The organism is Limimaricola variabilis (assembly GCF_034371605.1).
GTDB classification, from domain to species: Bacteria; Pseudomonadota; Alphaproteobacteria; order Rhodobacterales; family Rhodobacteraceae; genus Limimaricola; species Limimaricola variabilis.
Map to the genome: position 1 here is coordinate 2407234 of NZ_CP139691.1, position 54352 is coordinate 2461585.

General features: G+C 70.0%; 58 protein-coding genes (2 of these 58 running past the window's edge). 38 read left to right on the forward strand and 20 right to left on the reverse strand.

The window, feature by feature from the left end; all coding sequences use genetic code 11:
* Positions 1 to 6 carry the 3' portion of a 4-hydroxy-tetrahydrodipicolinate reductase gene (gene dapB / locus T8T21_RS11990; protein WP_183470021.1) on the forward strand. 813 nt of this gene lie to the left of the window's left edge, so 6 of the gene's 819 nt are visible here — the last part of the coding sequence; the start codon falls outside the window, past its left edge; it ends in the stop codon at positions 4 to 6.
* A gap of 4 nt (positions 7 to 10) precedes the next feature.
* Here the strand turns inward: dapB and T8T21_RS11995 are convergent, their stop codons facing one another.
* Positions 11 to 202 (reverse strand): DUF1674 domain-containing protein, encoded by a 192-nt coding sequence (locus tag T8T21_RS11995; protein WP_183470019.1) that lies wholly within the window; start codon positions 200 to 202, stop codon positions 11 to 13.
* A 122-nt stretch (positions 203 to 324) separates the two neighbouring features.
* Here T8T21_RS11995 and T8T21_RS12000 point away from each other — a divergent pair, with 122 nt between their 5' ends.
* The 17 genes from T8T21_RS12000 (at position 325) to T8T21_RS12080 (ending at position 18389) form a co-directional block, all read left to right on the forward strand.
* A complete protein-coding gene (locus T8T21_RS12000) occupies positions 325 to 1623 on the forward strand; it encodes an RsmB/NOP family class I SAM-dependent RNA methyltransferase (protein ID WP_322335763.1) in 1299 nt (432 codons plus the stop codon).
* Positions 1624 to 1647: 24 nt separating this feature from the next.
* A complete protein-coding gene (locus T8T21_RS12005) occupies positions 1648 to 3351 on the forward strand; it encodes a heparinase II/III family protein (RefSeq protein WP_322335764.1) in 1704 nt (567 codons plus the stop codon).
* A gap of 31 nt (positions 3352 to 3382) precedes the next feature.
* The gene (purH, locus tag T8T21_RS12010) at positions 3383 to 4969 is read left to right on the forward strand and encodes a bifunctional phosphoribosylaminoimidazolecarboxamide formyltransferase/IMP cyclohydrolase (protein ID WP_322335765.1); all 1587 of its coding nucleotides are present in this window, start codon (positions 3383 to 3385) and stop codon (positions 4967 to 4969) included.
* A 10-nt stretch (positions 4970 to 4979) separates the two neighbouring features.
* A complete protein-coding gene (lspA, locus tag T8T21_RS12015) occupies positions 4980 to 5507 on the forward strand; it encodes a signal peptidase II (protein WP_183470012.1) in 528 nt (175 codons plus the stop codon).
* A 56-nt stretch (positions 5508 to 5563) separates the two neighbouring features.
* Entirely contained in the window at positions 5564 to 5803 is a 240-nt protein-coding gene (locus T8T21_RS12020) for a DUF3035 domain-containing protein (RefSeq protein WP_322335766.1), read from the forward strand.
* 85 nt (positions 5804 to 5888) lie between these two features.
* Positions 5889 to 7244, forward strand: coding sequence for a M16 family metallopeptidase (locus T8T21_RS12025; RefSeq protein WP_322335767.1), 1356 nt, complete (start codon positions 5889 to 5891; stop codon positions 7242 to 7244).
* A complete protein-coding gene (locus T8T21_RS12030) occupies positions 7241 to 8605 on the forward strand; it encodes a M16 family metallopeptidase (protein ID WP_322335768.1) in 1365 nt (454 codons plus the stop codon). The genes T8T21_RS12025 and T8T21_RS12030 overlap by 4 nt, the downstream gene beginning before the upstream one ends.
* A gap of 42 nt (positions 8606 to 8647) precedes the next feature.
* Positions 8648 to 10585, forward strand: a complete 1938-nt coding sequence (gene mutL, locus T8T21_RS12035) for a DNA mismatch repair endonuclease MutL (protein ID WP_322335769.1) — start codon at positions 8648 to 8650, stop codon at positions 10583 to 10585.
* A 62-nt stretch (positions 10586 to 10647) separates the two neighbouring features.
* Entirely contained in the window at positions 10648 to 11172 is a 525-nt protein-coding gene (locus T8T21_RS12040) for a hypothetical protein (protein WP_322335770.1), read from the forward strand.
* A 183-nt stretch (positions 11173 to 11355) separates the two neighbouring features.
* On the forward strand, positions 11356 to 11574 hold the full coding sequence (locus T8T21_RS12045) for a DUF6732 family protein (RefSeq protein ID WP_322335771.1): 219 nt from the start codon (positions 11356 to 11358) through the stop codon (positions 11572 to 11574).
* Positions 11571 to 12728 (forward strand): sirohydrochlorin chelatase, encoded by a 1158-nt coding sequence (locus T8T21_RS12050; RefSeq protein WP_322335772.1) that lies wholly within the window; start codon positions 11571 to 11573, stop codon positions 12726 to 12728. Before T8T21_RS12045 ends, T8T21_RS12050 begins: the two co-directional genes overlap by 4 nt.
* Positions 12729 to 12789: 61 nt before the next feature.
* Positions 12790 to 13425, forward strand: a complete 636-nt coding sequence (locus T8T21_RS12055; RefSeq protein WP_322335773.1) for a precorrin-8X methylmutase — start codon at positions 12790 to 12792, stop codon at positions 13423 to 13425.
* The gene (cbiE, locus tag T8T21_RS12060) at positions 13422 to 14639 is read left to right on the forward strand and encodes a precorrin-6y C5,15-methyltransferase (decarboxylating) subunit CbiE (RefSeq protein WP_322335774.1); all 1218 of its coding nucleotides are present in this window, start codon (positions 13422 to 13424) and stop codon (positions 14637 to 14639) included. The genes T8T21_RS12055 and cbiE overlap by 4 nt, the downstream gene beginning before the upstream one ends.
* Positions 14636 to 15337, forward strand: coding sequence for a precorrin-2 C(20)-methyltransferase (gene cobI, locus T8T21_RS12065; protein WP_322335775.1), 702 nt, complete (start codon positions 14636 to 14638; stop codon positions 15335 to 15337). Before cbiE ends, cobI begins: the two co-directional genes overlap by 4 nt.
* Positions 15328 to 17127 (forward strand): precorrin-3B C(17)-methyltransferase, encoded by a 1800-nt coding sequence (gene cobJ / locus T8T21_RS12070; RefSeq protein WP_322335776.1) that lies wholly within the window; start codon positions 15328 to 15330, stop codon positions 17125 to 17127. Before cobI ends, cobJ begins: the two co-directional genes overlap by 10 nt.
* 69 nt (positions 17128 to 17196) lie before the next feature.
* Positions 17197 to 17964 carry a precorrin-4 C(11)-methyltransferase gene (gene cobM, locus T8T21_RS12075; protein WP_322335777.1) on the forward strand — a complete coding sequence of 256 codons (768 nt, stop codon included), beginning with the start codon at positions 17197 to 17199 and terminating at the stop codon, positions 17962 to 17964.
* A gap of 74 nt (positions 17965 to 18038) precedes the next feature.
* Complete coding sequence (locus tag T8T21_RS12080; RefSeq protein ID WP_183469986.1) at positions 18039 to 18389, forward strand: hypothetical protein; 351 nt, start codon at positions 18039 to 18041, stop codon at positions 18387 to 18389.
* 4 nt (positions 18390 to 18393) lie between these two features.
* Here T8T21_RS12080 and T8T21_RS12085 read toward each other — a convergent pair whose 3' ends face one another.
* The gene (locus T8T21_RS12085; RefSeq protein ID WP_322335778.1) at positions 18394 to 19584 is read right to left on the reverse strand and encodes a MalY/PatB family protein; all 1191 of its coding nucleotides are present in this window, start codon (positions 19582 to 19584) and stop codon (positions 18394 to 18396) included.
* Positions 19585 to 19682: 98 nt separating this feature from the next.
* Between T8T21_RS12085 and def (T8T21_RS12090) the strand changes: the two genes are divergently transcribed.
* From def (T8T21_RS12090) to fmt, 4 genes are read left to right on the forward strand one after another with little or no spacing between them, the layout of a single operon-like run.
* The gene (gene def, locus T8T21_RS12090; RefSeq protein WP_322335779.1) at positions 19683 to 20201 is read left to right on the forward strand and encodes a peptide deformylase; all 519 of its coding nucleotides are present in this window, start codon (positions 19683 to 19685) and stop codon (positions 20199 to 20201) included.
* Positions 20201 to 20668: a peptide deformylase gene (def, locus tag T8T21_RS12095; protein WP_322335780.1), complete on the forward strand. Its 468-nt coding sequence runs from the start codon at positions 20201 to 20203 to the stop codon at positions 20666 to 20668. The genes def (T8T21_RS12090) and def (T8T21_RS12095) overlap by 1 nt, the downstream gene beginning before the upstream one ends.
* Positions 20665 to 21156, forward strand: a complete 492-nt coding sequence (gene def, locus T8T21_RS12100; protein ID WP_322335781.1) for a peptide deformylase — start codon at positions 20665 to 20667, stop codon at positions 21154 to 21156. Before def (T8T21_RS12095) ends, def (T8T21_RS12100) begins: the two co-directional genes overlap by 4 nt.
* Entirely contained in the window at positions 21156 to 22055 is a 900-nt protein-coding gene (gene fmt / locus T8T21_RS12105) for a methionyl-tRNA formyltransferase (RefSeq protein ID WP_322335782.1), read from the forward strand. The genes def (T8T21_RS12100) and fmt overlap by 1 nt, the downstream gene beginning before the upstream one ends.
* Positions 22056 to 22165: 110 nt before the next feature.
* On the opposite strand, the gene T8T21_RS12110 is transcribed toward fmt, so the two are convergent.
* Both T8T21_RS12110 and ribA read right to left on the reverse strand, forming a co-directional pair.
* On the reverse strand, positions 22166 to 22666 hold the full coding sequence (locus T8T21_RS12110; RefSeq protein ID WP_322335783.1) for a L,D-transpeptidase family protein: 501 nt from the start codon (positions 22664 to 22666) through the stop codon (positions 22166 to 22168).
* Positions 22663 to 23742 carry a GTP cyclohydrolase II gene (ribA, locus tag T8T21_RS12115; protein ID WP_322335784.1) on the reverse strand — a complete coding sequence of 360 codons (1080 nt, stop codon included), beginning with the start codon at positions 23740 to 23742 and terminating at the stop codon, positions 22663 to 22665. The genes T8T21_RS12110 and ribA overlap by 4 nt, the downstream gene beginning before the upstream one ends.
* Positions 23743 to 23907: 165 nt before the next feature.
* Between ribA and T8T21_RS12120 the strand changes: the two genes are divergently transcribed.
* From T8T21_RS12120 to T8T21_RS12145, 6 genes are all read left to right on the forward strand, one after another.
* Positions 23908 to 24594: a response regulator transcription factor gene (locus tag T8T21_RS12120; RefSeq protein ID WP_183469969.1), complete on the forward strand. Its 687-nt coding sequence runs from the start codon at positions 23908 to 23910 to the stop codon at positions 24592 to 24594.
* Between the two features lie 207 nt (positions 24595 to 24801).
* Entirely contained in the window at positions 24802 to 25122 is a 321-nt protein-coding gene (locus tag T8T21_RS12125) for a hypothetical protein (protein WP_183469967.1), read from the forward strand.
* 78 nt (positions 25123 to 25200) lie between these two features.
* Positions 25201 to 25989, forward strand: coding sequence for an exodeoxyribonuclease III (locus tag T8T21_RS12130; protein WP_322335785.1), 789 nt, complete (start codon positions 25201 to 25203; stop codon positions 25987 to 25989).
* Positions 25990 to 26080: 91 nt separating this feature from the next.
* The gene (locus tag T8T21_RS12135) at positions 26081 to 27001 is read left to right on the forward strand and encodes a co-chaperone YbbN (RefSeq protein ID WP_322335786.1); all 921 of its coding nucleotides are present in this window, start codon (positions 26081 to 26083) and stop codon (positions 26999 to 27001) included.
* A 27-nt stretch (positions 27002 to 27028) separates the two neighbouring features.
* Positions 27029 to 27670, forward strand: coding sequence for an LON peptidase substrate-binding domain-containing protein (locus T8T21_RS12140; protein ID WP_322335787.1), 642 nt, complete (start codon positions 27029 to 27031; stop codon positions 27668 to 27670).
* 113 nt (positions 27671 to 27783) lie between these two features.
* Positions 27784 to 27936 carry a Trm112 family protein gene (locus T8T21_RS12145; protein WP_183470688.1) on the forward strand — a complete coding sequence of 51 codons (153 nt, stop codon included), beginning with the start codon at positions 27784 to 27786 and terminating at the stop codon, positions 27934 to 27936.
* 3 nt (positions 27937 to 27939) lie between these two features.
* On the opposite strand, the gene T8T21_RS12150 is transcribed toward T8T21_RS12145, so the two are convergent.
* The gene (locus T8T21_RS12150; protein WP_322335788.1) at positions 27940 to 29148 is read right to left on the reverse strand and encodes a UbiH/UbiF/VisC/COQ6 family ubiquinone biosynthesis hydroxylase; all 1209 of its coding nucleotides are present in this window, start codon (positions 29146 to 29148) and stop codon (positions 27940 to 27942) included.
* An 86-nt stretch (positions 29149 to 29234) separates the two neighbouring features.
* Between T8T21_RS12150 and T8T21_RS12155 the strand changes: the two genes are divergently transcribed.
* The 4 genes from T8T21_RS12155 (at position 29235) to T8T21_RS12170 (ending at position 36273) form a co-directional block, all read left to right on the forward strand.
* Entirely contained in the window at positions 29235 to 30560 is a 1326-nt protein-coding gene (locus tag T8T21_RS12155) for an amidase (protein WP_322335789.1), read from the forward strand.
* Between the two features lie 108 nt (positions 30561 to 30668).
* Positions 30669 to 31847, forward strand: a complete 1179-nt coding sequence (locus tag T8T21_RS12160) for an aminotransferase class I/II-fold pyridoxal phosphate-dependent enzyme (RefSeq protein ID WP_322337490.1) — start codon at positions 30669 to 30671, stop codon at positions 31845 to 31847.
* A gap of 14 nt (positions 31848 to 31861) precedes the next feature.
* The gene (locus tag T8T21_RS12165) at positions 31862 to 35455 is read left to right on the forward strand and encodes a DNA translocase FtsK (protein ID WP_322335790.1); all 3594 of its coding nucleotides are present in this window, start codon (positions 31862 to 31864) and stop codon (positions 35453 to 35455) included.
* Between the two features lie 212 nt (positions 35456 to 35667).
* Entirely contained in the window at positions 35668 to 36273 is a 606-nt protein-coding gene (locus T8T21_RS12170; protein WP_183469953.1) for a LolA family protein, read from the forward strand.
* A 63-nt stretch (positions 36274 to 36336) separates the two neighbouring features.
* Here the strand turns inward: T8T21_RS12170 and T8T21_RS12175 are convergent, their stop codons facing one another.
* The 3 genes from T8T21_RS12175 to T8T21_RS12185 form a co-directional block, all read right to left on the reverse strand.
* Entirely contained in the window at positions 36337 to 36825 is a 489-nt protein-coding gene (locus T8T21_RS12175) for a cupin domain-containing protein (RefSeq protein WP_322335791.1), read from the reverse strand.
* 144 nt (positions 36826 to 36969) lie between these two features.
* Positions 36970 to 37554, reverse strand: coding sequence for a transglycosylase SLT domain-containing protein (locus T8T21_RS12180; protein WP_183469949.1), 585 nt, complete (start codon positions 37552 to 37554; stop codon positions 36970 to 36972).
* Positions 37555 to 37629: 75 nt separating this feature from the next.
* Positions 37630 to 38514 (reverse strand): AEC family transporter, encoded by an 885-nt coding sequence (locus T8T21_RS12185; RefSeq protein ID WP_183469948.1) that lies wholly within the window; start codon positions 38512 to 38514, stop codon positions 37630 to 37632.
* Between the two features lie 83 nt (positions 38515 to 38597).
* On the opposite strand from T8T21_RS12185, the gene hspQ reads away from it, so the two are divergent.
* The 4 genes from hspQ (at position 38598) to T8T21_RS12205 (ending at position 40799) form a co-directional block, all read left to right on the forward strand.
* Positions 38598 to 38924 (forward strand): heat shock protein HspQ, encoded by a 327-nt coding sequence (hspQ, locus tag T8T21_RS12190; protein ID WP_183469945.1) that lies wholly within the window; start codon positions 38598 to 38600, stop codon positions 38922 to 38924.
* Positions 38925 to 39009: 85 nt separating this feature from the next.
* Positions 39010 to 39483: a GAF domain-containing protein gene (locus T8T21_RS12195; protein WP_322335792.1), complete on the forward strand. Its 474-nt coding sequence runs from the start codon at positions 39010 to 39012 to the stop codon at positions 39481 to 39483.
* Positions 39484 to 39550: 67 nt separating this feature from the next.
* Entirely contained in the window at positions 39551 to 40129 is a 579-nt protein-coding gene (locus T8T21_RS12200) for a helix-turn-helix domain-containing protein (RefSeq protein WP_183469942.1), read from the forward strand.
* Positions 40113 to 40799: an RluA family pseudouridine synthase gene (locus tag T8T21_RS12205; protein WP_322335793.1), complete on the forward strand. Its 687-nt coding sequence runs from the start codon at positions 40113 to 40115 to the stop codon at positions 40797 to 40799. The genes T8T21_RS12200 and T8T21_RS12205 overlap by 17 nt, the downstream gene beginning before the upstream one ends.
* Here the strand turns inward: T8T21_RS12205 and T8T21_RS12210 are convergent.
* The 3 genes from T8T21_RS12210 to T8T21_RS12220 form a co-directional block, all read right to left on the reverse strand.
* Entirely contained in the window at positions 40796 to 41383 is a 588-nt protein-coding gene (locus tag T8T21_RS12210; protein WP_322335794.1) for an alpha/beta hydrolase, read from the reverse strand. The genes T8T21_RS12205 and T8T21_RS12210 overlap by 4 nt on opposite strands.
* Positions 41383 to 42321 (reverse strand): ring-cleaving dioxygenase, encoded by a 939-nt coding sequence (locus T8T21_RS12215; RefSeq protein ID WP_322335795.1) that lies wholly within the window; start codon positions 42319 to 42321, stop codon positions 41383 to 41385. Before T8T21_RS12215 ends, T8T21_RS12210 begins: the two co-directional genes overlap by 1 nt.
* Before the next feature lie 144 nt (positions 42322 to 42465).
* On the reverse strand, positions 42466 to 43914 hold the full coding sequence (locus tag T8T21_RS12220) for an aldehyde dehydrogenase family protein (protein ID WP_322335796.1): 1449 nt from the start codon (positions 43912 to 43914) through the stop codon (positions 42466 to 42468).
* A 118-nt stretch (positions 43915 to 44032) separates the two neighbouring features.
* On the opposite strand from T8T21_RS12220, the gene T8T21_RS12225 reads away from it, so the two are divergent.
* Positions 44033 to 44686, forward strand: a complete 654-nt coding sequence (locus T8T21_RS12225) for a peroxiredoxin (protein ID WP_322335797.1) — start codon at positions 44033 to 44035, stop codon at positions 44684 to 44686.
* 36 nt (positions 44687 to 44722) lie between these two features.
* Here the strand turns inward: T8T21_RS12225 and T8T21_RS12230 are convergent, their stop codons facing one another.
* From T8T21_RS12230 to T8T21_RS12270, 9 genes are all read right to left on the reverse strand, one after another.
* Positions 44723 to 45286, reverse strand: coding sequence for a L,D-transpeptidase (locus tag T8T21_RS12230; protein WP_322335798.1), 564 nt, complete (start codon positions 45284 to 45286; stop codon positions 44723 to 44725).
* A gap of 142 nt (positions 45287 to 45428) precedes the next feature.
* A complete protein-coding gene (locus T8T21_RS12235; RefSeq protein ID WP_322335799.1) occupies positions 45429 to 46070 on the reverse strand; it encodes a hypothetical protein in 642 nt (213 codons plus the stop codon).
* Positions 46071 to 46257: 187 nt separating this feature from the next.
* A complete protein-coding gene (gene pnp / locus T8T21_RS12240; protein WP_322337491.1) occupies positions 46258 to 48390 on the reverse strand; it encodes a polyribonucleotide nucleotidyltransferase in 2133 nt (710 codons plus the stop codon).
* Between the two features lie 188 nt (positions 48391 to 48578).
* Entirely contained in the window at positions 48579 to 48848 is a 270-nt protein-coding gene (gene rpsO, locus T8T21_RS12245; RefSeq protein WP_183469935.1) for a 30S ribosomal protein S15, read from the reverse strand.
* A gap of 168 nt (positions 48849 to 49016) precedes the next feature.
* Entirely contained in the window at positions 49017 to 49973 is a 957-nt protein-coding gene (locus T8T21_RS12250) for a calcium-binding protein (protein WP_322335800.1), read from the reverse strand.
* 90 nt (positions 49974 to 50063) lie between these two features.
* The gene (locus tag T8T21_RS12255) at positions 50064 to 50636 is read right to left on the reverse strand and encodes a cob(I)yrinic acid a,c-diamide adenosyltransferase (protein ID WP_322335801.1); all 573 of its coding nucleotides are present in this window, start codon (positions 50634 to 50636) and stop codon (positions 50064 to 50066) included.
* A complete protein-coding gene (locus tag T8T21_RS12260) occupies positions 50636 to 50839 on the reverse strand; it encodes a twin transmembrane helix small protein (protein WP_183469932.1) in 204 nt (67 codons plus the stop codon). The genes T8T21_RS12255 and T8T21_RS12260 overlap by 1 nt, the downstream gene beginning before the upstream one ends.
* 72 nt (positions 50840 to 50911) lie before the next feature.
* Complete coding sequence (locus tag T8T21_RS12265; protein WP_322335802.1) at positions 50912 to 51745, reverse strand: SDR family oxidoreductase; 834 nt, start codon at positions 51743 to 51745, stop codon at positions 50912 to 50914.
* A gap of 82 nt (positions 51746 to 51827) precedes the next feature.
* The gene (locus T8T21_RS12270; protein WP_322335803.1) at positions 51828 to 52325 is read right to left on the reverse strand and encodes an SH3 domain-containing protein; all 498 of its coding nucleotides are present in this window, start codon (positions 52323 to 52325) and stop codon (positions 51828 to 51830) included.
* A gap of 140 nt (positions 52326 to 52465) precedes the next feature.
* On the opposite strand from T8T21_RS12270, the gene parC reads away from it, so the two are divergent.
* On the forward strand, positions 52466 to 54352 hold the 5' portion of the coding sequence (gene parC / locus T8T21_RS12275) for a DNA topoisomerase IV subunit A (protein WP_183469926.1). It continues 432 nt past the right edge of the window; only the first 1887 of its 2319 coding nucleotides appear in the window; the start codon lies at positions 52466 to 52468; its stop codon lies beyond the right edge, outside the window.

The window sequence follows — 54352 nt, forward strand, 5'->3', positions numbered from 1 at the left end:
CGCTGAAGCCTCAGAAGTCGATGGCGAGGCCCTGCTTCTCCCAATCGCCGTAGCGTACCGGCTCGGGGCCGTCGCGGCCGCCCAGTTCGGTCGGCATCTGCGCGGCGCGGTCCAGCGCCTCGCGACGGGCGCGGGCCTCGGCCAGGGCGCGCTGCGCGGCGGGGGGCAGGTCGGTGGCTGGAGTCTGAGTTTCGTCGGCCATGGGGCTCTCCTCTGCGCGGGCGCACGGGGCAATGCTTGTGCGCAAGCGCACGGGGTAATGCTTGTGCGGCGGGTGATCGGGATATACGTGCTGTGCGGTTTCCAACAACCCCCGGACACGCCATGACCGACGCACGCGCCACCGCCCCCGATGACGGCCTCGCCGCGCGCCGCGCTGCGCTGCATCTGATCGGGCAGGCCACCGGCAGCCAGCGGCTGCTGTCCGAAAGCATCGCTGCCGGCGCGCTGGAGCGGCTGTCGCCGCCCGATCGCGCCCGCGCCCAGCGCCTCGCCACCCAGGCGCTGCGGCAGCTGCCGCGCGCCGACCGGGCGCTCAAGCCGTTCCTCGCCAAGCAGCCGCCGCTCGCGGTGCGCAACGCGCTGCGGCTCGGCGCGGTGGAGATCATGGAAGGCGCGGCGCCGCACGGCGTGGTCAACGCCATGGTGCAGATCATCGGTCACGGCAAACGCACCCAGAGCTACAAGGGCCTCGTCAACGCGGTGCTGCGCCGCCTCGGCGACCAGGACCCGCAGGCCTGGGCGAAGCTGCCGGTACCCAAGCTGCCGAACTGGCTGCGCGGCCCGATGGTCGCGGCCTGGGGGCGGGACGCGGTCGCGGCGATGGAGGCGGTGCAGGCCGAGGCCCCGCCGCTCGACCTGACGGCCAAGGGCGATCCGGCGGCGCTGGCCGAACGGCTCGGGGCCGAGCTGCTGCCGACCGGCTCGCTGCGGCTGCACGAGGCGGGGCAGGTCTCCGCGCTGCCGGGCTTCGAGTCCGGTGACTGGTGGGTGCAGGACGCCGCCGCCGCCGTGGCGGCGCGGGTGCTCGACGCCCGGCCCGGCGAGCGGGTGCTCGACCTGTGCGCCGCGCCGGGCGGCAAGACCATGCAGCTTGCCGCTGCCGGCGCCGAGGTGACCGCGCTCGACCTGTCGGAGGCGCGGCTTGGGCGGTTGCACGAGAATCTCGACCGCACCGGCCTGTCGGCCCGCATCGTGCAGGGCGACGCGCTGGAGTTCGACGAGGGCGGCTTCGACGCGATCCTTCTGGACGCGCCCTGCTCGGCCACCGGCACGATCCGCCGCCACCCCGACCTGCCGCACGCCAAGGACGGGGCCGAGTTCGGCGCGCTGATCGAGCTGCAGGCGGAGATGATTGACCATGCGCTGGGCCTGCTCGCGCCGGGCGGACGGCTGGTCTTCTGCACCTGTTCGCTGCTGCCTGACGAGGGCGAGGTGCAGGTCGAGGAGGCGCTGGCGCGGCACCCCGGCTTGGTGAACGACCGCGCGGCGCTGGCGCGGCCCGGCATCGCGGAGGACTGGATCGGCCCCGAGGGGCTCCGACTCAGACCCGATTTCTGGGCCGATCGCGGTGGCATGGACGGATTCTTCATCGCCTGCCTGCGCCGGCCCCAGACCGCGTGACATCCCGCCCCGCCTCGCCCTAGCATGGCCCCGCGCGCAGGTGTCGGGGGAGAGCGGACCGGGATGACGGTGATGGGGCGGATCTTGGGGCTGGAGCGGTTCTGGCGTCGCCGCGATGCGCGGGCCGTGCCGACCGCGCTGGCCCGGCCCGGCCCGCCACCGGGCCTCGGCGAGGCGGCGCGGGGTCGCGCGCTGGTCGAGGCGGCGCGGGGCGGACGCTCGATCCTGATGCTGGCACCCGGCCCGAATACCGAGGCGATGCACCGTTTCGGCTGGCTCGACGACCTCGCCGCGCTGGGCGGCCCGGCGGCGCGCGATCTCGCCTGGCGCTGGATCGATGAGTGGATCGGCCGGCACGAGGGGCCGGGCGAGGGCTGGAGCCCGGACATCCTGTCGGCGCGGATCGCGCGCTGGGTCGGGCACGCCGCCTGGCTCACCCAGACGCCGCCGCGCCCGGAGCGGCGGGCCCTCTTCCTGCGCAGCCTGTCGCGGCAGACACGCTGGCTGGCCCGGCATTGGTCCGGGGCGGCGCCGTCCGAACGGCCGCAGGTGCTCGCCGCGCTGATCGCGGCCGAGACGGCGCTCGACGGGGCACCGGCCCAGCCCGCCCGCCGGGCCGCCGCCATGGGCCGGGCCGCGGCCGAGGCAGTGGGACCCGATGGCGGCATCGGCGCGCGGGCGCCCGAGGCGCTGCTCGAGCTGTTCTGCGCGCTGATCGAATCTGCGGAGCTGCTGGGCCAGCACGTCACGCCGCCACACCGCGACGCGATCGCCCGCATCGCCCCGGTGCTGCGCGGGCTGCGCCATGTCGATGGCGGGCTGGCGCGGTTTCATGGCGGTGGTCGCGGCGCGCCGGGCCGGGTCGAGCGCGCGTTGGCCCAGGCGCCACGGGGCGCCGCGGCGCCGCTGCCGATGGGGTTCGCCCGGCTCGCCTCGGGGCGCAGCAGCGTGATCATCGACGCCGCCGCGCCGCCGGAGGGGCCGGGGGCGACCATGGCCCATGCCTCGACCTTGGCCTTCGAGATGACCGTCGGGCGGCGCCCGCTCATCGTCAATTGCGGTTCCGGGCTGCGGCACGGCCCGGATTGGCGCCGGGCCGGGCGCGCCACGCCGTCGCATTCGACGCTGTGCGTCGAGGGCCGCTCCTCGGCCCGGCTCGATCAGGCCCCGGATGGCCGCGAGACGCTGCGCGACGGGCCGCGCGAGGTGCTTACGCATCGCTTCGACGCCGAGCGGCTGCAGCGGATGGAGGCGAGCCATGACGCCTGGCGCAAGGCGTTCGGGCTGACCCATGATCGGCGGCTCGCGCTCGACCGGGGCGGCGCGGTGCTGGTGGGGGAGGATCTCCTGACCACGCTCGGCCCGCCCGACGAGCGCGCCTTCGAGGCGGCGAGCCGGGCTGGCCGCCATCCGGGCGTCGGCTTCGCGATCCGCTTTCACCTCCATCCCGACGTCGTGGCCGAGAGCGACCCTCACGGCACCACGGCAAGGCTGACGCTGCGCTCGGGCGAGGTGTGGGAGCTGTCGCATGACGGCGGCGCGCGGCTGTCTCTGGCGCCCTCGGTCTATCTCGAAAACAGCCATCCCGACCCGGTCCCGACGCAACAGGTGGTTTTATCCGGCCGCGCGATGGCCTATGCGACGCTCGTCCGCTGGTCGCTCGTTCGGATGGGCGACGGCGTGCCGGCCCCGCGCGACCTGTGGCGCGGGGAGGACGCCCCGGCATGAGTCGCGCGGACCAGACCAGGAAGGACGACCCATGACCTCGCTTGCCCCGCTGCGCCGCGCGCTGCTCTCCGTCTCCGACAAGACCGGCTTGATCGACCTCGCCCGCGCGCTCGATGCCCGCGGCGTCGAGCTGCTCTCCACCGGCGGCTCCGCCAAGGCGCTGCGCGAGGCGGGCCTGCCGGTTCGGGACGCGGCCGAGGTCACCGGCTTCCCCGAGATGATGGATGGCCGGGTCAAGACGCTGCACCCCAAGGTCCATGGCGGCCTGTTGGCGGTGCGCTCGGACGAGGGCCATGTCGCGGCGATGCAGGAGCATGGCATTCCGGCGATCGACCTGCTGGTGGTCAATCTCTACCCCTTCGAGGAGACGGTCGCGAAGGGCGGCGATTACGACGACTGCATCGAGAACATCGACATCGGCGGCCCGGCTATGATCCGCGCCGCCGCCAAGAACCACGCCGATGTCTGCGTGGTCACCGATGTCGAGGATTACGAGGCGCTGCTCGCCGAGCTCGACACCCATGACGGCCAGACCGACCTGCCGTTCCGCAAGCGGCTCGCCCAGACCGCCTATGCCCGCACCGCCGCCTATGACGCCGCCGTCTCGACCTGGATGGCCTCCGCCATCGGCGAGACCGCGCCGCGCCGCCGCGCATTCGCCGGCACGCTTGCCCAGACGCTGCGCTACGGCGAGAACCCGCACCAGCAGGCGGCCTTCTACACCGATGGCTCGATGCGCCCCGGCGTCGCCACCGCGACCCAGATCCAGGGCAAGGAACTGAGCTACAACAACATCAACGACACCGACGCGGCCTATGAGCTGGTGGCCGAGTTCGGCGGCGACGCGCCCGCCTGCGCGATCATCAAGCATGCCAACCCCTGCGGCGTCGCCACCGGCGGCTCGCTCAAGGAGGCCTATGCGCGGGCCTTCGATTGCGACCGCACCTCGGCTTTCGGCGGCATCGTCGCGCTGAACCGCCCGCTCGATGGGGCGACCGCGGAAGAGATCGCCAAGATCTTCACCGAGGTGGTGATCGCGCCCGGCGCCGATGAGGACGCCCGCGCAGTCTTTGCCGCCAAGAAGAACCTGCGGCTGCTCGTCACCGACGCGCTGCCCGATCCGCGCAGCCCCCGCCTCGCCTATCGGCAGGTGGCGGGCGGCCTTCTGGTGCAAGACCATGATTCTGGCTTCGTGTCGCGCGACGACCTCAAGGTGGTGACCAAGCGCGCGCCCTCGGCGCAGGAGCTCGACGACCTGATGTTCGCCTGGACCGTGGCGCGGCACGTGAAGTCGAACGCGATCGTCTATGCCAAGGGCGGCCAGACCGTCGGCGTGGGCGCCGGCCAGATGAGCCGACTCGACAGCGCGCTGATCGCGGCGGCCAAGGCGGGCCGCATGGGCGAGGCGCTTGGCCTCTCCGAAAGCCCGGCCAAGGGTTCGGTCGTGGCCTCCGACGCGTTCTTCCCCTTTGCCGACGGGCTGATGGAGGCTGCCGGCGCCGGCGTCACCGCCGTCATCCAGCCGGGCGGCTCGATGCGCGACAACGAGGTGATTGCGGCGGCCGACGAGGCGGGTCTGGCGATGGTGCTGACCGGCATGCGGCATTTCCGGCACTGAGGCGGGCAGGATGCGATTGACGCTGTGGACAGGCTTCTGGGTATTTCTCGTCGATCAGGCGGTGAAATACCTGGTGGTGCACGCGCTCGGGCTGATGGAGCGGCTGCAGATAACCGTGATTCCCGGCATTCTCGATTTCCGCATGGCGTGGAATCGCGGCGTCAATTTCGGGCTCTTCGCCGGGTTCGACATGCGTTGGATCCTGGTCGGGCTGGCGCTGCTGATCTCGGCCGCGGTGCTGGTCTGGATCGCCCGCGAGGGCGGCGGCCGGATGATGCGGATCTCGGCCGGGCTTCTGGTCGGCGGCGCGCTGGGCAACGTGGTCGACCGGGTGCTCTATGGCGCGGTGGCGGATTTCCTCAATGTCAGCTGCTGCGGCATCGAGAACCCCTATGCCTTCAACGTCGCCGACATCGCGATCTTCGCCGGTGCGGTGGGGCTGGTGCTGTTCGGCGGCGACAAGCGCTCCGATGGCCAGAGCCCCGGCCCGCAAGCCGGGCGGGGCGGCCGGCGCAAGCGCGGCACAAAGAGCCCGTGACCCGGCGCGCGAGCTGGGCTAGGCAGGACAACGGACGAGATCGACGGGGACGACTTATGCGACTGGCACTGGCCGCGGGGCTGACCGCGCTGACACTCGCGGCCTGCGGTAAGGGCGGCGACGGCCCGGCGGGCCCGGATCCGACCACCGTGGTGCCGCAGCGCCCGCTCGAGATCCCGGCCCGGCTCGACCTGCCGCCGCCGGCGCCCGGCGCGGCCAACCGCGCCGACCCGGCGCCCGCCGAGATCGCCCTGCGCACCGGCACGCCCCAGACCGCGCTGCAGCCGCCCTTCTGAGCGCTCGCGCCGGCTCACGAAGCCGTGGCGACGCTTGCGGTGCCCGGGCTGTGCCGTAGGTTGTGTGCAGCGAAGGAGGCACTTCATGCTGCGCAGACTGGCCCTGGCCGCCCCCCTCATCCTGGCGCTGCCCGCGGCGGCCCAGGAGGCCGCCCCCGCGGCGGGTGACGCGGTGACGACCTACACCCTCGACAACGGGCTCGAGCTGGTGGTGATCGAGGATCACCGCGCCCCGGTCGTCACCCAGATGCTGTGGTACCGGGTCGGCTCGGCCGACGAGCCGCAAGGCGCCTCTGGCGCCGCGCATTTCCTCGAACACCTCCTGTTCAAGGCGACCGACGATCTCGCCGCGGGCGAGTTCTCGGCGACGGTGGCCGCGAATGGCGGCTCCGACAACGCCTTCACCTCGACCGACTACACCGCCTATTTCCAGCGCGTCGCCGCCGACCGGCTGCCGCTGATGATGGAGATGGAAGCCGAGCGGATGAACGATCTGCGGCTCACCGATGCCGATATCGAGACCGAGCGGCAGGTAATCGTCGAGGAGCGCAACCAGCGCACCGAGAGCAATCCGGGCGCGCTGGCGCGCGAACAGATGAACGCGGCTCAGTATCTCAACCATCCCTACGGCGCGCCGGTGATCGGCTGGATGCACGAGATCGAAGAGCTGGGGCATGACGAGGTGCGCGCCGTCTACGACGCCTATTACGCACCGGGCAACGCCACTCTCGTGGTGGCCGGCGACGTGGAGCCCGCGGCGGTGCTGGCGCTCGCCGAGGAGCATTACGGCGCATTGCCCGCCGAGGAGGGCCTGCCCGAACGCGCCCGCCCGCAGGAGCCGCCGCAGCGTGCGGCGCGCCGGCTCTCCTACGAGGATCCGCGCGTCTCGCAGCCCTATCTGCTGCGCGGCTATCTCGCGCCCGAGCGCGATTCGGGGGACCAGCGCGCGGCGGCGGCCCTCACCGTGCTGGCCGAGATCCTCGGCGGATCCTCCTTCACCTCGGTGCTGGCCGAGGAGCTGGTGTTCGAGCGCGAGATCGCGCTGAACGCGGGCGCGGGCTATGACGGCATGTCGCTCGACGACACGACCTTCACCCTGTCGGTTCTGCCAAAGCCCGGAACGGGCCTCGACGAGGCCGAGGAGGCGCTCGACGCGGCGCTGGCGGCCTTCCTCGAGGCCGGTCCGACCGAAGAGCAGATGGACCGGGTCCGCACCCGGCTGCGCGCCGCCGAGATCTATGCCCGCGATTCGGTCGAGGGGCTGGCGCGCCGCTACGGCGCCGCGCTGAGCCAGGGCCTGACGGTGGAGGATGTCGCCGAGTGGCCCGAACTGCTGCAATCGGTGGCCGCCGAGGAGGTGGTCGAGGCCGGTCGCGCCCTGTTCGACCCCGACCGCAGCGTCACCATGACCGTCACCCCCGAAGAGGAGGCGTCCCGATGATCCGCGCATTCAGCCTCGCCATTGCCCTGACGCTCGGCACCGCCGGTCTCGTGCGGGCGGAGATCGAGATCCAGGAGGTCACCTCGCCCGGCGGCATCGATGCCTGGCTGGTCGAGGATCACTCGATCCCCTTCACCGCGCTGGAGATCCGCTTCGAGGGCGGCACTGGGCTCGACGACCCCGACAGGCTCGGTGCCGTCAACCTGATGGCCGGTCTTCTGGAGGAGGGGGCGGGCGAGATGGACGCCCGGGCCTTCCAGGCCGCGCGCGAGGATCTGGCCGCGAGCTTTTCCTTCGATGTCGGGGCCGACACCCTGTCGGTCTCGGCGCGGATGCTGACCGAGAACCGCGAGGCGGCGGTCGATCTGCTGCGCGCCGCGCTGGTCGAGCCGCGATTCGATCCGGTGGCGACCGAGCGGGTGCGCGGGCAGGTGCTTTCGATCCTCGCGCAGGAGGCGCAGAACCCGCGCCGCATCGCCGGTCGCGCCTTTTACGAGGCCGCCTTCGGCGACCACCCCTATGGCCGACCGGACAACGGCACGCCCGAGAGCGTGGCGGCGCTGACCCGCGAGGATCTCGTCGCGGCGCACCAGGCGGCGCTGACCCGCGACGGCGTGCATGTCGGCGCAGTGGGCGACATCACCCCCGAGGAGCTGGGCCAGCTGCTCGACGAATTGCTGGGCGATCTGCCGGAAAGCGGGCCCGAGTTGCCGGGACATGTCGATTTCGGTCTCGAGGGCGGCATCGAGGTGATCGACTACCCCTCGCCGCAGTCGGTGGCGATGTTCGGCCAGCCGGGGCTCAAGCGCGATGACGAGGATTTCTTCGCCGCCTATGTGCTCAACCACATCCTCGGCGGGGGCGGCTTCGAGAGCCGGCTGATGACCGAGGTGCGCGAAAAGCGCGGCCTGACCTACGGCGTCGGCACCGATCTGGTGCCGCTGGAGAATGCCGAGTTCTGGGTCGGCTCTCTGGCCTCGGCCAATGACCGGGTGGGAGAGGCGATCGAGGTGATCCGCGCCGAATGGGACCGCATCGCCCGCGACGGTGTCACTCAGGAGGAGCTCGACGCCGCCAAGACCTTCCTCACCGGGGAGTACCCGCTGCGCTTCGACGGCAACGGGCCGATCGCCGACATCCTCGTCGGCATGCAGGTGACCGGGCTGCCGCCCGAATACGTCACCGAGCGCAACGCGCTGATCGAGGCGGTGACGCTCGAAGAGATCAACCGGGTGGCGGCGGAGCGGGTCGAGCCAGACCGGCTGCATTTCGTGGTAGTGGGCCGGCCCGAGGGGTTGGCGCAGGACGCGGCGGCCGGGCCTGAGGTGGTGTTGCCACGGGTGCTGCTGCCTGCGGAGTAACGCCCCTCGCGCGGCGGCGCGGGACCGTGCTAGGCTCGCGCCATGACGCTGCACGACACCACGCCCCCGCGCCCCGTGATCCGCCAGCTCGACGAGGCGGCGATCAACCGCATCGCCGCGGGCGAGGTGGTCGAGCGTCCGGCCTCGGCGGTCAAGGAGCTGGTCGAGAACGCGCTCGACGCCGGCGCCCGCCGGATCGAGGTGACGGTGGCGGCGGGCGGCAAGCGGCTGATCCGCGTCGCCGATGACGGCTGCGGCATGACGCCCGAGGAGCTGCCGCTGGCGCTGGCGCGCCACGCCACTTCCAAGATCGACGGCTCTGACCTGCTGGCCATCCATTCCTTCGGGTTTCGCGGCGAGGCGCTGGCCTCGCTCGGCGCGGTCGGACGGCTGGTGCTGACCTCGCGCGCCGCCGGTCATGAGGCGGCGGCGATCCGGGTCGAGGGCGGCCGTCTCGGCCCGGTGACCCCGGCGGCGCTGGGACGCGGCACGGTAGTCGAGCTGCGCGACCTGTTTCACGCCACCCCGGCCCGGCTCAAATTCATGCGCACCGACCGTGCCGAAGGGCAGGCCCTCGCCGAGGTGCTGCGCCGGCTGGCCATGGCCGAGCCGCATGTCGCCTTCATCCTGCGCGACGCCACCGATGGCCGCGACCGCGAGATCCTGCGCCTCGATGCCGAAAGCGGCGATCCGGTCGAAGCGCTCGGCAACCGTCTTGCCGCGATCATGGGGCAGGAGTTCCGCGACAACGCGCTGCCGGTGGATGGCGAGCGCGACGGGCTGCACCTCACCGGCTTCGCGGCGCTGCCAACCTATTCGCGCGGCGCCGGGGTGAGCCAGCACGTCTTCGTCAACGGCCGGCCGGTGCTCGACCGGCAGCTGACCGGGGCGCTGCGCGCGGCCTATATGGACTTCCTGTCGCGCGACCGGTTTCCGGCCGCCGCGCTGTTCGTCGAATGCGAACCGCATCTGGTCGACGTCAACGTCCACCCGGCGAAATCCGAGGTCCGGTTCCGCGACCCGCAGGCGGTGCGCGGGCTGATCGTCTCCACCCTGCGCGCGGTGCTGTCGGGGGCGGGGCACCGTGCCTCGACCACGGTTGCGGCGGGCACGTTGGAAGCGATGCGCCCCGGTCCGGCGTCTGCGAAGCCTCCGGCAGGTGATGCCGGCGGGCTGATCGACGAGGAGGACCGCCCCGGCCGCGCCGCGCCGCCGCCGCGCATCTACCAGATGGAGCGCCCCACCGCCCGGGCGATGCAGGTCGCGCGGCTGGGCCAGGCGCCGGGCATGGCGGAGTCGAGCTTCGGCTTCGAGACCGCGCCGCCCGCGATGCCGGGCCGGCTTCCCGGCACCGAGGCCCCGTCGGCGCGGGTCGAGCCGGAGGCGGAGACGGGCGCCGAGGCGCTGCCGCTCGGCGCGGCGCGGGCGCAGTTGCATGGCAACTGGATCGTCGCCCAGACCGAGACCGGCATGGTGCTGGTGGACCAGCACGCCGCGCATGAGCGGCTGGTCTATGAGCGGTTGAAGCGGCAGATGGCGGAGAACGGCGTCGCCGCCCAAGCGCTGCTGGTGCCGGAAATCGTCGAGCTGGGGGCGGGGGCGGAGCGGCTGCTCGAGGCCGCCGAGGATCTCGCCGGTCTGGGTCTGGTGATCGAAAGCTTCGGCCCCGGCACGGTCGCGGTGCGCGAAACGCCGGCGCTGCTGGGCCGGATCGACGCGGCCGCGCTGCTGCGCGACATCCTGGACGAACTGGAGGATCTCGACGCCTCGACCGCGCTGCCCGCGCGGCTCGACGCGATCCTGAGCCGGGTGGCGTGCCATGGCTCGGTGCGCTCGGGCCGCCGGATGCGGGCCGAGGAGATGAACGCGCTGTTGCGCGAGATGGAGGCGACGCCGGGATCGGGCCAGTGCAACCACGGCCGTCCCACCTATGTCGAATTGAAGTTGGCGGATATCGAGAGGTTGTTCGGCCGGCGTTGACGCTTGCCGGGGATTACCTCACGTCTATGTGAAGTGGTGGCCAGGGAACGAGGAGCCAAAGGATGCGACTGGGTGTGAAGACGGGGGCCGCGGCGCTGGCCTTGTTTCTGGCAGGTTGCGGCGAGGTCGAGCCGCTTGTGATGCCGTTGCTCGAATCGGCGGCGTTGCCGCCGATGGCACCGCCCGTGGCGGCAGTGCGGGTGCTTCCCGAACCCCAGCCCTTCGAGCCGGAATATGCCGAGCGGCCCTTCGAGAAGGGCCCGATGTCGGTCATCGCCCCCGACCCGCAGGGCGACATGGCGACATGGCGCCTCATCCCCTGCCAGGGCGGGCAGGCGATCTGCGTCAACGGCCATGCCGGGCGGCTGTCGATGGCCGAGGACACCTATGTCGTCAGCGGCGTGCACGGGATGAGCTTCCATCTCGAGACCGGCGGCGGCGGCTTCGTGACCCGCAGCGGCGGCGGCAAGTTCGCGCCCTGGAAGGCGCCCCTCGCCTGGGAGCATTTCCCCGAGATCGAGCTTACCGCTCTGGCCCGACCGGCCGTGGTGGTGTCGACGCCAAGTCGCCCGCTCGTCATGAAGTGACGCATCGAGGGGTTTCGCCCCGGCGCGGCCACGGCTATGGAGGGGGCTGACGAAGCCCAAAGTGGCCGGAACGGTCGGTGGTGCGGGGGTCGACCCAGACAGGGGACCGGAGCGCCACGTCGTCCTCGACCCGTCGCGATGCACGCGGCGGGCGCCGGCCATTGCCAGATCGAGAGGTCCGCGATGCGCCACATCCTCCTGCCGACGATCCCGCTCATCATGCCGGGGATGGCCGCGGCCCATCCGGGCCACATGACCGACCTTGCCGGGCACGACCACTGGGTCGCCGGCGCGGCGATCGGGCTGGCCATTGCGCTCGGGCTGTGGGGTGCGTTGAAGGGCGGGCGCTCCGAGGAGAAGGCCGAGGGCACCGACGAGCAGGGTGACGAGGCCAAGGCATGAACGCCCCCAAGACCGGCGTGATGATCTGCGGCCACGGCTCGCGCAGCCAGTCGGCGGTGGACGAATTCGCGGTGCTGGCCGAGAAGCTGCCCGCGCTGCTGCCGCCGGACTGGCCGGTCGAATACGGCTATCTCGAATTCGCCAACCCGGTGATCCGCGACGGGCTCGACCGGCTGCGCGAACAGGGCTGCACCCGCATCCTCGCGGTGCCGGGCATGCTGTTCGCGGCAATGCACGCCAAGAACGACATCCCGACCGTGCTCAACACCTATGCCGCCAAGCACGGCATCGAGATCATCTATGGCCGCGAGCTGGGGGTCGATCCGCGCATGATCGCCGCCGCCGCCGACCGGATCCGGAGCGCGCTTGACGCCAACCCCTCCGACGTGCCGATGCACGAGACCTGCCTCGTGGTGATCGGGCGCGGTGCCTCCGACCCCGACGCCAACGGCAACGTCGCCAAGGTGGCGCGGCTCCTGTGGGAAGGGATGGGCTTCGGCTGGTGCGAGACCGGCTATTCCGGCGTTACCTTCCCGCTGGTCGAGCCCTGCCTCGAGCACGTGGCGCGGCTTGGCTACCGCCGCGTGGTGGTGTTCCCCTATTTCCTGTTCTCCGGCATCCTGATCGACCGCATCTACGGCTTTACCGACCAGGTGGCCGAGGCGCATCCCGAGCTGGATTTCGTCAAGGCGCCCTATCTGGGCGATCATCAGGAGGTGCTGGCCACCTTCGCCGAGCGGGTGACCGAACTCGCGGGAGAGGCCGTGCCGCCGACCTGCGGCATGTGCAAGTACCGCACCCAGGTTCTGGGCTTCGAGGCCGAGGTCGGCGCGGTGCAGGAGAGCCATCACCACCATGTCGAGGGGCAGGGGGCGAACGCGCCGGGCTCCAACGTGGCGGATTGCGCGCTCTGCGCCGATTTCTGCACCGGGATGTGCCGGCTTGACGCCGAGGCGCGCCACGCCCATGCCCATGCGCACGGGCTGCCGCACGATCATGACCATGACCACGATCACGGACACAGCCATGATCACGGGCACGGGCATCACCATCATCACCACGGGCATGACTACGACCACGATCATCACCACGCGCCCTATCCGCAGGCCGACCACCCGCTCGGCCCGCTCAGCGTGCTGAAATCGCGCAAGTGAACCTCGCCATTCCTCAGCTACGCAGATTCGCCGGTTCGCGCCGGGCGGAAGGGAGGGCCTGATGCGCCCCTATGAGACCGACCCGGCAAAGATCTATGCCCAGAGCTTCGCCACCGTGCGCGCCGAGGCCCGGCTGGATCGCTTCCCCGAGGAACTGCAGCCGATGGTGATCCGGCTGATCCACGCCTGCGGCATGGTCGAGATCGCCGACCGGCTGGCTTTTTCCCCGGATGCCATGGCGGCGGGGCGCGCGGCGCTGGCCGCGGGCGCGCCGATCCTGTGCGATTGCGAAATGGTGGCGGCGGGGATCATCCGGCGGCACCTGCCGGATACCGAGGTGGTCGTGACGCTCAACGATCCGGCGGTGCCGGGGATGGCACAGGCGCTCGGCACCACCCGCTCGGCCGCCGCCGTCGATCTGTGGCGCGACCGGATCGAGGGCGCCGTGATCGCCATAGGCAACGCGCCCACCGCGCTGTTCCACCTCATGGAGCGGCTCGATGCGGGCTGGCCGAAGCCGGCGCTGATCCTCGGCTTTCCGGTGGGCTTCGTCGGCGCGGCGGAATCCAAGGCCGAGCTTGCGGCCGACCCGCGCGGCTGCGACTTCGTGGCGCTCAGGGGCCGCAAGGGCGGCTCGGCCATGGCCTCGGCGGCGGTGAACGCGCTGGCCAACGGCATATCGGAGGAACGGGGATGAATGCGGTCGCAGCCCAAGAGCCCTGGCTCCACGTCGTCGGTATCGGCGAGGACGGCATGGACGGGCTGATGCCTGCCACCCGAGCCGTGGTCGAGGCGGCCGAGATCATCATCGGCGGTGATCGGCATCACGAGCTGGCGGGCGCGGTCGGCGCCGAGCGCGTCGCCTGGCCGAGCCCCTTCGACGCGCTGATCGACCGGTTGAAATCCTTCAAGGGTCGCCGCGTCGTGGTGCTGGCCACGGGCGATCCGCTGTGGTTCTCGGTCGGCGCCCGGATCGGGCGGTCCATCCCGGCCTCCGAGATCGTCTACCACCCGCAGCTCTCGGCGTTTCAACTCGCTTCGGCGCGCATGGGCTGGAGCATGGCGGATGTCGAGACGCTGACCGTGCATGGCCGCCCCGTCGAGCAGATGATCGCCTTCATCCAGCCGCAGGCGCGGCTGCTGATCCTGACCACCGGGTCGGAGACTCCGGGCCAGATCGCCCGCTTCCTGACCGAGCGCGGCTTTGGCCAGAGCCCGATGACCGTGCTCGCCAACATGGGGGGCGAGGACGAGGCGCGTTTCGACGGACTTGCCGAGAGCTGGAACCACGAGGTGCCGCCCTTCAACACGCTGGCAGTGGATTGCGTGGCGGCCCCCGATGCCGCGCTGATCCCGCGCGTGCCGGGTCTCGACGACAGTCTCTTCGTTTCCGACGGCACGATGACCAAGCGCGAGCTGCGCGCGGCGACCCTGGCCAAGCTGATGCCGATGCGCGGCGCGCTTTTGTGGGATATCGGCGCGGGCTCGGGCTCGGTCGCGATCGAATGGATGCGGGCTGCGCGCTATGCCAACGCCATCGGCATCGAGCCGCGCGCCGACCGCCGGGCGATGGCGGCGGCCAATGCGCTGGCGCTGGGCACGCCGCGGCTGCGGCTGATCGAGGGTGAAGCGCCCGCAGCGCTCGACGGTCTGCCCGCGCCCGACGCGATCTTCATCGGCGGCGGGCTCTCTGCCGAGGTGTTCGAGGCGGCCTGGGCGGCGCTGCGGCCGCTGGGACGGCTGGTGGCCAATGCCGTGACGCTGGAGAGCGAGGCCGCGCTGATCGCGCTGCACGCCGCGCATGGCGGGGAGCTGGTGCGGATCTCGGTCGCCCGCGCCGCGCCGGTCGGGCGGCTGACCGGCTGGAAGCCCGCGATGCCGGTGACGCAGTGGAGCCTGATCAAGCGATGAGCGGAACGCTGTATGGCGTGGGCCTCGGCCCCGGCGCGCCCGACCTGATCACCCTGCGCGCCGCGCGGTTGATCGAGGCCGCGCGCATCGTCGCCTATCCGACGCTGGCCGGGGGCGCGAGCTTTGCGCGCTCCATCGCGGCGGAGCTCATCGCGCCCAACGCGCGCGAGATCGCCATGGACGTGCCGATGACGGTGGAGCGCGGCCCCGCGCAGGCGGCCTATGACGCCGGCGCGGCGCGGATCGCCGAGGCCCTGGAGGCGGGCGAGGATGTGGTCTGCCTCTGCGAGGGCGACCCGTTCTTCTACGGCTCCTTCATGTATCTCTTCGCGCGGCTGGCGGATCGCCATCGGGTCGAGATCGTGCCCGGCGTCACCTCCCTCACCGCCGCCGCCGCGGCCGCGCGCAAGCCCCTGGCCGCGCGCAACGAGCGGCTGACCGTGCTGCCGGGGCCGCTGCCGGAGGCCGAGCTGCGGGCCCGGATCGAGGGCGCCGAGAGCGTCGCGATCATGAAGCTGGGCCGCCATTTCCCCAAGGTTCGGGCCGTGATCGAGGATCTCGGCCTGACCGATCAGGCGGTCTATGTCGAGCGTGCCACGCTGGAGGCCGAAGTGGTTCGCCCGCTCGCCGAGGCGCCCGACACCGCCCCCTATTTCTCGATGATCATCCTCACGAAGGGAGCCGATCCTTGGCTGTGACCCCCGTTGTCCTGGCGCTGTCGCGCTCCGGTGAAACCGTGGCCCGCAAAGTGGCCGAGGCGCTGGGCGCGCCGTTGCATGGCCGCGAGGGGCGGGTCGAGTGGGCCGATGCCTTCTTTGCCGACGCGCTCGAGCATGCGCGCGATCTCTTCGCCGCGGGCCACGCCGTGATCGGTGTCTGCGCCTCAGGCATCCTGATCCGCGCCGTCGCGCCGATGCTCGCGGACAAGCGCGCCGAGCCGCCGGTGATCTCGGTCTCCGATGATGGCCGCGTGGTCGTGCCGCTGCTGGGGGGGCATCGCGGCGCGAACCGGCTGGCGAAGCGCATCGCCGATGCGCTGGAAGGGACCGCTGCCGTCACCACCGCGGGCGATGTCGCGCTGGGCGTGGCGCTCGACGAGCCGCCCGCCGGCTACCGCCTCGTGAACCCCGCCGATGCCAAGGGCGCGATGGCGTCGCTGCTCTCGGGCGGCGGCGCGACCGTCACCGGCGACGCGCCGTGGCTGGCCGAGCTGCCGCAGGGCGACGCGCTCAGGGTCACCGTCTCCGAGGCCCCGCAGCAGGGGCTCGGCGCCGAGCACCTGCATTTCGCGCCGCAACGTGCCGTGCTGGGGCTGGGCTGCGCCCGCGACTGCCCGCCGGAGGAAATGGCCGCGCTGGTGCGGGACACGCTGGCCGAGGCCGGAATCGCGCCCGAGGCCGTTCAGGCCGTGGCCTCGATCGACCTCAAGGCCGACGAACCCGCCATCCTGAATGTTTCACGTGCAATCGGCGTGCCGCTGCGCCTGTTCACCGCCGCCGAGCTCGAGGCCGAGGCGCCGCGCCTCGCCACCCCGTCCGAGGTCGTCTTTGCCGAGGTCGGCTGCCATGGCGTCTCCGAAGGCGCGGCTCTGGCCCAGGCCGGGGCCGACGCCACACTCGCTGTGACCAAGCGCAAGACCGCCAACGCCACCTGCGCGCTGGCGCTGGCGCCGCAGCCTGTCACCGAACTGCGCGGCCGCCCGCGTGGCCGTCTTTCGGTGGTGGGGATCGGGCCGGGGCAGTCCGGCTGGCGCACCCCCGAGGCCTCCCGCCTGATCGCCGAGGCCGAGGAGCTTGTGGGCTACGGGCTCTATATCGACCTGCTGGGACCGCTGGCCGCTGGCAAGCCACGCGCCGACTTCCCGCTCGGCGGCGAGGAGGATCGCTGCCGCTACGCGCTGGAGCGCGCGGCCGAGGGGCGCGACGTGGCGCTGATCTGCTCGGGCGACGCGGGCATCTACGCCATGGGCGCGCTGGTCTTCGAACTGCTGGGCCGCGATGCCGACAAGGGCGGGGTGTCGGATGCCGCGCGCCGCATCGAGGTCACCTGCACGCCCGGCGTCTCGGCGCTGCAGGCGGCGGCGTCGCGGGCCGGTGCGCCGCTGGGCCACGACTTCTGCGCCATCTCGCTGTCGGACCTGCTGACCCCGCGCGAGGACATCGTGAAGCGGCTGCATGCCGCGGCGCAGGGCGATTTCGTCATCGCCTTCTACAACCCGGTGTCGAAGCGGCGCCGCACGCTTCTGGCCGAGGCGCGGGAGATCCTGCTGCAGCACCGTCCGGCCGACACGCCGGTGCTGCTCGCCTCGTCGCTGGGCCGCCCCGAGGAGGAGATCCGCTACCGCCGCCTCGACGAGCTGCAGGTCGACGAGGTCGACATGCTGACCGTGGTGCTGGTCGGCTCCTCGCAGTCGAAGCTGGTGAAGCTGGGCGAGGGGCCGCGCATGGTGACGCCGCGCGGCTACGCCAAGAAGATCGACGCGCGCTGAACCGGCGTCGCGGCGGACGACGCCGCGCGCCACGCCCCTCCGGGGACATCTGAAAGGGACCACCGCGACATGACCGTCTATTTCATCGGCGCCGGCCCGGGCGATCCGGAGCTTCTCACTCTCAAGGCCGCGCGGCTGATCGCCGCCTGCCCGGTCTGCCTCTACGCCGGCTCGCTGGTGCCGCAGGAGGTCGTGGCCGGTGCGCCCGAGGGGGCGCGGGTCATGGACACCGCGCCGATGACGCTCGACGAGACCCATGCCGAGATCGTGGCGGCGCATGACCGGGGCGAGGACGTGGCCCGGGTGCATTCCGGCGACCCCTCGCTCTACGGTGCCATCGCCGAGCAGATCCGCAGGCTCAAGGCCGACGGCATCCCCTACCAGATCATCCCCGGCGTGCCCGCCTATACCGCCGCCGCCGCCGCGCTCGGCCAGGAGCTGACCATCCCCGAGGTGGCGCAATCGATCGTGCTCACCCGCATGTCGATGAAATCGACCTCGATGCCCAAAGGCGAGACGCTCGAGAACTTCGCCGCCACCGGCACCACGCTGGCCATCCATCTGGGCATCCGGGCGCTTCGCGACATCGAGCGGCGGCTCACGCCCTTCTATGGCGCGGATTGCCCCGTGGCGGTGGTCTACCGCGCCAGCTGGCCCGACCAGCAGGTGATCCGCGGCACGTTGTCGGACATCCATGCCAAGGTCCGCGAGGCCAAGCTGACGCGCACGGCGCTCATCCTCGTCGGCCCGGGGCTGGGGGGCGACCAGGGCTTTCCGGACAGCGCGCTCTACGATCCCGCCCAGCCGCATGTGTTGCGGCCCCGGGTTCGGGCCTGACGGAGAATTTTCGGAGAACGTCGCTTGAATTTCACACTCCGCTGCGCAGGATGGAAGCAGTGGAGGATTAAGAGATGACCGATTTTTTGACCAAGGACCTGCAGGACGCCATGGAGGCGGCCCGCCGCGCCGCGCAGCGGCGCTCGGCCCGGCTATGCGTGCATGACGGCGAGGAGGTTCACCCGGTTCTGCGCATGTGGGAGACCGGCTTCGCGCTGGCCGCCAAGGACGCGCCGATCCTGCACGGCTTCGTCGATCTCTATGACGGGCCGCGTCATCTCTACCAGTGTCTGGTCATGACCAGCCGGGTCGAGGAGGGCGAGCGCGTCTACGAGTTCAAGCGCCACAGCCGCGTCTCCGAGAAGCCCCCGGTCGATTTCGAGCGCGAGGAAGCCGAGCCGGCGCTGCGGCTGCCCCGCCTCTGAGGCGCTACTGAAGGTCCGCGAAGGCGGCCTGCAGCCGCGACACGGCCTCGGCCACCCGAGCGCGCGGCGTGGCGATGTTGAACCGCTGGAAGCTTTCGCCGCCGAGCCCGAAGCTGGTGCCATGGTTCACCGCGATCTTTGCCTCGCCCTCGATCCGGGCGAGCACCTCCTCGCGGGTCATGCCGGTGCCCGAGAAATCCACCCATTCGAGATAGGTGGCCTCGAGCGGCATTGGCCGGACGCCCGGGATCGCGGCCACACCCTCTTCGAACAGGCGGCGGTTGCCGTCGAGATAGCTGCGCAGCGCCTCGAGCCACTCGACCCCCTCCGGCGACATCGCCGCCGTCGCCATGGCAAGGCCGAAGCTGTTGGGCGACAGGCCCAGCGCGCCCATCCGCGCGGCGAAGCGCGACCTGAGGGTCGGGTCGGAGATGATGACATTGCCGATATGGGCGCCGGCGATGTTGAAGGTTTTGGTCGTCGCGGTGAGCATCACCAGCCGGTCCGCGACGCCGTCGAGCCGGGTCATCGCGGTATGGGTGACGCCGGGCATGGTCAGGTCGCAATGGATCTCGTCGGAGACGAGGATCAGATCGTGGCGCCGCGCGAACTCGGCCCAGCCCTCCAGCTCCGCCCGGCTCCAGACCCGGCCGCCCGGATTCTGCGGCGAACACAGGATCATCACCTTCTCGCGCCCAGTCATCATCGCGTCCCAGGCCTCGAAATCCGGCAGGTAGCGCCCGTCCTGCAGCGCCAGCGGGCATTCGACCACCTGCCGCCCGGCGGCGCGGATCACCCGCGCGAAGGCGTGGTAGACCGGGGTGAACAGCACCACCCCGTCGCCCGGATCGGTAAAGGCGTCGACGCAGACGCCGGTCGCGTTGACGAGGCCATGGGTGGTGAAGATGTCGCCCGGCTCGGGCCGCCAGCCATGACGGCGATCCATCCACCAGCCGATCGCCTCCTTTTGCGCCGCATCCGAGGCGGCGTAGCCGTAGATGCCATGCGCCGCCATCTCCTCGACCGCGCGCTGGACGCAGGCGGGCGGCCGGAAGTCCATGTCCGCCACCCACATCGCGATGCCGTCATCGGGACTGACGCCATAGACCGCCTGCATCTGGTCCCATTTGGAGCAGTTGGTGCCGCGCCGGTCGATGATCTCGTCGAAATCGGGGGTGGTGGGGTCGTGACGCATGGGTTCTCCTGTCGGTCGCGCGAAGGCTGCACGGGCGGCGCCGGGCGTGCAAGGGCCGCGATGTTGCCATGCGCGCCGCTTGGCCCTAGATCGGCGCCATGACATTGCGCCCCATCCTCATCCACCCCGACCCGCGTCTCAAGACCGTGGCCGAGCCGGTGCCCGAAATCACCGACGAGATCCGTCGCCTCGCCGACGACATGCTCGAAACCATGTATGACGCGCCAGGCATCGGCCTCGCCGCGCCGCAGATCGGCCGGCTCAGCCGCCTGCTGGTCATGGACGCCGCCAAGGAGGAGGAGACCGCGCAGCCGATGGTGCTGATCAACCCGCAGGTCACCTGGGCCTCCGAGATGCGGTCGGTCTATGAGGAAGGCTGCCTGTCGATCCCCGAGCAGTTCGCCGATGTCGAACGTCCGGCCGAGGTCGAGGTGCGCTGGCTGGGCCTCGACGGGAAGTCCCATTCCCAGCGGTTCGACGGGCTCTGGGCCACCTGCGTGCAGCACGAGATCGACCATCTCGATGGAAAGCTCTTCATCGACTACCTCAAGCCGATGAAGCGGCAGATGATCACCCGCCGCATGGTCAAGCTCAAGCGCGAGCGGGCACGCGGCTGATGGCCGTACTCGACATCGTCCTGCATCCGGCGCCGGTGCTGCGCGCCGAGGCGAAACCGGTGACCCTGTTCGACGCGACGCTGTCGCGGCTCGCCGCCGACATGATCGAGACCATGTATGACGCGCCGGGGCGGGGTCTCGCCGCGCCGCAGGTCGGGTTGCCGCTCAGGGTCTTTGTCACCGATGTCGACTGGCGCGAGGGCGACCCGGCGCCCAAGATCTTCGTCAATCCCGAGATCACTGATGCCTCGGACGAGACCGTGCTGCGCGAGGAGGGGTGCCTGTCGATCCCCGACACACCCTGTCGCGTCCGCCGTCCGGCCCGGATCGGGCTGAAATGGCAGGATCTGACCGGGCTCGGCCACGAGGCCGCGTTCGACGGCGTCGAGGCCACCTGCATCCAGCACGAGCTGGACCACCTGAACGGCATATTGTGCATCGACCGCCACGAGGAGGAGACCGAATGACCCGCCCCTTCCTGCGCTGGCCGCATGCCACGCTGCGCAAGCCCGCCGCTCCGGTCGCGGAGATCACCGACGAAATCCGCGCGATCTGGGACGAGATGATCGAGGCCATGGAGGCGATGCCCGGTGTCGGCCTTGCCGCGCCGCAGATCGGCGTCTCGCTGCGCCTCGCCGTGGTCGATGCCTCCGAGGGGCGCGGCCAGGCGGTGCGCATGGCCAACCCCGAGATCCTGCATGCGAGCGTGCAGCTGCGCGAGCACGAGGAAGCTTCGCCCAACCTGCCCGGCGTCTCGGCGGTGATCTCGCGGCCCCGCGCCGTGACCGCCCGGTTTCTCAATGCCGGGGGCGAGATCGAAGAGCGCGATTTCGTCGGGCTCTGGGCGACCTCGCTGCAGCACCAGATCGACCACTTGGAAGGCCGGATGTATTTCGACCGGCTGAGCCGATTGAAGCGCGACCGGCTGGTCGCCAAGGCGAGAAAGTTCTCCTGATGCGCGTCACCTTCATGGGCACCCCGGATTTCTCGGTCCATGCGCTCGACGCGCTGCTGCGGGCGGGCCACGAGATCGCCTGCGTCTATACCCAGCCGCCGCGTCCCGCCGGGCGGGGCAAGAAGCCCCGGCCCAGCGCCGTGCAGGCCCGCGCCGAGGAACTGGGGCTCATGGTGCGACACCCGGTCTCGCTCAAGGGGGCCGAGGCGCAGGCCGACTTCGCCGCGCTGGAGGCCGACGTGGCGGTGGTGGTGGCCTATGGCCTCATCCTGCCGCAGCCGATCCTCGACGCGCCCCGGCAGGGCTGCCTCAACATCCACGCCTCGCTGCTGCCGCGCTGGCGCGGTGCCGCGCCGATCCAGCGGGCGATCATGGAAGGCGACACGGAGACCGGCGTCTGCATCATGCAGATGGAGGCAGGGCTCGACACCGGGCCCGTCCTGCTGCACGAGGCGACGCCGATCGGCGCCACCGACACCGCCGCCGAACTGCATGATCGGCTCGCCAAGATGGGCGGGCGGATGATCGTCGACACCCTGCGCGAGCTGGCGGATCTGCGGCCCGAGCCGCAGCCCGAGGACGGCGTCACCTATGCCGCCAAGATCGACAAGGCCGAGGCGCGGATCGACTGGACCCGCACGGCGGCCCATGTCGCGCGCCAGGTCAACGCGCTGTCGCCCTTTCCCGGAGCGTGGTGCATGGCAGGTGACGAGCGGCTCAAGATCCTGCGCGCCGCCGCCGGTCCGGGCGAAGGCGCACCCGGCGCAGTGATCGGCGAGGGCGTCGTGGCCTGCGGCGACGGCGCGGTCGAGCTGCTGGAGATCCAGCGCGAAGGCAAGAAGCCGTTGCCGGTGGCCGAGGCGCTCCGAGGTAGGGCGCTGCCCGACACGCTCGGCTGACCTGCCGAGGCGGCGTTTCACGGGGTCAGAAATACGTAGGGGTCTTTAGCGGGTCGCGTCGCGCCGGCCGACATGTTGCGCCATGCGTATTTGGAGAATGGTGAAGGGGATCAGCGCCTGACGATCAGCCGCGCGCCGCGCGCGATGTTGCGGGCGAGCCAGATCAGGTCGGGGCGCGAAAAGGCCACGCAGCCCTCGGTCGGGAAACCGGCCCGGCGGCGCTGGTGCAGGAAGATGGCCGAGCCCGCGCCCGGCGCGCCCCTCTCGTTCCAGTCGGTCACCAACACGATGTCGTAGAGAGGATCGGCCCGGCGTAGCACTTCGTGGCTGGCGGGGTAGGGCGCGCGGACATGGCTGTTATAGGCCGCCTCGCCGCTGGCATCCGACCACAGATCGCCGGGCAGGATCGGCTCGGCCCAGGGCTGCGGCGCCGGCAGCCGGTCGGGACGGTAGAACATGCCGGTGATCCGGTGCTCTCCCACCGGCGTCGCGCCGTCGCCCTCGCGCTTGTTCGTGCGGATGCCGCCCCGGCCGATCGAGCAGGGCAGATGGCGGCCCAGAACCCGCAACCCGCGGCGGGTAAGGACGAGATCGGCGGGAGAATGGATCACAGCAGATGTCCCGACTTGGCCGCCTTGGTGGCGAGGTAATGGTGGTTGTGCAAACCACGGCCGACCTTGAGCGGCACCCGCTCGTCGACCGCGATCCCGGCCTCCTTCATGCGGGCGACCTTGTTGGGATTGTTGGTCAGCAGGCGGATGTGCGAGAAACCGAGCCGCTTGAGGATCTCGGCGCCGATCCGGAAGTCGCGCTCGTCATCTTCGAAGCCCAGCCGGTGGTTCGCCTCGACCGTGTCGAAGCCCTGGTCCTGCAGCGAATAGGCCCGCATCTTGTTGGCCAAGCCGATGCCGCGGCCCTCCTGGTTGAGGTAGAGCAGCACCCCTTCACCGGCCTCGCCCATCTGATCGAGCGCGGCATGCAGCTGCGGGCCGCAATCGCATTTGAGCGAGCCCAGCACGTCGCCGGTGAAGCAGGCCGAGTGCAGCCGCACCAGCGGCGCCGCGTCGCGGGCGGGCTTGCCGATCTCGACCGCGTAATGCTCCTCGCCGCCATCGCCGGGACGGAACACGTGCAACCGGCCCTTCTCGGCCGCCTCCATCGGCAGCCGCGCGGCGGCGACTGGCGCATAGGCCGGGGTGATCGCGGGCGGCAGCGGCAGGTCGAGCCGCGTCAGCTCGTGGGCGGCCGCGAAGCCCGCCGCGTCGTCGAGCGGCAGCACCAGCGCCGCCGGCAGCAGCCGCGCCGCCTTGACCAGCCCGACGGCGGCGCGATGGGTTTCGGCCGACCCCTCGCGCAGCGTCGCCAGCGGCCCTTTCATCGGCCGGTCGAGATCGCCGGCCGGGTCGGCCACCGCCCGCACCCAGCCGCAATCAACCTCGGAGGGGAGCACCACCCGCGCGACGTCGCCGTCATAAGCGCGCGCGCGCAGCGTCTCGGCCCGTCGCCCGGTGATCGCCAGAACCGGCTGGCCGCCCATCGCCCGCAGCTCCGCGAGCCGCTCCGGACCCGCCGTTTCGGCCGCCAGCACCAGCGCGCCCTGTCCCTGTCCGAGCACCACCGGCACCCCCAGCCGCAGATCGGCCAGCGCGCGGGCGCGGCGCTCGACGGGATCGGGACGGAAGGGCATGGCGTATCCTTGGCGGGACCGGAGCATCCGGCGCGGGAGGCGAATGTAACATTTCCCCGCCCGGCCACAACTCGGCGTGAAACAACCGCAGCAAAAGCAGCAGGAAACTTGAGCCACACGTATTCGTTACACACATGTTGGCTGAACGGGCATGGAGACGAGGCGATGGCACAGGTGAAAAAGATCCTGTTGGTGGATGACGAGGACGACCTGCGCGAAGCGCTGAGCGAGCAGCTCGTGATGACCGAGGATTTCGACGTGTTCGAGGCCGGCAACGGTCAGGAGGCCATGGCACAGGTCAAGGCGGGGCTGTTCGATCTGGTGATCCTCGATGTCGGATTGCCCGACACCGACGGTCGCGAACTCTGTAGGGTGATGCGCAAGCAGGGCGTGAAATGCCCGATCCTGATGCTGACCGGCCATGACAGCGACAGCGACACGATCCTGGGGCTCGACGCGGGTGCCAATGATTACGTCACCAAGCCGTTCAAGTTCCCGGTGCTGCTGGCCCGGATAAGGGCCCAGCTGCGGACGCATGAGCAGTCCGAGGACGCGGTGTTCCAACTCGGGCCCTACAGCTTCCGCCCGGCGCAGAAGCTGCTGGTCACCGAGGATGACCGCAAGATCCGGCTGACCGAGAAGGAAACCAACATCCTCAAGTTCCTCTACCGCGCCTCCGAGGGGGTGGTGCCGCGCGACGTGCTGCTGCACGAGGTCTGGGGCTACAATGCCGGGGTGACGACGCACACGCTGGAAACCCACATCTACCGGCTGCGCCAGAAGATCGAGCCCGACCCCTCGAACGCCCGGCTTCTGGTGACCGAATCGGGCGGATATCGGCTGGTCGCCTGAACCGGCGGAACCGGGGCCTCGGCGCGGCGTTACCCTGCCGAAGCCCCGTGGCTGGGTTAAGCCACATACCTCCCTGTTGGACTTGGCCGGGCCATTGGCCCGGCTTTTCTTTGTCCGGCGTCGCGGCGGCGTGAAGCTCGGCATTCAGTCATTGGGGTCCGGGACATCAAGGCTGTAGGCTGGAGGTGACCGGGACAGGAGACGACCATGAAAGCCGCCATTCTCGCCATGACGACGATCCTGCTTCCGGCCCTGCCGGTGGCGGCCGAGACCGGGACCGAGACGCTGCGGCTGCGCAACCGGTCGGGGGTCGATCTGGTGCGGTTCTTCGCCTCGCCGGTGACGGACGAGTTCTGGCGCGACGATCTCCTCGGTGACTACGTGCTGGGCTCCGGCCGCAACGTCGACGTCACCATCCGCAACGTCTCGGAGTGCTTCTACGACCTGCTGATGATGTTCGCCGACGGGGCGGTGGTGCCGGGCCGGGTCGATGTCTGCAAGGCCGACAGCTACACCATCGAGCCCTGACCTCCGGGAGAGAGGGGCGGGTGGCGCTCGGCCGTCCGAGCCGCTAGGCAGGCCCGGCCCGACAGCCGGAGACCTCGCATGCCCTTCACCCTCGCCACCTGGAACATCAACTCGGTCCGCCTGCGCGAGACCCTGGTGAGCCGCCTCCTGCAGGAGGAGGGCCCGGACGTGCTGTGCCTGCAGGAATGCAAGAGCCCGGTCGAGAAGATCCCGCTCGAGGCGTTCAAGGCGCTGGGCTACGACCACATGATCGCGCGCGGCCAGAAGGGCTATAACGGCGTGGCGATCCTGTCGCGCCTGCCGATCGAGGAGGTCTGCGCGCATGACCATGCGAGCCTCGGCCATGCCCGGCACATCTGCGGGCGGCTGGAAAACGGCGTGACGATCCACAATTTCTACGTCCCCGCAGGCGGCGACGAGCCGGACCGCGAGATCAACGAGAAGTTCGGCCAGAAGCTCGACTACCTCACCCATATGCGCGACGACTTCCACGCCAACCGGCCCGAGCGCGCGATCCTCGTGGGCGATCTCAACATCGCCCCGCGCGAGGACGACGTCTGGAGCCACAAGCAGCTGCTCAAGGTCGTCAGCCACACGCCGGTCGAGGTCGAGCACCTCGCGCAGGTGCAGGACAGCGGGTCTTGGGTCGACGTCACCCGGCAGGACATCCCCGAGGGGCCGCTCTACTCGTGGTGGTCCTACCGCGCCAAGGACTGGGAGGCGGCCGATCGCGGCCGCAGGCTCGACCATGTCTGGGCGACCTCGGACATCGCGGGTGCGGCGCATGGCAGCCGGGTGCTGAAATCGGCGCGCGGCTGGGAGAAACCCTCGGATCACGCCCCGGTCTTCGCCAGCTTCGACCTGTGAGGGCTTGGCGCATCCGCGCCCTGCCCACATATAGTCTCATCGGAACACGAGGCCCGTCCGGGCCGCAACGCATGCAAGCAGGAGCTTTTCAATGCTCGGTCTCAACGACAGCGCCCCCGCCGCCCCCAACAAGGACGACCTGATCCGCGAGGGCTCCGACGCCACCTTCATGCAGGACGTGGTCGAGACATCGAAGACGGTGCCCGTGATCGTCGACTTCTGGGCGCCCTGGTGCGGGCCGTGCAAGACGCTCGGCCCGGCGCTCGAAGCGGCGGTGACCAAGGCAGGCGGCAAGGTGCGGATGGTCAAGATCGACGTCGACCGCAACCAGGCCTATGCGGGCCAGCTGCAGGTGCAGTCGATCCCGACCGTCTACGCCTTCTGGCAGGGCCAGCCGGTCGATGGCTTCCAAGGCGCGCTGCCCGGCTCCGAGATCGAGAAATTCGTGAACAAGCTCGTGGCGCTGGGTGGCGGCGAGGAGGATGGCGGGCTGTCCGAGGCGATCGCGGCGGCCGATGCCATGCTCGATGAGGGCGACGCGGTGGGCGCGGCAGAGGTGTTCGGCGCGATCCTGCAGGAGGACGACAAGAACGCGCCGGCCTATGCAGGCCTCGTGCGTGCGCATCTCGCGCTCGACCAGATCGACCAGGCCGAGGCGATCCTCAACGGCGCGCCCGCCGAGATCGCCCATGCGCCCGAGCTCGACGCCGCCCATGCCCAGATCGCGCTGGCGCGCCAGGCCAGCAATGCCGGCCCGGTGGCCGAGCTGCGCGCCCGCGTCGAAGCCGAGCCGGGCGACCTGCAGGCGCGCTACGACCTCGCCACCGCGCTGCATGCCAAGGGGGAGACCGCCGAGGCGGTGGATCAGCTTCTGGAGATCTTCCGCCGCGACCGCGAATGGAACGACGGGGCGGCCAAGACCCAGCTCTTCACCATCTTCGAGGCGCTGCCCGCCAAGGATCCCATCGCGCTCGCCGGTCGGCGCCGCCTGTCCTCGATGATATTTGCCTGAGGCGGGGGGCACGCTAGGTCGCCGGGCATGATCACAGCCGCGGACCTTCCCGAGACGATTCCGGTCTTTCCCCTTCCGGGCGCGCTGCTCTTGCCGCGTGCCCGGCTGCCGCTGCACATCTTCGAGCCGCGCTATCTCGCGATGATCGAGGACGTGATGAAGACGCCGGAGCGGCTGATCGGGATGATCCAGCCCTATGACATCCCCTCCGGCGAGACCCGGCTGCACGCGATCGGCTGCGCGGGACGGTTGACCGCCTTCTCCGAGACCGAGGACGGGCGCTACATGGTCACCCTGTCGGGGATCTCGCGGTTCAGGGTGACGCGGGAGGTGGACGGCTTCACCCCCTATCGCCGCTGCGAGGTGAACTGGACCGGCTTCGAGCGTGATCGCGGCGCGGTCGAGACCGATCCCGGTCTGGAGCGCGAGGCGTTCCTGCCGCTGCTGGGGCGGTTCTTCGACGAGCGGGGGCTGTCGACCGATTGGGACAGCCTGCGCGAGGCCGAGGACGAGTTGCTGATCAACTCGCTCTCGATGCTCTGCCCCTTCGACAGCGAGGAGCGGCAGGCGCTGCTCGAGGCACCGACGCTGCCCTTGCGGCGCGAGACGCTGGTGACGTTGATCGAATTCGCCCTGCATGGCGGATCCGGTGAAGAGAGGATGCAATGAGCGACGACCCGAACCTGCCCCCCGATACCCCGCCGGATCCGGTGCCGCCGCTCGATCCCATTCCCGATCGCGAGCCCGATCCGCGGGCCGGGCGCGCCGCCTTCGACCGGCGCATGCTCGAAGCGCTGGTCTGTCCGCAGACGCAGGCACCGCTGAGCTACGACGCCGACAGGCAGGAACTTGTCAGCCGCGCCGCCGGGCTTGCCTACCCGATCCGGGGCGGCATCCCGGTGATGCTCGCCGACGAGGCGCGCCAGCTCGACTGATTCTCAGCGCATCAGCTCCGGCAGATCGCCGGTCAGCCCCGCCGCCTCGCGGATCATCGCCCGCCGAAGCGGGGCCACGGCGTTGATCGCGCCGAGGCCGAGATCGCGCGCCAACCGCAGGCCGGGGCGGTCGTTCGAGAATAGCCGCGTGGTCAGGTCGGTCGTCAGCGCCAGCGTCGCCACGTCGAAGCGCCGCCAGCGGGCGTAACGGTCGAGCACCGGGCCGGCGCCCGGATCCTCGCCGCGCCGCCGCGCCTCGCTCAGCACCTGGGCCAGCGCCGCGACGTCGCGCAGCCCGGCATTCAGCCCCTGGCCGGCCACCGGGTGCAGACCGTGCGCCGCGTCGCCGACCAGCGCTAGCCGGGCGGCGGTGAACCGCTCCGCGAGGCTGAGACCGAGCGGGAAAAGCCCGCGCCCGCCCTCGAGCCGGATCTCGCCGAGGAAATCGCCGAAAGCGGGGCGCAATGCGTCGAGGAAATCTGCGTCGTCCAGCGCCGCCAGTGTCTCGGCCCGCGCGCTGCGCTCGCTCCAGACGATCGAGCAGCGGTTCTCGCGCAGCGGCAGGATCGCCAGCGGCCCGCCCGGCATGAAGAACTGGTGTGCCACGCCGCGATGCGGCAGCTCATGCGCCACCGCGCAGGTGATCGCGCTCTGGTCGTAGCCGCGTTCCTGCCGCCGAATCCCGGCCCGCGCGGCGGTACCGCTCGCCCGGCCGTCGCAACCCACCAGCAGCGCCGCGCGCAGCTTCTCGCCCGCATCGAGCGTGACCTCGACGCCGCCCGGCTCGACCGTCTGCGCGACGACCCGGGCCGGCGCACGCAGCGTCACGCCCTCGGCCTCCGCCAGCGCCTTGGCCAGCGCCGCCCGCAGGTGCCGGTCCTCGACCATGTGGCCCATCGGGCCGTCTTCGATCTCGGCCGAATCGAAATGCAGCCACCACGGCGCCGGGCCCTCGCCGGCGCGGCCGTCGGTGACCTTGATCTCGGTCATCTCCTGGGCGTCCGGCGCCAAGCGGCCCCACAGGCCGAGCCGGGCCAGCATCCGCCGCGACCCGGCGGCGATGGCGTAGGCGCGGCCGTCGAAGGCGTCGCCCTTCGTTGGGCCGGCGGCGTCGACGAGGGTCACCGAAAGCCCGGCGCGGGCGAGGGCGAGCGCCAGCACCGGGCCGTTCAGCCCGCCGCCCGCGATGAGGATGTCGCTGTCGTGCTTCATGCCGCTGACTATGGGGCCGGGGCCGGGATTGTCCATGCGCCCGCGCGCCGTTAGCGTGTCGCCCGAGCGGCGCGTAGGGGGATCTCATGGACGAATGGCGGAGCATGGGCGCGGCGGCGCTCGGACGCGGCATCGCGGCGGGCGAGATCGACCCGGTGGCGCTGGCGCAGGTCTTTCTCGATGCGATCACGGCCCATCCCGACAGTGCGCGGATCTATGCGCGCACCACGCCCGAGCGCGCCATGGCCGAGGCCGAGGCGGCGCGCGAGCGGGCGCAGGGCGGGCGCAGGCTCGGCCAGCTCGATGGCGTGCCGCTGAGCTGGAAGGACCTGTTCGACAGCGCCGGCTGCGGCACCGAGGCCGGCACGCGGCTGATGGCCGGCCGGGTGCCGGCGCGCGACGCCGAGGTGCTGGCCCGCGCCACCGCCGCCGGGACGGTCTGCCTCGGCAAGACCCACATGACCGAGATCGCCTTCTCGGGCCTCGGGATCAATCCGCGCACCGCGACGCCGCCCAACCTGTTCGACGCCGATGCGGCGCCGGGCGGCTCGTCATCGGGGGCGGCGGCCTCGGTGGCGCATGGCCTCGCGCCGCTCGCCATCGGATCGGATACCGGCGGCTCGGTCCGGGTGCCATCGGTATGGAATGGGCTGGTCGGGCTGAAACCCACCCATGGCGCGCTACCGCTCGAGGGCGCGGTGCCGCTCTGCGGTCGATTCGATACGGTCGGCCCCCTCGCGCGCAGCGTCGAGGACGCCAACCTCGCCCTCGCCGCGATGGGCGGGCCGTCGGCCGACCTGCGCGGGGCGCGGCTCGACGGCGCGCGGCTTCTGGTGATCGACACGATCGTCATGCAGGAGCTCGACCCGATGGTCTCGCGCAGCTTCGACGCAGCGCTGTCGCGGCTCGACGCGGCGGGGGCCGAGATCGTGCGGCGCTCGCACCCGGCGCTGGAGGAGGCCTACGCGCTGGCGGGCGCGCTCTACACCGCCGAGGCCTGGGCGTGGTGGCGCGAGCGGATCGAGGCGGACACGGCCGCGCTCTACCCGCCGATTCTCGACCGCGTGCGGGCCGGGCAGGGCGTGTCGGCCGCTGACTGGATCGCCGGCTGGGACCGGCTCCACGCGCTGCGCCGCGACTATGCCGCGGCCACGGCCGGGTTCGACGCGGTGATCTGCCCCGGCGTGGCGATCACCCCGCCAAAGGTGGCGCCGCTGCTCGAGGATGCCGAGGCGTTCCGCGACACCAATCTCAAGACGCTGCGCAACACCCGTCTGGCCAACCTTATGGGGCTGTGCTCGGCGGCGCTGCCGGCGGGCGATCCGGGCTGCGGGCTTCTGCTCAATGGCGCGGCCGGTCAGGACGCGCGGCTGTGGCGGCTGGCGGCGGCGGTCGAGGCGGCCTTGGCCTGAAAGCCACAAGCGCGGCGCTGCGGGGGCGAAAGCTGGACATCGTCCTGCCCGCACGGGTAGTTTCGTGGCAAGAGGGGCAGGGCCATGACCCCCGATCATGAGGCAGCGATGGATTTTCCCGAACGGTTCTCGGACCTACCGGAATACGCGTTCCCGCGTCTGCGGGCGCTGCTCGATTCGCATAAGCCGGGCGGCGCGCCGCTGGCGATGACGATCGGCGAACCGCAGCACCCCTATCCCGACTGGGTCGGGCCGACCATCGCCGCCGCGGCGCAGGGATTCGGCAAGTATCCGGTCAACGAGGGGTCGGAGATGCTGCTCGGCGCGATCTCGGGCTGGATCGCCCGGCGCTACGGCATCGCGGTGCCGCAGGACCGGCTTCTGGCGCTCAACGGCACCCGCGAGGGTCTCTACAACGCCGCCATGGCGCTGTGCCCCGAGGCGAAGGGCGGGCAGCGGCCCCTGGTGCTGATGCCGAACCCCTTCTACCAGGTCTATGCCGTGGCCGCGCTGTCGGTCGGAGCGGAGCCGCGCTACCTGCCCGCCACGGGCGAAACCGGCTTCCTGCCCGATCTCGACGCAATCGCGCCCGAGACGCTCGACCGCACGGCGATCTTCTATCTCTGCTCGCCCTCGAATCCGCAGGGCGCGGTGGCCTCGGAAGCCTATCTCAAGCGGCTGCTGGAACTGGCCGAGCGGCATGATTTCCGGGTCTTCGCCGACGAGTGCTATTCCGAGATCTGGCGCGAGACGCCGCCGCCCGGCGCGCTCGCCGTGGCCGAGGCCATGGGCGCCGATCCCGAGCGGCTGGTGGTGTTCAACTCGCTTTCCAAGCGCTCGAACCTGCCCGGCCTGCGCGCAGGCTTCGCCGCCGGCGGCCCCGAATCGATTCGCCGGATGCGTCAGCTGCGAAACTATGCCGGCGCGCCGCTGCCGCTGCCGCTGCAGGCGGTGGCCGCGAAGGCGTGGTCGGACGAGGAACACGTGGTCGAGAACCGCGCGCTCTACGCCGCGAAATACGACATCGCCGACGCGGTGCTGGGGGGCGTGCCCGGCTATGCCGCCCCCGAGGCCGGGTTCTTCCTCTGGCTTCCGGTCGGGGATGGCGAGACGGCGGCGCTCAAGCTGTGGCGCGAGACGGGGGTGCGGGTGCTGCCCGGCGCCTATCTCGGGCGCGAGGTAAACGGAGAAAATCCCGGCAAGGGATATGTCAGGGTCGCCATGGTGGCCCCGGCGGATGAGATGCAGCGCGGGTTGGCGACACTCCGCGGCTGTCTCTACGACTGAGAGGACGAGGCGAAATGGCGTATCAGACGCGGGGGCGCGAACCGCTCTTCGACAGCAACACCCAGGCAGCGCTGGAAAAGCGCGGCAAGGAGCTGCTCGGACTTGTGCTGATCGCTCTGGGGCTGATGGTCGCGATGATGATCGGCTCCTACAGCCCCGATGATCCGAACTGGATGCTCGCCTCGGACGCGCCGGTGCAGAACTGGCTGGGGCGCTTCGGTGCCTCGGTGGCGCAGCCGATCGTGATGATCGTCGGCCGCGGCGCCTGGATGCTGCCGCTGGTGTTCCTGACCTGGGGCGTGCGGTTGACGCTGCACCGGGGCGAGGACCGGGCGATGTCGCGGTTGATGTTCGCGCCGATCGTCGTCGCGCTGGCCGCCGTCTTTGCCGCCACGCTGACCCCGCCGGATGGCTGGAGCCATAATTTCGGGCTGGGCGGGCTGTTCGGCGACACGGTGCTGGGGCTCCTGCTCACCATCCTGCCCTTCGGCGCGGGCTTTGGGGTGAACCTGCTGGCGTTGCTACTGGGGGCGGGCACGCTGGCCGCCGGTGCCTTCGTCACCGGCTTCACCCGCGACGAGACGCAGGGGCTGTGGCGGTTGCTGCTTCTCGGGCTGGTGCTGGCCTATGCGCTGGGCCTGCGGCTGATGGGCCGCGGCGCCGCGGTATCGATGCGCGCCGCCGAGGTGATGCGCGCACGGATCGGCGACGAGATCGAGCAGCGCCGCGAGCAGATGCGCCGCGACGCCGCCCTCGCCGCCGAGGAAGAGGCCGCCGCCCGCGCCGTGCCCGAGCCGAGCCAAACACAGCGCGTCGCCGCCGTGGTCCGCGCCCATGCCGCCCGGCGCATGGCCTCCGTTTCCGCCCCGGCGGCTGCGGCCAGTGAGCCGGACGAGGCCGCCTATACCGCCGAAGAGGATGACGAGGCGCTGATCGAGACGCCGTCGCGGCGCATGCCGCCCGCGGTCACGCGGGTGATGCCGCGCGCCGCAGCACCCGTCCCGCCGCCGCCGCCGATGCCGGAGCCCGATGACGCCTATGGTTGGCCCGAGCCGGAGTTGGCCGAGACCGTAGCCGAGGACACGCCAGCCGCGCCCGCGCGCAGGCTGCCGCCGGCACCGCCGGGCACGCTCGCCGCGCCGCCGCGACCGACGCGTTCCGAGGAGCCCTCGGGCGGCCTGCTGTCGCGGATGCCGCAGCTCCTGCGCCGCAGCGAGCCGCGCGACGCGACCACCGGCCCGGTCGAGCCGCCGCTCACCGCCGCCGCCGCTGCACCGGCCGAGCCGGACGGGGTCGATGACCGCATCCGGTCGCGCATTTCGGACGCGATCCGCGCGCGCACCGGCCCCGACACCATGCCGCCCTTCCAGAACGGCCGGATCGAGCCGTCGCTCACCCGTGGCCGCGGTCCCAAGCCGCTGATGATCAACAAGACGCCGCGCGCGGTCGCCGGGGCCGGTCTTGCCGCCGCCGGGGCCGGTCTCGCCGCCGCGGGACAGGCGATCGCCGGTCAGGCGCTTGGCACGCGGGCCGCGCCCGCCGCTGCACCGCGAGTCGAGCCGCCGCTGGTCCGCAGCGCGGGAGCGGTCGAGGCGGAGAGCCACGCGCCCGCGCTCGGCGCCGCCACGCCGGAAGCCCAGGCACCGCAGATGCAGGCCCCCGAAGTGGCGCCGCGCGAGATGCGGAGCTGGGACGCACCCGAGGTAGAGACCCGGGAGTCGGACACCGACTGGAGCGCCGGCGAAGTAGCCGGTTGGGCTGATGAGACCCAGAGCGACCACGTCGCCGATGCGACGGCGGATTGGGCGGATGAGACCGCGGCCGACTGGGACGCTCATGGCGTCCATGGCGAAGCCGAGCCCGAACCCGCCCCCGTGACCCCGCAGGTCGCCGCACCCGCGCGCCCGCAGCCCGCGCCGCTCACCGCGCGTCGTGAACCGGTGGCACCGGCTGGCGAGTCGCGCCCGGCACCGCGTCCGGCCGCGCCCGCCATGCCCGCCGGGCCGGCGGCGCCGATCGCGCGCGCCGCGCCGCAACCGGCGCCGAGCCAGCCCGTGGCTGCGCAGCCGAGCTGGCCCGAATACGAGTATCCGCCGCTCGACCTGCTGATGGACCCCTCCGCCATCGAGCGGCACCATCTGCCGGACGCGCAGCTCGAGGAGAACGCGCGCATGCTCGAGGGCGTGCTCGAGGATTACGGCGTCAAGGGCGAGATCGTCTCGGTCCGTCCCGGCCCCGTGGTCACCATGTACGAGCTGGAGCCCGCGCCGGGCCTGAAGGCGAGCCGGGTGATCGGCCTCGCCGACGACATCGCGCGCTCCATGTCGGCACTCTCGGCGCGGGTTTCGACCGTGCCGGGCCGCTCGGTGATCGGCATCGAACTGCCCAACGCCAAGCGCGAGATGGTCGCGCTGCGCGAGATCCTCGGCGCGCGCGACTATTCCGACCAGCAGATGAAGCTGCCGCTCGCGCTCGGCAAGGATATCGGCGGCGAGCCGGTGATCGCCAACCTCGCCAAGATGCCGCACCTGCTGATCGCGGGGACCACCGGTTCAGGCAAGTCGGTGGCGATCAACACGATGATCCTGTCGCTGCTCTACAAGCTGACGCCCGAGGAATGCCGGTTGATCATGATCGACCCCAAGATGCTGGAACTCAGCGTCTATGACGGCATCCCGCACCTGCTCTCGCCCGTCGTCACCGATCCCAAGAAGGCGGTGGTCGCCCTAAAATGGGTGGTGGGCGAGATGGAGGAGCGCTACCGCAAGATGTCGAAGATGGGCGTCCGCAACATCGACGGCTACAACGGCCGGGTGAAGGAAGCGCTGTCCAAGGGCGAGACCTTCTCGCGCACCGTCCAGACCGGCTTCGACGAGGAGACCGGCGACCCGATCTTCGAGACCGACGAGTTCCAGCCCGAACTGCTGCCCTACATCGTCGTCATCGTCGACGAGATGGCCGACCTGATGATGGTCGCGGGCAAGGAGATCGAAGCCTGCATCCAGCGCCTCGCGCAGATGGCGCGGGCCAGCGGGATCCACCTGATCATGGCGACGCAGCGCCCCTCGGTCGACGTCATCACCGGCACCATCAAGGCCAACTTCCCGACCCGGATCTCCTTCTCGGTCACCTCCAAGATCGACAGCCGCACGATCCTCGGCGAACAGGGGGCCGAGCAGCTTCTGGGCATGGGCGACATGCTCTACATGGCCGGCGGCTCCAAGATCACCCGCGTCCACGGGCCGTTCTGCTCGGACGAGGAGGTCGAGGAGATCGTGACCTACCTCAAGGGCTTCGGTCCGCCCGACTATGTCGGCGGCGTGGTCGAGGGCCCCGACGAGGAGAAGAGCTCGGACATCGACGCGGTGCTCGGCCTCGCGGGTGGCGGTTCCTCGACCTCGGGCTCCGACGGCGAGGACGCGCTTTACGACCAGGCGGTGCAGATCGTCGCCAAGGACCGCAAGTGCTCCACCTCCTACATCCAGCGCAAGCTGGCGATCGGCTACAACAAGGCCGCGCGACTGGTGGAGCAGATGGAGGACCAGGGGGTGGTCTCGGCCGCGAACCATGTCGGCAAGCGCGAAGTGCTGGTGCCGGAGGTCCACTGACATCGGCGCGAGCATCCCGTGAGGGGGTGTCGTTCGCAATGAAATCAGAAGCTTAAGCCCCCTGCCCCGCCGGGTGGGGGGCTTTTTCTTGCCCTCGTCATCCGCTGGCGGCCGGCCCGATATCGCCTATCGGCGGACAATTCGGCAGACCGGCCCTATATCGAGTGCCAAGGCGCCCCTTCGGGCGCAGGACATCAAGGACCACGCGAGACATGACCATGATCCGACGCAGCTTCCTCGCCTCGCTCGCCGCCGCTTCGCTGGCGGTGGCCGCCGGCCCGGCCTTCGCCCGGCAGCTTTCGCTGGGCGAGATCTCGAACTACCTCAACCAGCTCCAGTCGGCGAGCTCGGGCTTTACCCAGATCAACGGCGACGGCTCGATCCAGACCGGCACGATGTACATCAAGCGGCCCGGCCGGATCCGCTTCGAGTATCAGGGCGACCGCTCGATGATGATCGCCGGCGGTGGTCAGGTGGCGGTGTTCGACGCCCGCTCCAACACCGGGCCCGAGCGCTACCCGCTGAACCAGACGCCGCTCAACATCATCCTCGAGCGCAACGTCGATCTCGGCCGCGCCGGGATGGTGACCGGCCATACCTCGGACGGCACCAAGACCACCGTGACCGCCCAGGACCCGGCGCATCCGGAATACGGCTCGATCCAGATGGTGTTCACCGCCGATCCGGTCGAGCTGCGGCAGTGGATCGTCACCGACGATGCCGGGCAGAAGACTACTGTGGTGCTCAACGATTTGCGGCCGGGCGCCAGCATTTCGGATTCGAAGTTCAACATCCGCTCCGAGATGTCGAAGTGGTGACGGGCCACGCCTGAGCCCTCTCGGGGCCGCCGGTCGTCCGACCGGCGGCCCTTTTCGTTATGGTCAGTTGGTCTGGCCGCGCGGATCGTTGGCAGGGTCGAGATAGGTTACCGCGAACGGCCCCTCGCCATTGATCTGGATCACGGTCTCGCCCTCGGCCGTCGCCCGGTGCGGGTGGTCTGGGGGGATCATGATGAAGCCGCCGGCCGCGACCTGCTGCGGCTCGGCCGTGGCGGGGTCCTCGCCATGGGCGAAGAGCAGGGTGCCGGATATCACCGTCACGTGCTCTGCGGTGGGGTGGGTGTGCGGTGGTACCGCAAAGCCGTCCGGAAAGCGCAGCCGCACCACGAAGGGGCCGGCCTCCATCGGGTTGCCGCTCAGCACGGCGAGCTCGGCACCCTCGGGCAGGGTGGGCGGTCCAGCGCCCCACTCCAGCATATCCGGCGCCATCGATTTTGCCATGTCGTCCATGGCGAAGGCCATGGAGCCGGTCAGGGCGAAGACAAGGGCGATGCCCCCGTTGCGCCACGGGTGATCTGGGAATCGAAACATGTCGAGTATCTCCCATGATCGGGCCGCAATTCGGCCCGTGCCGCAGGGTAGGCTTCGAGATCCGAGTCGCACAGCTCCCCGAAGGGACTGCATCCGCCTGACGTACAAGGAAAGGGCGGCCCGAAGGCCGCCCGTATCCGTGGTTCAGCGCTTGCCGCAGGCCCTGAGCTGGCTGTCGTAGAGCAGGGTGCGGCGGGCCAGCGAGTCCGAGACGTTGATCAGCCAGCCCTTGGACTTCCAGGTCCCGCGCCGGTAGCCCGCGCGCCCGTCGTGATAGGCCAGATACTGGTTGCGGGTGTCGTAGAGCGGGATGCCCAGTTCGCGCTGGGTGCCGTTCATGTACCAGCCCATGAAGTTGGTCGCGTGCTCGATCCGGTCGCGCTTGTGCCGGAAGCCGCCCTCCTGCTCCATGTATTCCTCCCAGGTGCCGTCGAGCGCCTGGCTGTAGCCATAGGCTGAGGATTGCCGGCCGACGGGAATCACCCCGAGCTTCCACTGGAACGGCGTCCGCGCGTTGCCGACAAACTTGCTCTCTTGGTAGATGATCGCCATCTGCACCGGGACCGGCACGCCCCATTTGCGTTCGGTCGCCTTGAAAGCGCGGAGATAGTCGGGATGCTGGCGCACGATGCTGCAGGCGTCGTCCAGCTCGCGGGGCGCGGCGAAGTCGCGCTGCCCGCAACCGGCCAAGACGGCCAACACAATCATGGCGCGAAAGAGTCTGCTCATATGCCCCTCGCAAGCGTTTGTCTTTTTTTTCGAGCCTAGCCCAACGCGGGGCAACGCGAAACAGCCCAGAGCGGTTCAGGCGATCACGATTGCCAGGATGAGCGGCAAGGTGATCACCGACAGCAGGGTCGAGGTGACCACCAGCCCCGCCACCGCCTGCGCGTCCGAGCCGTACTTCTCGGCCAGCAGGTAGGAGGTCACCGCCACCGGGGTCGAGATCTGCACCACCAGCACCGCGAAGGCGGTGGGCGGCAGGCCGAACCACAGCCCCAGCACCGCGGCCACCATGGCGCAGAGCGCGATCTTGGCGGCCGAAAGCGCAGTGGTGCGCGCCAGCGTGCCGGGGCGCAGCCGGGCCACCGCGACGCCGAGCGTGATCAGCATCAGGGGAATCGCCATCTGGCCCACGAGCTCCAGCGTGTTGGTCACCACGTCGGGGGTGCGCCAGCCGCGCCACAGGAACAGCGCGCCCAGCAGCGTGGCCCAGACCAGCGGCTCGCGCAGCACCCGTCCCATGGCGCCGCGCCCGGCGACGATGCGGATGCCGAAGGTGAAGGAGCCGATCGCCATCACCGCGAAGACTACCACCGCGTAGCCCAGCCCCTCCTCGCCGAAGGCGAAATAGGCCAGCGGCAACCCGACATTGCCGGTATTGCCGAAGATCAGCGGGGCCAGATAGGTCGGCTGGTCGAGCCTGAGCACCGCCAGCAGCGCCGCGAAGGCCAGCGCCAGCGCCACGTAGCTCGCCCCTGCGGCGAGCGACAGCGTCGCCAGCGCCGAAGGGTCGATCTCGGTCTTCATCAGGGCCACGAAGATCAGGCAGGGCACCGAGATCGTCATCGCCATCCGGCTGACGAAGCGCACGTCGTATTCCAGTCCAAGGCGAACCCAGCCGAAGCCGATCAGCGCCAAGGCGAAGACGGGCGCGGTGATCTCCAGCACTGTCGAAATCAGGTTCACGGACTGTTTCTCCCCTACTTGACCACCCCGCATGGACCTGTGAGGGGCTTTGCGGGTAATACTGGTGGAAAGGACGGTCTGCCATGCTGAAGTCGCGCGCAAAATATTCGTTGGGTCAGGTGGTCCGCCATCGCAAGCACCCGTTCCGCGGCGTGATCTTCGATGTCGACGCGATCTTCTCCAATACCGAGGAATGGTACCTGGCGATCCCCGAGGACAGCCGCCCGGCCAAGCAGCAGCCCTTCTACCATCTCCTCGCCGAGAACGCGCAGAGCTACTACGTCGCCTATGTCAGCGAGCAGAACCTCGTGGCCGACTATTCCGGCGAGCCGGTCGACCACCCCGATCTCGACGATCTCTTCGGCCCGTTCGAGGATGGGCATTACCCGCTGCAGGTCGATCTGAACTGAACGTGCGATAGCGTACGGGTTTGTGGGGTTGCGGCGGGTCCACGACCTGTCCCATTGGGCAGGTATTCGACCCGGAGCATCAGTTATGACCCTCGATTTCGACGAACTGCGTGGCCGCGTGCTCGCCCTGACCGAGGGCGAGACCGACGAGATCGCGCTGATGGCGACGATCGCTTGCGAGCTGCACCACGCCGATGACCGGTTCGACTGGACCGGCTTCTACCGCGTGACCGCGCCGGGGCTGCTCAAGATCGGGCCCTACCAAGGGGGGCATGGCTGCCTGACGATCCCGTTCGAGCGCGGCGTCTGCGGCGCGGCGGCGCGGACCGGCGAAACCCTGCTCGTGCCCGATGTCGAGGCGTTCCCCGGCCACATCGCCTGCTCCTCCTCGACCCGATCCGAGCTGGTGATCCCCCTACGCGACGTCGAAGGCCGGGTCTTCGCGGTGCTCGACATCGACAGCGATCAGCCGGACGCCTTCGACGCGGCAGGCGCGGAGCGGCTTGAGGCGCTGCTGAGGACTGTGTTTTCGCAACATCGGGCCGCAATTCCCGCCTGAGTTGTTGCAGATTTTGATTAACAAACCCCCAGGGGGTACAAGGCCCTGCACGAAAGGGCAGGTGTTTATGAGTGTGATGGATGAAGTGCGCAGCGGGTTGGGAACGGATCTCCGGCGCCTGCGCAAATCAAAGGGATTGCGGATCGCGGATCTCGCGGCGCTGACCAACCGCTCGACCGGCTGGATCAGCCAGGTGGAGCGGGGCCGGTCGCGCCTGGATTACGAGGATCTGAAGATCCTTGCTCAGGCCTTCGAGCTGCCGCTGTCGCAGCTGTTCCGGCGCGACGGGGCGGTTCTGGCTCCGGAGGATACCGTGCTGCGTGCCGATCAGCGCCGTGCCCTGTCGGCCGACAACAGCGGCGCGATGGACGACCTGCTGACGCCGATGATGGCGGGCATTCATTTCTACAGCAGCGAGCTTGCGCCGCACACGGCCTCGGAGCGACCGCGCCACGAGGGCGACATCATGATGGGGCTGGTGGTGAAGGGCGACGTCCAGATCCGTATCGGCGATCGTCACCATCACCTCGGTGCCGGAGACAGCTTCTGGAGCCGGGGAGAGGCCTTCTCCTGGCTCAATCCGCACGACACCCCTTGCACGGTGGTCTGGGTGCTGGCACCGCTGCCGGATGACCCGGACGCCTGACACCCCGCCCGAACCCGATATCGGCAGCGCCTATGATCCGCCGCAGACGCCGCTCTCGGTCATTCATGACGACCATGAGATCCTGATCGTCGACAAGCCCTCGGGCCTGCTCTCGGTGCCGGGCAAGGGGGCACATCTGGCCGATTGCTTGTTGAGCCGGGTGCAGGAGGCCTTTCCCACGGCGCTGCTGGTGCATCGGCTCGATCGCGACACTTCGGGCGTGATGGTCTTTGCGCTGACGCCGCATGCTCAGCGCCATCTCGGTCTGCAATTCGAAAAGCGCCAGACCCGCAAGACTTATGTGGCGCGGGTGGCCGGACGGCTCGAACCGGCGACAGGCACGGTCGACCTGCCGATCGCCGTGGACTGGCCGAATCGGCCCCGCCAGAGGATCGACCACGAGAATGGCCGCCCGGCCGTGACCGACTGGCGGGTGGTGCGCGCCAATGACGCCGAAAGCCGGGTGCGGCTCAGCCCCAAGACCGGGCGCAGCCACCAGCTGCGGGTGCATATGCTGGCGCTCGGCCACCCGATCCTGGGCGATCCGTTCTATGCCGAGGGCCCGGCGCGCGACGACCACCCGCGGCTGATGCTGCATTCCGAGACGCTGCAATTCCGCCATCCCGACGGCGGCAAAGGCGTGCGCTTCAGCGCCCGCGCGCCCTTCTAGGCGAGAAAGCCGCGCAGCGCCTCGATCTCCCTTGGGCGGATCTCGTGGCCGCCGGGATGCCAGGCCTGGCTCAGCGCGACGCCCTGCGCCTCGAGATAGTCGGCCAGGGCGCGGGTGAGCGGCGCCGGACAGATCGGATCGCGCTCACCCGCCGTGATCAGCACCCGGCGTCCGGCGAGGCCCGGTTGCGGCGCGGGCGTCCAGGGGATCAGCGGGTGCAGCAGCGCCATGTCGGTGAACAGGGCAGGGTGCTCCAGCGCCGTGGCGGCGAGGATGTTGGCGCCGTTGGAATAGCCCAGCCCGATCACCCTCGTGGCGCCGGTGCGGGTGATCTCCGCCGCGACAAAGCGGGCCATCTCGTCGCGCCGCTGCGCCAGATCCTGCATGTCGTAGACGCCCTCGGCCTTGCGCCGGAAGAACCGCAGCGCGCCGCCCTCGCTCACCTCGCCGCGCGGCGAGACGACATGCGCCTCGGGCAGCAGCTCCATGCCGAAGCCGTGGAACTGCTGCTCGTCGCCGCCGGTGCCGTGAAAGGTGAGCAGCAGCGGCGCGCCCGCGCGGCCGTCGTGCCGGGCCGCCTGCATCACGCCTCGTCCCCGAGCGGCTCGAGCTGGCGCTCGAGCTGCGCGCGCAGGTGTTCGTGCTGGCGGGGCAGCTTCAGCCCCTCGCCGAGATGGGCGCGCTCCTCGTCCCGGTCGAAGCCCGGCTCGTTGGTCGCCACCTCGAACAGCACGCCGCCGGGGCTGCGGAAATAGATGGCGTAGAAGTAGTCGCGGTCGATCTGCGGCGTGGTCTGCCAGCCCGCCTCGGCCAGCCGCGCCGCGACCTCGGCCTGCGCGGCGCGGTCCTCGACCGCGAAGGCGATGTGATGCACGGAGCCCGCGCCTTGCTGCGCGCGCGGGGCCGCCGGGTCGACACGGATGTCGATCCGGTTGGCCAAGTTGCCCCCGGCGATCTCGTAGCGCGTCACGGCACCCTCGGCGCCCGCCTCACGGTAGCCCATGAAATTCAGTAGCTCGACCGTCGCGGCCGTGTCGCGCAGGAGCATCTCGACCGAGTGAAAGCCGCGGATCGCGATTTCGGTCTCCACCCCGCCCCCGGTCCAGGGGGCGCGGTCGTCGCCTGCCACCTCGACCAGCGCCAGCCGCTCCCCATCGGGGCCGTCGAACAGGACCCGCGCCGCGCCGAAGGCGCTGTCGCGGGCGAGGTTCTCGACATGGCGCTCGCGCAGCCGCGCCTCCCACGCCGTGGCGCTGCCTTCGGGAATCGCGAAGGAGGTCAGCGCGACCTCGCCGGCGCCACGCCGACCGCGCGCCGCCCGAGGAAAGGGAAAATAGGTCATCACCGTGCCCGGCGTCCCGATCTCGTCGGCGTAGTAGAGGTGATAGACGTCGGGCGCGTCGAAATTGACGGTCTTCTTGACCCGGCGCAGCCCGAGCGTGTCGGTGTAGAAAGCGTTGTTGGCGCGTGCGCCCGACGCCATGGCAGTGACGTGGTGCAGGCCCTTGATCTGATCCAGCATGGCTTCGGCTCCCCTGTGCTTAGCACCGAGATAATCTAGCACGGGCAGCGCGAAATCCCCGCTTTGGGCGCGGGATCGGTGCAGGGGCGCACAGTCGTCGGCGCCAAAGGCAGGCGAAGGGGCGGCAAGCCGCCCCTTGGGTCATCACTCGGCGGCGTCGAGGCCCCAGCCGGAGATCGCCTTGACCTCGAGAAACTCCTCGATGCCCCAGATGCCGCCCTCGCGCGCGCGGCCAGACTGGCCGACGCCGCCAAAGGGCGCGCCCGCCCCCCGCGACCGGCCGTTCATCTCGACCATGCCGGAATGCAGGGCGAGGGCGAGACGGTTGCGCCGCGCCGGATCGGCGCTCTGGACGTAGTTGGTCAGGCCATAGGGCGTGTCGTTGGCGATCTCGACCGCCTGCGCCTCGTCGTCGAAGGGCAGGATCGACAGGACGGGGCCGAAGATCTCCTCGCGGGCGATGGTCATCGACGGCGTGACGTCGGCAAAGACGGTGGGGCGGACGAAGTAGCCACGGTTGACGCCTTCGGGCAGGCCCGGCCCTCCTGCCACGAGGCGCGCGCCCTCCTCGATGCCTTTCTCGATCAGGCCCTGCACCTTGTCCCACTGGGCCTTGTTGACCAGCGGGCCGATATGCGCGCCGGGCTGGCTCGCGGGGCCGACGCGGGTGGCGGCGGCTTCGTGCGCGGCGATCTCGACCGCCTGGTCATAGAAGCCGCGCTCGACCAGCATCCGGGTTGGCGCGTTGCAGGATTGGCCGGTGTTCTCCATGCAGTGCTGCACACCGCGCCGTACCGCGTCCTCGCCGGAATCGGCGAAGACCAGGTTCGCGCCCTTGCCGCCCAGCTCGAGAGTGACGCGCTTGAGCGTCTCGGCCGCGGTGCGGGAAATGGCGCGGCCCGCCCGGGTCGAGCCGGTGAAGGAGATCATCTGCACGTCCTCATGCGCCGACAGCTGCGTGCCGACGCCTGCGCCGTCGCCATTGACGAGGTTGAACACCCCCGGCGGCACGCCGGCCGCGTCCAGCATCTCGGCGAAGACGATCGAGGAAAGCGGCGCCTCCTCGGAGGGCTTGAGCACCATGGTGCAGCCGGCGAGCAGGGCCGGCACAACCTTGAGCGTGACCTGGTTCATCGGCCAGTTCCACGGGGTGATCAGCCCGACCACGCCGATCGGCTCCATCGAGATCATCGTGTCGGGGGCGTGATCGCCCAGCGGGCGCAGCCATTCGATCTTGTCGAAGGCAAGCAGGAAGTTCTTGGTGTGCCAGGGCAGGGCGCTGGCCTGTTCGGCGCGGGCAAAGTCGATCGGCGCACCCATCTCGAGGCTCATCGCCTCGGCGAGATCCTCCTTGCGTGCCCTGTACTGCTCAAGGAACCGCTCGATCAGCGCCCGGCGCTCCGCGGGCGGAGTGGCGCGCCAGCCGGGCAGGGCGCGCTTGGCGGCGGCCACGGCGGCGTCGGTGTCGGCCTGCGCGCCCAAGGAGATCACCGCGCAGACCTCCTCGGTCGAGGGGTCGATGACGTCGCAATCGCGCGCCGCCGCAGGGGCGGTCCAGCGGCCGTCGATGTAGAACTCGCGTTTCTCGATCATGGAATGTCCTCCGTCTTGGCGGCGACAGTGGCAGTGGCTCGTCCGGCCCGCAAGCGGTGGCAGCGGGGGGGCGGGCTTCCTATGTTGGCAGCAACGCAACCGGATGAAGGAGGCTGACATGGCCCTGCGCATCAATGACGAGATCCCGAACCTGACGGTGACCACCGATCAGGGCGAGCTGAACCTGCATGACTGGGTCGGCGACGGATGGGCGATCATCTTCAGCCATCCCAAGGACTTCACCCCGGTCTGCACCACCGAGTTCGGCGCCGTGGCGCGGCTCCAGGCCGAATGGGACAAGCGCGGCACCAAGGTGCTGGGCGTCTCGGTCGACGGCGTCGACGAGCATGTCCGCTGGAAGCGCGACATCGAGAAGGCGGGTGGCGCCGCGCCGCAATTCCCGATCGTCGCCGATGACGGTCTGGAAATCTCCAAGGCCTTCGACATGCTGCCCGCCGATGCCTATCTGCCGGACGGGCGCACCCCCAATGACAGCGCCACGGTGCGGGCGGTCTTCATCATCGGCCCGGAGAAGCAGCTCAAGCTGTCGATGACCTACCCGATGACCGTCGGCCGCAATTTCGGCGAGGTGCTGCGCGCGCTCGACGCGTTGCAGCTTTCGACCGGCAAGGGCGTCGCGACACCCGCCGACTGGCAGGTCGGCCAGGACGTGGTGATCCCGGCCACCCTTTCGGACGAGGACGCGAAGGCCAAGTTCGGCGACTTCGAAACCGTTCTGCCCTATCTGCGGATGACCAAGGCGCCGCAGTAATCGGTAAAGGGGCGCCCGCATGCGGGCGCCCTGCCATCAGGCGACGACCACGGTCGTGCCGACCGGCACCCGTTCGTAGAGATCCTCGACATGCTCGTTGATCAGCCGCACGCAGCCCGAGGAGAACTGGCGCCCCATCGTCCAAGGCTGCGGTGTGCCGTGGATGCGGTAGTAGGTGTCGCGCCCGTCGCGGTAGAGGTAAAGCGCCCGCGCGCCCAGCGGGTTGCGGGCATGGCCACCGGGCAGCCCGCGCGCATAGGGGCCGTACACCGCCGGTTCGGCCTTGATCATGTTGGCGGTGGGCGTCCATGACGGCCATTCGGCCTTGCGCGCGACCCGCGCGGTGCCGGAGAAGTTGCGCCCGGCCGCGCCGAGCGCCACGACGTAGCGGATCGCCTTGCCATCGCCCAGTGTCCAGTAGAGCCGGTTCTGCGCGATCCGGACGTGAATTTCGCCAGCGGCCAGTTCCGGGTTCACCGGCACCACGCTGGGCAGCCAGTCGCGGGGAATCTTCACAACATGCGGGGGCGCGGCCAGCACCGGCCCGGTCGCCACCGACGCGGCCATAGCCGCGAGAACGCCTCGTCTCGTGAGTTTCATGACTGCTCCTGATCGGACTCTTTGGCCCGTTTTCGCCTCGATGCGGGGGAGCATAGCACGGAATGGTGGAAATTGGGTTTACGAAACGGCAAGAGACGCGCCGTCACCGGCGCGCCTCTCGGAGGGCAAACTGAGACGGGGATCAGAAGGCGTAGGAGACGCCGATCGCGATCCAGGGATAGGCCTTGATGAAGCCGAGATCGTCTTCGATCTGGGCGGCTTCCTCCTCGAGATCGTCCATTTCGATGTTCTCGCCCTCGACGTCGATGTCGATGCCGCCGAACATGATGGCGCCGATCTCGGCGTCGAAGGCCCAGCGCTCGCCGAAGCGGGTCTCGTAGCCGACCGCCACCATCGGCGAGATCGGCCGGCCGAAGGATGCGGAGGCGTGCAGCGAGGCGTCGGAATACTCCGAATCGCCGACCTCGATCGTCTCGCCCGGCCCGGCCACCATGTCGAAGCTGAGGTCGGGCTTGCCGAGATACAGGCCGCCCGAGAGGCGCAGGCCACCTGCAGTCGGGTAGTAATCGGCGAGCGCGGCGAGGCCGAGCGTGGCCAGCTCGACGGTCATTTCACCCTCATCTTCTTCCTCGGTGTGGGTGAGGGTGGGCAGGCCGACGACGACGCCGCGGGCGCGCAGCTGCGGCATCGCCTCGTAGCTGGCCGAACCGTAGAGGCCGAGCGTCGACAGGCCGAAGCCGGTCGAGAGATCCTCGACGGATTGGGCTTGGGCGCCGGTGGCGGCGAGGAGGAAGAGGGCGCTGAGAGCAATCTGGCGGGTCATCGGGGTTCCTTGTTGGTGACCCCGCCATCTGCCGAAAAGGACAGGTGAATCACAACCCATGGGTGTCTGACCGGAGATCGGTCACGTTTCCGTGTGACCGTTTCGCCGCAGTGCAGCACACGCCTATTCAGAGCGCATGAAAAAGGGGCCCGAAGGCCCCTTTTCCCGTTCCGTCAGAAGCGTCGGCTCACTCGGCCTGCGCGTCTTCCTTGGCTTCCTCGCCAGTCTCCTGGTTCACGACCTTCATCGACAGACGCACCTTGCCGCGATCGTCGAAGCCCAGCAGCTTGACCCAGACCTCCTGGCCCTCCTTGAGGACGTCCGAGGGGTGGTTCAGGCGGCGGTTCTCGATCTGGCTGACATGCACGAGGCCGTCGCGCTTGCCGAAGAAGTTCACGAAGGCGCCGAAGTCGACGAGCTTGACCACGGTGCCCTTGTAGACCTTGCCTTCCTCGGGCTCGGCCACGATCGAGTAGATCATGTCGTAGGCCTTCTGGATCGCCTCGCCATTGGCCGAGGCGATCTTGATCACGCCGTCGTCGTTGATGTCGACCTTGGCGCCCGAGACCTCGACGATCTCGCGGATCACCTTGCCGCCCGAGCCGATCACTTCGCGGATCTTGTCGGTCGGGATCTGCATCGTCTCGATGCGGGGCGCGTGGACCGAGAACTCGGCCGCGCCGGAGAGCGCCTTGTTCATCTCGCCAAGGATGTGCATCCGGCCGTCCTTGGCCTGCGCCAGAGCCTTGCGCATGATCTCGGGGGTGATGCCCGCGACCTTGATGTCCATCTGCAGCGAGGTGATGCCCTCGGCGGTGCCGGCGACCTTGAAGTCCATGTCGCCGAGGTGGTCCTCGTCGCCCAGGATGTCGGTCAGCACGGCGTAGGAGCCGTCATCTTCCAGCACGAGGCCCATGGCCACACCCGCGACCGCGCTCTTGAGCGGCACGCCGGCATCCATCATGGCGAGCGAGCCGCCGCAGACCGAAGCCATCGAGGAGGAGCCGTTCGATTCGGTGATCTCCGAAACGAGACGGATCGTGTAGGGGAAGTCGGTCGCCGCCGGCAGCACCGCCTGCAGCGCCCGCCAGGCGAGCTTGCCATGGCCGATCTCGCGACGGCCCGGGGAGCCGACGCGGCCCACTTCGCCCACCGAGTAGGGGGGGAAGTTGTAGTGCAGCAGGAAGTTCGATTTGAAGTTGCCGTGCAGCGCGTCGATGAACTGCTCGTCATCGCCGGTGCCGAGCGTGGTCACCACCAGTGCCTGGGTCTCACCGCGGGTGAACAGCGCCGAGCCATGGGTACGCGGCAGCAGGCCGGTCTCGGCCACGATGTCGCGGACGGTGTCGAGGTTGCGACCGTCGATCCGCTTGCCCTTCTTGACCACGTCGCCGCGCAGGACGCTCGATTCGAGCTTCTTGAGCGCCGAGCCGAGGTTCTCGTCGCCGAGCTGCTCTTCGGTGAGCTGCGCCTTGATCGCCTCGCGCGCGGCCGCGACGGCGGCGGTGCGCTCCTGCTTGTCGGTGATCGCGAAGGCGGCGCGCATCTTCTCCTCGCCGGCGGCCTTCACGGCGTCGTAGAGCGCCGCGTAGTCCGGGGGGGTGAAGTCGAAGGGCTCCTTGGCGGTCTCTTCGGCCAGATCGATGATCAGGTCGATGACCGGCTGGATCTGCTCATGCGCGAAGTTCACGGCGCCGAGCATCTCTTCCTCGGTCAGCTCGTAGGCCTCGGACTCGACCATCATGACCGCGTCCTTGGTGCCGGCGACCACGAGGTCGAGGCGCTGCTCGGGGTTCGAGCGCAGGTTCTGCATGTCATCGACGGTCGGGTTCAGCACGTATTCGCCATCGACGAAGCCGACGCGGGCGCCGGCGATCGGGCCCATGAAGGGGGCGCCCGAGATCGTCAGCGCGGCCGAGGCTGCGATCATCGCGACGACGTCGGGGTCGTTGACGAGGTCGTGGCTCAGCACGGTGCACATCACCAGAACTTCGTTCTTGAAGCCCGGCACGAAGAGCGGGCGGATCGGCCGGTCGATCAGGCGCGCGGTCAGCGTCTCCTTCTCGGTCGGGCGCGCCTCGCGCTTGAAGAAGCCGCCCGGGATCTTGCCGGCGGCGTAGTATTTTTCCTGGTAGTGGACGGTCAGGGGGAAGAAGTCCTGACCCGGCTTCGGCGCCTTGGCGAAGGTGACGTTGGCCATCACGCTGGTTTCGCCCAGCGTCGCGATGACCGAGCCGTCGGCCTGGCGCGCGACCTTGCCGGTTTCCAGCGTCAGCGTCTCTTCGCCCCACTGGATCGATTTTTTCACGTCGTGAAACATCGTCTTTTCCATTCTGGCCCGACCTTCGGGCCCTTGTGCCCCCCTTCGTGCGTACAGTCCCCGGGGGCGGGTTGCGGAGGGGCCGGATGCCCCTGGCTCTTTTTCTCGTGTCCGTGACGCGGGGCGAGCCCGGTCCGCGCCATCCCGGATATGAAAGGGACCGCGCCGTGGCGCGGTCCCTGAAAACCTTAGCGGCGGATGCCGAGGCGGCCGATCAGGGCCTGGTAGCGTGCCTCGTCGCGGGACTTCACATAGTCCAGCAGCTTACGGCGGCGAGCCACCAGCTTCAGAAGGCCACGGCGGCCGTGGTTGTCCTTCTTGTGGGTCTTGAAGTGCTCGGTCAGGGTCGCGATGCGCGAGGTCAGGATCGCAACCTGCACCTCGGGCGAACCGGTATCGCCGTCCTTGGTGGCGAAATCGCTGATGACCTTGGCCTTGTCTTCCACGGTGATCGACATCGGGGTCTCCTTTCGGGTGAGGGTGATGGCACAAGCCGGGATGTCGTCCAGCAGGGCCCATGGAGCACCGCCTTCATATAGGAAGACGGATGCGTGCCCATAAGGGAAATCGCCCGAAAAGGAAAGCGGAATGCTGCGGCGCGAGGCCGCGCCCGGCCGGGGCGCGGCTCAGGCGGCGGTTTCGGCCATCAGCGTCACCGTCCCCGGCGCGAGCTGCTCCAGCCCGTCGATCCGCAGCAGCGCCGCGCCGTCGGCGCGCAAGAGCAGCCCCTCGGGCACCGGCTCCAGCGTCAGCTCGGGCGCGGCGGTGGCGGGATGCAGCACCATGATCCGGTCCTGGGTCGCGTCGAAATCGGCGATCACCGCGGGCTCGCCTGCCTCGAGGCTGCGCAGCGCGAACAGGTCGCCGCCCGATCCGCCATGGGCGATATCGTCGGCGCCGAGCATGATCTCGTCGTCACCGGCACCGCCATTGAGGTAGTCGCGGGCCCCGTCATCGGCCCCGTCGAGTCGATCGTCCCCCGCCCCGCCATGCAGCACGTCGCGACCCGCGCCACCCGACAGCCGGTCGTCTCCGAGATCGCCGCCCAGCATGTCGTCGCCCGCGCCGCCCGACAGGGCGTCGAGGCCGTCGCCGCCGCGCAGGGCGTCGTCACCGGCATCGCCAAAGAGCAGGTCGTCACCGACATGGCCCCAGAGCGCGTCGTCACCTGCGCCGCCACGCAATACATCGTCGCCGCGCCCGCCATGCATCTCGTCGGCACCGTCGCCGCCATCCGCCATGTCGTCGCCGTCCCGCAGGTCGAGGTGATCGGCTCCCGTGAGGCCGGCGACATCGTCTGCCCCGTCGGTGCCAAAGACGACGTCGGCGCCCATAGTGCCGTGCCCGGACAGACGCTGAGGTGCCACCCCCGTCACGGGGCCGGCCGCTGCTTCCTCGCTTGTCGGGGTGTCGCTTGCCGCCACCGGGCTAGGTTCGGGCTCCAGCACCGTGTCCAGCGGAACGGTCTCAGGGGGCGTGTCCGCCGGGGCGGGTTGGGGCTCGGCTTCCGCCTCGGCGGCGGGGGAGGGCAGCAGAGCGGCGCCGGTCAGGGCAAGGCCGAACAGTCCGAGCAGGGTGATCATCGCAGTCTCCGGGGAACGAGGCCGCGCGAGACTAGCACGCGGCGGCGCCGGTCCGGCGGAGAACTGTGTCCCGTGGTTAAGCGCGGATGATCAGCGGTTGGCGCCCGGCTGCCACAGCAGGTCGGCGCGACCGGAATCATTGGCGATCCGCGCGGCGACGAAGAACCAGTCCGACAGTCGGTTGAGATAGCGCAGCGCCTCGGTGTTGAGCGGCTCTTCCCGGCCCAGCGCCACGGCCAGCCGTTCGGCCCGACGCGACACGGTGCGACAGTGGTGCAGCTGCGCGGCCAATGGCGTGCCGCCCGGCAGCACGAAGCTTCTCAGCGGCTCCAGCCGTTCGTTCATCGTGTCGATCTCGCGCTCCAGCCGCTCGGTCTGGGCGGCGCTCATGCGCAGCACGGGGTGTCCGGCCTCGGCGTCCTTGTCCGGCTCGGGACGGCAGAAATCGGCGCCGAGGTCGAACATGTCGTTCTGGATTCGGCTCAGCGCTGCCGCCATCTCGTCCTCGGCGTGCAGCCGGGCGAGGCCCAGCGCCGCGTTGGTCTCGTCCACCGTGCCGTAGCATTCGACCCGGAGCGCGTCCTTGGGCACCCGGCTGCCATCACCGAGCGCGGTGTCGCCCTTGTCGCCGGTGCGGGTGTAGATGCGATTCAGAACGACCATCAGTTCATGCCCCTCAGGAAAACGTAGAGCAAGATCAGCAGCACCGCGACGAATTGCGCGCCGATGCGCCAGCGCATGATGCGGTTGGCGTATTTGCGGTTGAAGTCGCCGCCTTTGCCGAAGGTGCCGACCCCGAACATCAGGATGCCGGCGACGATCAGCACGGCGAGGATGACGAGGATGAGGAGGGGATCTTGCAGCATGGCGGGCCTTTCGCGGTTCCCCTAGGATCTAGCGGTTCCAGCGGCGAAGAAAAGCGGGACGCGGTGTCGCGGTCAGCCGCGCGACACCACCCGGTCGAGCGCGCGCGTGCTCAGGATCCGCCGCAGCGTTCCGGACAGATGCGTGGGCAGCGTGACGTAGTAGCGCGGCCGCGGCCGGGCCGCTTCGAGCGCATGGGCCAGCTTTTCCGCCACCGCGCCGGGCGGCAATTCGAACCGGTCCGGGGCGCGATCCTCGTAGAGCCTGCGCAGGAGGCCACCTTCGTATTCAGCGCGCCGGGCCGAGTTCTTCCAGTCGATCCAACGTTCGAAATGCGGAATCGAGTTGGCCCTGATCCGCGAAGTGACGGGGCCCGGCTCGATCAGCGAGACATGGATACCGGTGCCCTTCATCTCGAGCCGCAGCACGTCGGTCAGTCCCTCGAGCGCGAACTTGGTCGCGACATAGGCGCCGCGCCATTTCACCCCCACGAGGCCGAGCACTGAGGAGCAGTTGACGATCCGCCCCTGGCCCTGCTCGCGCATCACCGGGATGACCCGGGTGGTCAGGTCGTGCCAGCCGAAGAGGTTGGTCTCGAAGATCTCGTGCAGCGCCTCGCGCGGCAGATCCTCGACCGCGCCCGGGCAGGCGAAGGCACCGTTGTTGTAGAGCGCGTCGAGCCGGCCGCCGGTCATCGCCAGCACCTGCGCCAGTCCTTCGGCGACGCTGTCGGGGTCGGCATAGTCGAGCCGCGGCGCCTCGAAGCCCTCGGCCCGCAGCCTTTCGCAATCCGCCTCGGCGCGGCAGGAGGCGAAGACCCGCCAGCCCCGTGCGCGCATGTGGTGCGCGCAGGCGAGACCGATGCCGGACGAGGCGCCGGTAATGAGCAGGGTGCGGGGCGTATCCATGCGGGCCTCATGCCGGGGCAAAGGCCGCGCCGCAACGAAAAAGGCGCCCCGCAGGGCGCCTCTTCGCAGCAGTGTCCAGCGATCAGCCCTCGATCGGGGCCAGCAGCCGCTCGGACATCCAACCGGTTTGGCCGGTGGAGGTAATCTCGATCTTGGCCCAACCGCCAGCGCTCTCGATCAGCCGCGCCTCGGTGCCGCGGGGCAGCGTGTCGACCACGCCATGGCTGGTGCCGGGACCCTGCCGCATGTTGACGCGGTCGCCGCTCACCTGCAGCAGGGCGAGCTTGGCATCGGCGGCTTCGGCCGTGGTTTCGATCGCGGCCGGGGCAGGGGTCGCCGCAGCGGCGGGCTTGGGCATGAAGGAGGCGGAGATCAACTCGACATTCTCGGGAAATTCGCGCATCGCGGTGACCGGGATGCCCGAGTCGGTGCGCTCGATCTCGAAGGCGTCGCCCGTGGTATCAGCGGCCTGCGCCACGGAGATGCGGGTCTGGGGCTGGAAATCGGCTCCGCCGGACATTTCGTAATAGCCCACGCCCAGCAGCAGGAAGGTGACACCGATACCAAATACGTGCTTCATGACAGCCTCTCGTTCTGCTCTGCGCCCTGGCGGATCTCTCACTGTCGCGTGACACCCGCCGCTGATGCAGGATCTCGCTGATCCGTTGCCTCCCTAACCGCGACTTTACGCCGATGGTTCCCGGCGATAGGAAGCTTTTCATGCCAAACCCCCTTGACGACGCCCTCCCGGCCCGGCCGGAGCAGGACCTGACCGAGCCGCTGCGCCGTGCCATCGGCGAGCGTTACTTGAGCTATGCGCTCTCCACGATCATGAACCGGGCGCTGCCGGACGCGCGCGACGGCCTCAAGCCGGTGCATCGGCGTATCCTTTATGCCATGCGCGAGCTGAAGCTCTCCTCGACCGGCGGCTTCCGCAAATCGGCCAAGATCTCGGGCGACGTGATGGGCAACTATCACCCGCATGGTGACGCGGCGATTTACGACGCGATGGCCCGCCTCGCGCAGGACTTCGCGGTGCGCTACCCGCTGGTCGACGGCCAGGGCAATTTCGGCAACATCGACGGCGACAACCCGGCCGCCGCCCGATACACCGAGGCCCGCCTGACCCCCGCCGCCGAGGCGCTGATGGAGGGGCTGGCGGAGAACGCGGTCGACTTCCGCCCCAACTACGACGGCACGCTCGAAGAGCCCATCGTGCTGCCCGCGGCCTTCCCGAACCTGCTCGCCAACGGCTCGAGCGGCATCGCGGTCGGCATGGCGACCAACATCCCGCCCCATAACCTGCACGAGCTGATCGAGGCCTGCCTCTACATGATCAAGACGCCGGGCGTCTCGGACGAGAAGCTCGTCGATCTGGTGCCGGGTCCCGACTTTCCCACCGGCGGCGTGCTGGTCGAGCCGCGCGAGAACATCCTCGCGGCCTACCGCACCGGACGCGGCTCGTTCCGGCTGCGCGCGCGCTGGGAGGTGGAGGAGCTGGGCCGCGGCCAATGGCAGGTGGTGGTCACCGAGATCCCCTACCAGGTGCAGAAGTCGAAGCTGATCGAGCGGCTCGCCGAGCTGATCCAGACCCGCAAGATCCCGCTTCTGGCGGATGTGCGCGACGAGAGCGCCGAAGACGTGCGCATCGTGCTCGAGCCGCGCGCCAAGACCGTCGAGCCCGAGATGATGATGGGGATGCTGTTCAAGAACAGCGATCTCGAGATCCGCTTCGGCCTCAACATGAACGTGCTGATCGACGGGCTGACGCCCAAGGTCTGCTCGCTCAAGGAGGTGCTGCGCGCCTTCCTCGACCATCGCCGCGAGGTGCTGACCCGCCGCTCCGAGCATCGGCTGGAGAAGATCGACCACCGGCTCGAGGTGCTCGAAGGCTTCATCACCGCCTTCCTCAACCTCGACCGGGTGATCGACATCATCCGTTACGACGATCAGCCCAAGCAGGCGCTGATGGCCGAGGATTGGGACCGCGATCATGTCCGCGCCGTCTCCGAGCGCGACTATCGCTCGCCGCTCTCCGAGCCGGCGGGGGGTGGCGGCCTCACCGAGGTGCAGGCCGAGGCGATCCTCAACATGCGGCTGCGCTCGCTGCGCCGCCTCGAGGAGCTGGAGCTGCTGAAGGAGCAGGACGCGCTGATGCAGGAGCGCGCCGGTCTGGTCGACCTGCTGGCCTCCGAGGAGTTGCAGTGGAAGTCGATCGCGACCCAGCTGCGCGAGACCCGCAAGTTGATGGGTCACGGGACCCCGGGCGGCGATCGGCGGACCGGCTTCGCCGAGGGCACCGAGATCCCCGACGTGCCGATCGAGGCGATGATCGAGCGCGAGCCGATCACCATCGTCTGCTCCGAGATGGGCTGGATCCGCGCGATGAAGGGCCACATCGCGCTCGACAGCGAGTTGAAGTTCAAGGATGGCGACAAGGGCCGCTTCGTGCTGCACGCCGAGACCACCGACCGGCTGCTGGTCTTTGGCTCGAACGGGCGGTTCTACACCGTTTCCGCCTCCAACCTGCCCGGCGGGCGGGGCATGGGCGAGCCGCTGCGGCTGATGGTCGACCTGCCCAACGAGGCGCAGATCGTCTCGCTGCAT

Bases quoted from the DNA above. Each gene is read 5' to 3' on its own strand.
- T8T21_RS12220 (WP_322335796.1), bottom strand. From the start codon at position 43,914: ATGATCGAGAAACGCGAGTTCTACATCGACGGCCGCTGGACCGCCCCT.
- T8T21_RS12055 (WP_322335773.1), top strand. From the start codon at position 12,790: ATGCGCCCCTATGAGACCGACCCGGCAAAGATCTATGCCCAGAGCTTC.
- hspQ (WP_183469945.1), top strand. From the start codon at position 38,598: ATGCTGAAGTCGCGCGCAAAATATTCGTTGGGTCAGGTGGTCCGCCAT.
- T8T21_RS12175 (WP_322335791.1), bottom strand. From the start codon at position 36,825: ATGTTTCGATTCCCAGATCACCCGTGGCGCAACGGGGGCATCGCCCTT.
- T8T21_RS12080 (WP_183469986.1), top strand. From the start codon at position 18,039: ATGACCGATTTTTTGACCAAGGACCTGCAGGACGCCATGGAGGCGGCC.
- T8T21_RS12230 (WP_322335798.1), bottom strand. From the start codon at position 45,286: ATGAAACTCACGAGACGAGGCGTTCTCGCGGCTATGGCCGCGTCGGTG.
- cobM (WP_322335777.1), top strand. From the start codon at position 17,197: ATGACCGTCTATTTCATCGGCGCCGGCCCGGGCGATCCGGAGCTTCTC.
- T8T21_RS12255 (WP_322335801.1), bottom strand. From the start codon at position 50,636: ATGGTCGTTCTGAATCGCATCTACACCCGCACCGGCGACAAGGGCGAC.
- T8T21_RS12125 (WP_183469967.1), top strand. From the start codon at position 24,802: ATGAAAGCCGCCATTCTCGCCATGACGACGATCCTGCTTCCGGCCCTG.
- T8T21_RS12260 (WP_183469932.1), bottom strand. From the start codon at position 50,839: ATGCTGCAAGATCCCCTCCTCATCCTCGTCATCCTCGCCGTGCTGATC.
- rpsO (WP_183469935.1), bottom strand. From the start codon at position 48,848: ATGTCGATCACCGTGGAAGACAAGGCCAAGGTCATCAGCGATTTCGCC.
- T8T21_RS12145 (WP_183470688.1), top strand. From the start codon at position 27,784: ATGCTCGAAGCGCTGGTCTGTCCGCAGACGCAGGCACCGCTGAGCTAC.
- T8T21_RS12120 (WP_183469969.1), top strand. From the start codon at position 23,908: ATGGCACAGGTGAAAAAGATCCTGTTGGTGGATGACGAGGACGACCTG.
- ribA (WP_322335784.1), bottom strand. From the start codon at position 23,742: ATGCCCTTCCGTCCCGATCCCGTCGAGCGCCGCGCCCGCGCGCTGGCC.
- fmt (WP_322335782.1), top strand. From the start codon at position 21,156: ATGCGCGTCACCTTCATGGGCACCCCGGATTTCTCGGTCCATGCGCTC.
- T8T21_RS12025 (WP_322335767.1), top strand. From the start codon at position 5,889: ATGCTGCGCAGACTGGCCCTGGCCGCCCCCCTCATCCTGGCGCTGCCC.
- T8T21_RS12085 (WP_322335778.1), bottom strand. From the start codon at position 19,584: ATGCGTCACGACCCCACCACCCCCGATTTCGACGAGATCATCGACCGG.
- T8T21_RS12050 (WP_322335772.1), top strand. From the start codon at position 11,571: ATGAACGCCCCCAAGACCGGCGTGATGATCTGCGGCCACGGCTCGCGC.
- def (WP_322335779.1), top strand. From the start codon at position 19,683: ATGACATTGCGCCCCATCCTCATCCACCCCGACCCGCGTCTCAAGACC.
- purH (WP_322335765.1), top strand. From the start codon at position 3,383: ATGACCTCGCTTGCCCCGCTGCGCCGCGCGCTGCTCTCCGTCTCCGAC.
- T8T21_RS12215 (WP_322335795.1), bottom strand. From the start codon at position 42,321: ATGCTGGATCAGATCAAGGGCCTGCACCACGTCACTGCCATGGCGTCG.
- T8T21_RS12030 (WP_322335768.1), top strand. From the start codon at position 7,241: ATGATCCGCGCATTCAGCCTCGCCATTGCCCTGACGCTCGGCACCGCC.
- T8T21_RS12235 (WP_322335799.1), bottom strand. From the start codon at position 46,070: ATGACCCGCCAGATTGCTCTCAGCGCCCTCTTCCTCCTCGCCGCCACC.
- T8T21_RS11995 (WP_183470019.1), bottom strand. From the start codon at position 202: ATGGCCGACGAAACTCAGACTCCAGCCACCGACCTGCCCCCCGCCGCG.
- pnp (WP_322337491.1), bottom strand. From the start codon at position 48,390: ATGTTTCACGACGTGAAAAAATCGATCCAGTGGGGCGAAGAGACGCTG.
- T8T21_RS12180 (WP_183469949.1), bottom strand. From the start codon at position 37,554: ATGAGCAGACTCTTTCGCGCCATGATTGTGTTGGCCGTCTTGGCCGGT.
- T8T21_RS12225 (WP_322335797.1), top strand. From the start codon at position 44,033: ATGGCCCTGCGCATCAATGACGAGATCCCGAACCTGACGGTGACCACC.
- cbiE (WP_322335774.1), top strand. From the start codon at position 13,422: ATGAATGCGGTCGCAGCCCAAGAGCCCTGGCTCCACGTCGTCGGTATC.
- T8T21_RS12140 (WP_322335787.1), top strand. From the start codon at position 27,029: ATGATCACAGCCGCGGACCTTCCCGAGACGATTCCGGTCTTTCCCCTT.
- T8T21_RS12135 (WP_322335786.1), top strand. From the start codon at position 26,081: ATGCTCGGTCTCAACGACAGCGCCCCCGCCGCCCCCAACAAGGACGAC.
- T8T21_RS12170 (WP_183469953.1), top strand. From the start codon at position 35,668: ATGACCATGATCCGACGCAGCTTCCTCGCCTCGCTCGCCGCCGCTTCG.
- def (WP_322335780.1), top strand. From the start codon at position 20,201: ATGGCCGTACTCGACATCGTCCTGCATCCGGCGCCGGTGCTGCGCGCC.
- T8T21_RS12195 (WP_322335792.1), top strand. From the start codon at position 39,010: ATGACCCTCGATTTCGACGAACTGCGTGGCCGCGTGCTCGCCCTGACC.
- def (WP_322335781.1), top strand. From the start codon at position 20,665: ATGACCCGCCCCTTCCTGCGCTGGCCGCATGCCACGCTGCGCAAGCCC.
- T8T21_RS12200 (WP_183469942.1), top strand. From the start codon at position 39,551: ATGAGTGTGATGGATGAAGTGCGCAGCGGGTTGGGAACGGATCTCCGG.
- T8T21_RS12130 (WP_322335785.1), top strand. From the start codon at position 25,201: ATGCCCTTCACCCTCGCCACCTGGAACATCAACTCGGTCCGCCTGCGC.
- T8T21_RS12250 (WP_322335800.1), bottom strand. From the start codon at position 49,973: ATGATCACCCTGCTCGGACTGTTCGGCCTTGCCCTGACCGGCGCCGCT.
- T8T21_RS12155 (WP_322335789.1), top strand. From the start codon at position 29,235: ATGGACGAATGGCGGAGCATGGGCGCGGCGGCGCTCGGACGCGGCATC.
- T8T21_RS12020 (WP_322335766.1), top strand. From the start codon at position 5,564: ATGCGACTGGCACTGGCCGCGGGGCTGACCGCGCTGACACTCGCGGCC.
- T8T21_RS12005 (WP_322335764.1), top strand. From the start codon at position 1,648: ATGGCCCCGCGCGCAGGTGTCGGGGGAGAGCGGACCGGGATGACGGTG.
- T8T21_RS12270 (WP_322335803.1), bottom strand. From the start codon at position 52,325: ATGAAGCACGTATTTGGTATCGGTGTCACCTTCCTGCTGCTGGGCGTG.
- mutL (WP_322335769.1), top strand. From the start codon at position 8,648: ATGACGCTGCACGACACCACGCCCCCGCGCCCCGTGATCCGCCAGCTC.
- T8T21_RS12165 (WP_322335790.1), top strand. From the start codon at position 31,862: ATGGCGTATCAGACGCGGGGGCGCGAACCGCTCTTCGACAGCAACACC.
- lspA (WP_183470012.1), top strand. From the start codon at position 4,980: ATGCGATTGACGCTGTGGACAGGCTTCTGGGTATTTCTCGTCGATCAG.
- T8T21_RS12205 (WP_322335793.1), top strand. From the start codon at position 40,113: ATGACCCGGACGCCTGACACCCCGCCCGAACCCGATATCGGCAGCGCC.
- T8T21_RS12210 (WP_322335794.1), bottom strand. From the start codon at position 41,383: ATGCAGGCGGCCCGGCACGACGGCCGCGCGGGCGCGCCGCTGCTGCTC.
- T8T21_RS12040 (WP_322335770.1), top strand. From the start codon at position 10,648: ATGCGACTGGGTGTGAAGACGGGGGCCGCGGCGCTGGCCTTGTTTCTG.
- T8T21_RS12265 (WP_322335802.1), bottom strand. From the start codon at position 51,745: ATGGATACGCCCCGCACCCTGCTCATTACCGGCGCCTCGTCCGGCATC.
- T8T21_RS12160 (WP_322337490.1), top strand. From the start codon at position 30,669: ATGGATTTTCCCGAACGGTTCTCGGACCTACCGGAATACGCGTTCCCG.
- T8T21_RS12000 (WP_322335763.1), top strand. From the start codon at position 325: ATGACCGACGCACGCGCCACCGCCCCCGATGACGGCCTCGCCGCGCGC.
- T8T21_RS12150 (WP_322335788.1), bottom strand. From the start codon at position 29,148: ATGAAGCACGACAGCGACATCCTCATCGCGGGCGGCGGGCTGAACGGC.
- T8T21_RS12045 (WP_322335771.1), top strand. From the start codon at position 11,356: ATGCGCCACATCCTCCTGCCGACGATCCCGCTCATCATGCCGGGGATG.
- cobI (WP_322335775.1), top strand. From the start codon at position 14,636: ATGAGCGGAACGCTGTATGGCGTGGGCCTCGGCCCCGGCGCGCCCGAC.